The organism is Polynucleobacter sp. 31A-FELB (assembly GCF_018882405.1).
In the GTDB taxonomy this organism is placed as follows: Bacteria; Pseudomonadota; Gammaproteobacteria; order Burkholderiales; family Burkholderiaceae; genus Polynucleobacter.
Window position 1 is genome coordinate 1 of record NZ_JACVOO010000014.1, and the last position, 54,459, is coordinate 54,459.

The window sequence follows — 54,459 nt, forward strand, 5'->3', positions numbered from 1 at the left end:
GCCCATCATTTGATGGGCTTTTCTTTATTGCTACTGACTACCCCTACTGGAATGAGTGGGCTACTTTCCGCTGGAATGAGTGGCAGGTTTGGACTGGAATCGGTGACGGGTTTGACTGGAATACACACATGTTTTTATTATTAAATTGCCACGATGATCATATCTATTTTCAGCCACCAAGCTTAAACATTTCGCTTATCGGGCAGAGTGATGTTAATTCAAGAAAAAATCCCCAGGGCAAAAGGGACTTAAATTCGCAGTATTTGGATATTAGTTGTAGTTAATGGAACGCGGAACGCTTGGAACGCGACTTTACCTTCTCTGGGAAGTATTTTTTATTTTTGACTGATGACCTTAAGTTGACGTTCCAAGCGTTCCGCGTTCCAGAACTAGATTGGAATAGAGCCGGCCTTTTCAATGGCATCTAGGATCACGTCCTTGGCGGATTTGCACCCTCGCTTTTCCGCTTCATTCCTTAACTCGCCTGAGCTTGAGCTGATCCACTTGTCATGGTTTCTGATAATCCTGCAACGATGCTTGTTGCCGAAGACTCTCAATGAGGTCGGGTAAGAGACCATGCCAGCTTGATCGCATATGGGTCTGACTGATTTATCTGCTGAGGTTGTAGTTAGGATTTCGTAAATATCATCCAAAATAATTACATCAAAAGGCCAAAACTTAACAATTTCTTCTGCTAGTTTTTGGGACTCCGATTTTGATTCTTCAATCATTCGTTTCTTGGATTCACTTAATTCGGGCCTTGCGCCAGGATTAAATCCTTGAATATTTCGCGTCTTAAGAAGATTTGCGACCGAGGCTATGAATGCGGGATTTTCTAAATGAGAATAAAGATTGGAATAATATGACTGGCTTTGAGGTTGCGCCTCAATGATAGCTACCTCAAAACGTCTATCGGTCTCATCTAGTGGGATAGCGTTTAGGTGGTTACTAAAAACCAGCCAACGACAGGCGTTGTATTCCGTGTGCATCGGTGCGCACTTGGGATTCATAGTTCTAAATTCTTGATTCACAATGGTCTTAAGTTTTTGGGCATGCTTCCACTGCCCATTGCCACCTTCTTGAATCTCATCAACAATCGCTAAAACTTTTCTTGATAAGCCTCCATTGAACCCAGTTTCAAGCATTAACGGCAAATCAAATGAGGGCGCCACATATCCCGCGAATACCCTTGTTAAAACGCTGGCTATCCAGTTTCGTCCAAGCCCTGTATTTGTTGCAATGCTAATCCAGCCATAATGAGGTAGCTCACCGGGCTTTTGTTGAATATGAGCTAACCAGTCTATAAATTTATTGGTGGAGCCCCCGAAAATAAGCTGGCAGTGATCAATAAATATCGAGGCCAAACTCATTTCACTCTCTTTGATTTCGGGATGTTCTCTAAAACCATTCCAAAGGTTTAAGGCGGTCTTGCCTTCTGGGTCCAATACCATTAATTGATCCCCAGCCTTAAAGGTCTGAGTATCAACTTGCTTCCGATCTTCGCTGGTGAACCATTCTTTAGTTACTTGCTTAACGGTCTTGGTCGACTTTTCATTACCTTTGTCATCTCTGGTGGTATTTTCCAGAAAGTGGTGGCTTGCAATATAACAATTATGAAATTCGTCTACCCTTAAATCTCGACCAATATTTTCTAGATCCGCAACTCTTGAGCCTTTATTTATGTAAACAAACCTTAAAAGGGCGTTCGCAAGGCTTATTTTTTCTGTGATGGGGATTTCTTCACTTAAGTCATTTCCAATTACTCGATTTAAGTTAATCAACTGAAGCCGTTGACTTTTATTTTCCCTTTCATTGACTTGCTTTACCCATTCCTTTTTCTCCAGATAGTTAGAATGGCGAGCAATATGTTGGTGATTATTCATTATTGCCCTCTCCATTGGGAGGCATTGGTATGCTTTGGGGAGCGAGCCTTGCCATTCATATTGAGGGGGCTGGAATCCAAGTGCTTATGCTTATCTGCCTCTATAAACCCGGCCAAATCTCTGACATCGCAAACCCATGATTTTCCCGCTTTATAGAAAATATCATTTAGTGGCGTATCCTTTTTCTCAAGCATTTTTTGTAATGTGTGATGGCTATACCCGAGATAAGTGGATACCTCCTCTTTCGTGATAACCATACGGTTGCCAAAGTATTGGAGGGCCACATCTAGGACGCTTGTTGGGGAGGGTGCTTTTAGACTCATTTTTTAGGATCCGAAGTATTCATAGTTAGCTTGCCGAAGGTAATTAATTTAAAGGTTTTTATTTATTTTTCATGAAGGTTGGTGAGTTAATAATTGGAGCAGCAAGCCTTTAGCTAGATCAAGGGATTGAGGGCTTCTAACGTTAAGTTCTTTTGGGGCGCTCACAATCTCAATAACCCCCTTACTTACCGTTATGAGGCCTACATTTTTTGGAATTTGCCCATCGTGTGGGAGGAGTTCTTTATCTTTTATGGCTATCCAAAGGTAGTCGCAATAAGGCTTTTGCTTTTCCATTAGGAGGTGTTTTGAAAGCCCGAAAACCATAGCAGAAGTTGTAATTTCAATTCCATGAATTTCAACAGGGCTTATTTCGTCTCTCTTCACGACCGCCACAGCATCAAACACGACGTATTCCTCGGCAGGCCCATGATCTGGAGTAACGTCAAAAAAGAGGCGGAAAAGAGAGGGGGTATTCCAACCCGTCCATTTGCCTTTGCTAAATAAAAGAGCTTTTGCAATATCGGCGTGTGCAAGGCCGTCCATCTGCTGTGGGCTTGAAAGGTTTAATTTAGGGGTCGTAACACCTAAGCCTCGAGCTGTTTTACCTTGCAGAAGAGGGCGATAGACAGCCCAATGCTTCTTCAATTCATTTCTAGTGATTTGAGAGTCGAGCACTTTATTTGCTAATTCAATGATTGAATCAATTGGTGCTGCGCGCTCTAGCTTAGACAGAATCTCCAAATTTTCAGGGCTTACCTTTGGAGATAACTTATCTAGCGTTGGGGTTGATATGCCTTGATCATTGAGAAGCACCCTTAATTCTTGAAAGTACTTCCCAGCTGTAAAGTAGCGCCAAACAATGCCCTCTTTGAGTCCAATCGATGTGCCAAAGTCTTTAACCCAGCCTGTAAAAGATCGATGTGTCTGCTTCCAAGATTCGCATTCATCAGTCTCAATCATGAATGTTGATATTTTTGGCCATGTATCAAGATCTCTTGTTGTGGATGCCAAATCCATTGACTTTGAAATTTGCGGTTTTTGTTTCATGTTTAATACTATATCGGATAAAGTATAAATTGTCAAGCGGTACATCTGTGGACGATTAAAAAACACGATTCATGGATCAGTACGATCCACCTCTTTTTCGAACATAAATTCACTAATTGCCCATTAATTATTTTGCAATTGGCCATTCCAATAGCCACCTAACTAATTGTTTTGGCTTTGCTTTTTTTTGTAATTGCCCATTAATTGAAATCGAATTGGCCATTAATTTGATGTTTGAATCTGGCTAAAAATCGACTTTGGTAAAAACTGCAACGAACAATCAATGACTTAGAAGCGTAAAAGTGCCAGTTCGATTGCTATAAAACGGCTCTTTTTTTCTACCTAGTTAAATACTCGACGATAAATCGCGCAGAAGTATTAGTTAAACAGTGACGATAAAAAGAGGGGGTAAAAACTCAATCCAACAAGGTAGCACCTGGGTTAGGGGGCGACGCCATAAAAAAGGTCATTCGCAAGCTCATTCACTTCCCCTAAAGGGGTTGTGCTTTTATGTATGTCGTCCGCCCAAGTTCATCGTTTTGGTGTTCGCAATGTTGCTCCCGCTTTTATGGACCCGCCTCCAAAAACTTTGCCCTCAACTTCCCTGCACGGAATCTCCTATTTTCAAAGATGCTGTGGACACGCACTCTCCTAAGTTATCCCATCGCTCATTACTCACTCCCGTAATTTAGAAATCCCAATATCCGAGAAGGTGTGGACACGAGTTCTATCGAATCGTTCCGCTGGTAATGAGTGGTGGTGTGGACACGCTCTGTTTAAAACCGGATGGACCCAAACTCAAAAGCAAGGAGATTTTCAAGTTCTGAGAATTACTCTATTTCAAAGAAGGTGTGGACACGAGTTGTATCGAATTGTTCTGCTGGTGATGGGTAATGGTGTGGACGCGCATCTTGTGTTTTCAGTCGGATGATGGGTAATCCTAGATAGGGCCCACCATTTTTTATCTCAGCTAGCGCGGAGGAGAGTGATGAGGTGTCGGCTTGCTCAATTCATTCCCTGGCGGTCATAAATTTTGCTTCTGCAGGGTCTCTGCCGATTCGGTGATGCCGTTTATTCATTAGCTAGCTGTAAAGGTGCTCAGGGAGCCTTTAAAAGCTTTCTAGAGCCTTCGGCTGGATCTTGGGGCAACCCCTTGTCAGCTTTACATAACCAACACCTTATACGCAGCTCATGAACCAGAAAATACTCTGGTCTATGAGCTGTTCGCATTCACAAGTTCATGCCGCATAACGGGTTGTTATGTCTGGCGCTTTTGAATGCTGAGTCGGGAAAAATCGTTTTTTGCTTCCAAAAACTCTTTCCCTTTCATCCCCCAAAAGAAAACTGTCGGCAGTTCCCTGCTTGCTTCGCCATTTCCGTCAAATGGCTATCGCCTACAGTCCGCTTGATCCACAAAACGGATCAATCCCACTGAGGTCTTTGCTCTCGCTCGACCGAGGCGGCTGCGCAGTGATTGTCCCAATGAACGGATCGCGGTAATGAATTCCCGCTTCCTTTTTGCCATGGGGCCTTTGCATTTTATGAGGATGACTCTAGGGCAACAAACAAGATAAGCAGGGTATGCGAGATCTTTTTTGAAGATAACCCTATCTCATATGGGGGTTATAAAAATTATCTGGATTAAAGAAAAAATTAAAAATATGTTATAAATATTGGTATTAATTATCTTATATATATCAATAACTTACACCATTTTGGTGTATTTTTAGACTAAATACAAAGGACTAAATGTTAGGTGGCGTAATCATTAATTTTGGGGGAATTGAGAAGTCTTTGAATCAGTTTATGACGGAATTCGGCTGTGAAATTAATACTCGCAACCTAGCACGAATAAGATCCAGAATTCGACGCGGGGTTGATGAGTCGAAATGGTTTTCTGAGTCACACATAAATGCTCCATCGAGCTATCTTATGTATCAGAGTTCAGAAGACCGCCTCAGTCCGCCGATATCGCTCGCCGCAAGGGTTGAGCGAGATTACCCCAATCACAATTTTAAGTTCAATACTCTCTATGCCTTTGTAAAAAGAAGGATTTATAAAGATCCACTCCTAGACAGCCCGAGTGAGCTTGAGGTTTTGGTAGCCACATGGGTGCATAAGCAAAAAAAAGAAAAAGCCCGATCCCCAGCTGAGAAAAAAAGAAATTATAGAGAAAGGGTGTTTGAATTTAAGGGTGAGATGCTCACACTGAAAGAGATCTTCTCAATTCTAAAAATTACATACGACCTTACTGCGAGGCAAAAATATCTAAGGAGAATGGATGTCTCTGGATATTCTGTGGAGGAGGCTTTTGATCCGCGGTTTATGAGAAGGGCGAGGGGGAGTGATGATCGGGTAGTCGCAATCGATAAAATTTCCATCCCGGAGCCCGGGAACTTTGAATTGGTGTCAAATGAACCGACCCGCCCAAAAGTAAAGAGCTTCAAAAAACCAAGAGGCCACCCAGTATTTTTTGAGGGAGTAGGGTACAAGGATAAATATAGTTTGTGGAATTCTAATAAATCGAGGGCAGCAGTTGGTTATTCGACCTTCCTATCAAAGTTAACTGAGTTTCCAACCAAAAGCATCACTAATTATCAGATCCTGTATTGCCTTGGTGTTATCGACTCTTGGGAAGATGGCTATTACTTCAACCCGGAAGGTGGGCCAGAAATTCCCACTAAAGCAGAGTTTTTGAAGATTGTGGGGATAGGTAAAGTGACTTTAAAGAGGCGGCTAAAAAAAGGGATGACGTTATCTCAAATTTATAAAAATAAAGGTAATTCAGGGTGTGAGGCAAATGGCGTTCTTAATGCTCGGATGGCTAGCGAAAATCCTAATCGAAAAATCTCCATTTATTTGGCCAAGCTTGAGATGGACGGGAAAAGCAATGTCTATAAAATTGGGATAACTACAACAACCTTTTCTTCAAGATTTTCAGGATTGAGGGCTAAATTTACAGTTAAGGAGTTGCTTGTAGTGGAGGGGGTTATTTCAAAATTATTGCCGCTTGAGCAAGAATTCAAAAACTCAATTTTTGCGCATAAAAAATATTTGCCAACAATTCATTTTGAAGGAAAAACTGAGTGCTACGAGTTGAATGGAGATGACTTGGAATACGCCAAGAGGTTAATGATTGAGTCCTCTTTTAACTATTTTTAATTTGAGTAAGCAAATGGAGCTCATAACTTGCCGTACCAAGATGCGGTACGCCCCAACTAAAAGCAACTTCTTGTTGCTGGCTTTTGCCAATTTTGAAGCGGGAGTATTTCCTATGGAAGGGCACTTCAAGATGACCGAGCAGGAAGCCAAAGAGTTTTTTGCCTACCCAAACGGTGAATACTTTCAGGGTGTAGTTGCCAATGATTCCAGCCTTTTCATCTGGCCAAGTGGCTTTGCGATTTCTGCTAAAGAGTTATATGCCAAGTCGATCAAAGAAGGTCAGTCCCCAGAGTGGGATGTAGAACTCAATATTACGAGGTCTTTGGGCTAGGACTTATTTTTCATCCTTCAAAAGAATGATTAGATTGGGGCAGTCTTTGGTGTCGATGTTCATGTCCTTCCTGTAGAGACACCACTCCTCGTAAGCCTCTTTTGGATTAATCCTACAAAGCCCATATTGTCCGCCGGTCTTGGAATCAGTCATTAAAAACAAACTTCCGCCTTGGGCAGAGGCGCAGTGGGCTGAAGCTGGGTTAGCCATTGCGAGCATACCTACACTTTGAGCCATTACCGCCCCAGAGGCAAAAAGGAAGCTAAAGGCGAGTATCCGCTCAAGATGGGGTAGCAACTTCATGAATTCCTCAGCCTGGTAACGCTTAAGATCTTTGGCGCTTACCATCACCAGCCTTTCATAACCGGTGCTTGTGGTGCCTGACGCGGTGTATTAACTGTAGTATTTGGGACTGATGGGGCTGGAGTAGTCGTATTTGTTCCTGCATACGCACCATTAGGTGAGTAGTAGTTTGTTTGCCCATTATCAATTTGGGATGAACCCACACTTTGACCACTAGGCGTATAGGTGGTTGTTACACCCGAAGGGGTTGTTTGTGTATAGCCTTTGTATAGACCATTGGCATCGTAAATGGCTTGGGCCGATGCAAAGGCAGGAAAAACTAATAGTAAGGTAACAAGATATTTCATTGAAATCTCCACGTGAGGATTGGACGCCGCAGCCCATTTTCATCGATTAGCAGGTATGGTTATCAGTCTAATTGACTGGCGCCAAGTTAAACTAATTAGATAATATTTAATATATTTAGAGAATATATTAATAATCATAGAAACCCTGCCAGCATGGGTTAAAAAATAAAAATTAGGAAATATGAGCGAACAAAATTTATCAAGCTTAATTTGGTCTGTAGCAGACCTTTTGAGGGGTGATTACAAGCAGTCCGACTACGGCAAGGTAATCATGCCGTTTACTGTCCTGCGTCGCTTGGATTGCATCCTAGAGCCAACTAAGATTCAGGTGATTGCAGAGTACGAAAAACGCACAAAAGAGGGTGTAGACCCAACCCCTTTCCTAAATAGGATTTCAAAGCAATCCTTTTATAACAGCTCACCCTTAGATATGAACAAGGTATTGGCTGATCCAGCCCATATCAAGTCAAACCTACTCAACTACATAAATGGCTTCTCAAGTAACGTCAATGACATTTTTGAGCGCTATGAGTTCGACAAGCAAATTGAAAAGCTCGATGAGGCCGGTTTGTTGTTTATGGTTACTAAGAAGTTCGCCGAAGTTGACCTGCATCCTAATGCGGTCAGCAATGCGGGCATGGGAACCTTATTCGAAGAACTAATCCGCAAATTTGCTGAACTTTCTAATGAGACAGCGGGGGAACACTTCACGCCACGCGAAGTTATTCGTCTCATGGTTGATCTATTGCTTCATGCTGATAGCGAAGCCTTATCAAAACCTGGCGTCATTAGAACCATCTATGACCCGACGGCAGGAACCGGCGGCATGTTATCTATTGCCGAGGAATATCTAACTGGCCCTAATGGCTTAAACCCAGATGCAACCTTAATCGTTCATGGTCAAGAGCTAAATCCAGAATCGTTCGCCATCTGTAAAGGTGACATGTTGATTAAAGGTCAGGACATTTCGAATATTAAGTTTGGAAATACACTATCAAATGATGGTCATGCTGACGCTAAGTTTGACTATGGAATTTCCAACCCGCCATTTGGAGTTGAATGGAAAAAATCTGAAAAGGAAGTGAAGTACGAGCACGATCGCTTGGGTTTTGCGGGACGTTTTGGCCCGGGGTTGCCTCGGATATCAGACGGAAGTCTTTTATTTCTTTTGCATCTAGTTTCAAAAATGCGCGAACCAGAAAAGGGTGGCGGAAGGGTTGCAATCGTACTTAATGGTTCACCTTTATTTAGTGGTGGAGCGGGTTCAGGCGAATCTGAAATTAGGAAATGGGTCATTGAGCAAGACCTACTTGAGGCAATTATTGCCCTGCCAACAGATATGTTCTACAACACGGGGATTTCAACTTATATTTGGATACTTTCAAATCATAAATCTAAAGAACGGAACGGAAAAATCCAGTTAATTAATGGGATTGATTTCTATCAGAAAATGCGCAAGAACCTTGGATCAAAGCGTAAAGAATTATCTGATTCGGATATCAAAACTATTGGTAACCTTTATTTCAATTTTAAGGAAACAAAGGAATCAAAAATTTTTGAGGGTAATGATTTTGGATATACATCCATTACTGTGGAGAGACCACTAAGAGATGCTTCAGGAATGGTGGTTTTGTCAAGCAAAGGTAAAACAAAAGGAAAACCTCAATCTGACGCTGATTTGCGTGACACTGAAAATGTGCCCCTCAAAGAAAATATACAAGAGTATTTCAAACGCGAAGTTTTGCCGCATGCACCAGATGCATGGATTGATGAATCTAAATCAAAAGTTGGCTACGAAATTCCATTTACACGCCATTTTTATGAATACAAACCACCTCGTGAGCTTAATGAAATCGATGCCGAGCTCAAACTAGTTATTTCGGAAATACAATTTTTGTTGTCAGAGGTATCGTAGTGACTTTTGCCCGATATAGTAAATACAAGGCTGTTGATGTTCCCTGGATTCAGGAGATACCTTCGCATTGGGGATTTCAATCAATTAAGTCAATCCTTGTTGAAAGGATTGAGAAGAATAGTCCGATAAAAACGAAAGATATACTCTCGCTAACCATGGATAGAGGGGTTATTCCTTACGCTGAACGCGGTGGTGGTGGTAATAAAGCGAAAGAGGACATTAGCTCGTACAAGTTGGCTTATCCAGGCGATATTGTTTTAAACAGCATGAACGTTGTAGCTGGTTCAGTGGGACTATCGAAGTACTTTGGAGCAGTTAGCCCCGTCTATTACATGTTGTATGCGAGAAATGCCGATGTAAATATTGGTTACTACGACAAAATATTTTCATCAACGGTATTCCAAAGAAGTCTTTTGGGGCTCGGCAATGGAATTCTCATGAAGGAAACTGAGCTATCTGGGAAATTAAATACCATTCGACTGAAGATTCCCATTGATAAGTTAAACATTCAATATCTACCGCTCCCCCCAGTTGACGAGCAAATGAAAATATCTGGGTTTCTTGAAGAAATCAATTTTAAGGTCAACAAATTGATTCAGAAGCAAGAAAAATTAATTTCGCTATTAATGGAAAAGCGGCAAGCATTAATTAGTAACTATATTACTAGGGGTATTTATAAAAACACCCCCCTTAAGGAATCCAATGTCGAATGGTATGGGGAAATACCTGCTCATTGGGAGGTTACTAAATTTAAATTCTTACTAAACGAATCTCTTCAATACGGAGCCAATGAATCTGGAGATGCTGGGCAAGAGGGTTGGCCAAGATACATCAGGATTACTGATATTGATTCCGATGGAAACCTTAAAAATGAATCTATAAAAACATTGAACCCAGAATTAGCTGCTCCATACATACTTAAGCATGGAGATATTTTATTTGCAAGAAGTGGCGGCACGGTAGGGAAGAGTTTTATTTTTGATGGTGCTTATGGGGAATCCTGCTTTGCTGGATACCTAATTAAAGCTTCTGTTGATTCAACAAGAATTCTTCCGGAGTATTTAAAATATATAACCGAATCTCATATGTACTGGGAGTACATTTTAGGAACTCAATCTCAGTCGACAATTCAGAATGTTAGTGCAGAAAAGTATGCAAGATTGCCTATTCCACTCCCGACAATCGATGAGCAGCATGTAATTTGTAAAAAGCTTGATGCTGTTTGCAACAAAATGAACGAATTGGTGAGCAAGTCGAAAGAATCTGTATCGCTGCTGCAAGAGCATCGCGCAAGCCTCATATCTGCAGCGGTAACTGGAAAAATTGACGTAAGAGAGCTAGCTTAATAAGAAAGAAAATAAATGGCTATACACAATGAAATTGAATTTGAGAATGACCTTTGTGACTATCTAAAGTCACATGGTTGGTTGTATTCCAAGGACGACACCGGATACGACGTAGAGCGCGCAATCTTCCCTGAAGATTTGCTTGGCTGGATACAAGACACCCAGCCTGAAGCTTGGGCTCGCTTAAAGAGCTTTCATAACGGTAAAAGCGAGAGTGTGGCTCTTGACCGCTTAGTAAAGGTAATGGAGACCGAAAGCTCTTTACATGCGCTACGCAAGGGTTTTAAAGCTACTGGAGCGGGATCAGGCGGCTTTGAATTGATTCAATTTGCGCCAGCCCATAGCTTTAACCCAGAAACAAAGGCGAAATACGACAAGATTCGTCTGCGAGTCATGCGACAGGTTCATTACTCTGCTCATAACCGCAATTCAATTGATTTGATTCTCTTTGTAAATGGTATTCCAGTTGCAACCTTGGAGTTAAAGACCGATTTCACGCAGGGCATTGATGATGCGAAGAATCAATATCGCACCGACAGAAATCCTAAGGATCCACAAACTAAGCAGATTGAGCCGCTCTTGCAGTTCAAGCGTGGCGCATTAGTTCACTTTGCGGTATCTACATCTGAAGTGTGGATGACAACAAAGCTTGCTGGAATGGATACTTTCTTCCTGCCATTTAATAAAGGCTTTAATGGTGGAAAAGGTAACCCTCCGAATAAGGATGGTTACCAAACGGCATACCTATGGGAGCAAATTCTCCAAAAGGACCAATTCTTAAAGATTCTTGAAAGCTTTATTCAATTAGAGCGCAAAGAAGTAATCGAAAAGAATGGTGAGAAGAAGATCAAAGAAACGATGATCTTCCCAAGGTATCACCAGTTAGATGCGGTAACTAAATTGGTGGAAGCAGTAAGAGAAGAAGGCGCTGGGAAGAATTACTTATTTCAGCACTCAGCCGGTTCCGGTAAGTCCAATACGATTGGCTGGAGCGCTCATAAGTTGGCAACGATTCATGATGCGAAAGATCAAAAGATATTTGATACCGTCATCGTGATAACTGACCGCACGATTCTTGACGAGCAGCTACAAGATACTATTAATCAATTCTCCCAAACACCAGGCTTGGTAGTTTCAATTGATTCAGAGAATGGCTCTAAATCAGGACAACTCGTTGAAGCCTTGCGAAGTGGTGCGATGATAGTCGTGGTCACTTTGCAGACCTTCCCGTTCATTTTGAAAGAGATTCGAGAGACGGCAGACCTATCCAAGAGAAACTTTGCAGTAATTGCCGATGAGGCGCACTCTTCACAGACAGGTGCATCGGCTGGAAAGCTGCGCAAAGCATTAAGTTCTGAACAAGTAGAGGCTGAGGATGATGAATCCTATGAGGACTACCTAGGGCGAGAAACGCAAAGCCGTGCGCTACCGCCAAATGTGAGCTTCTTGGCGTTTACTGCCACTCCAAAAGCTAAGACATTGGAGTTATTTGGTAGAAAAGACGCCAACGGAATGCCAAGGCCGTTTCACCAGTACACCATGAAGCAAGCCATTGAAGAAGGCTTCATTCTTGACGTATTGCAGAATTACACACCATATAAAGTTGCCTACAAACTTGCTCATAATGGCAAGGATTGGGACGACAAAGAGGTCGATAAGTCTGATGCGGCAAAAACAATTGCTCGTTGGGTAAGACTGCATCCACACAATATCTCCCAAAAGGTAGCCATCATTGTTGAGCACTTTAGAGCTAATGTAGCTTGGCGCTTAAATGGGGAGGCTAAAGCGATGGTGGTGACGGATTCCAGGCAAGCCGCGGTTCGCTACAAGATTGAAATGGACAAGTACATTGCATCTCAAGGCTACTCAAAAGAGCTTGCTACCTTAGTGGCGTTCTCTGGCGATGTAGAGGACCCTGAGTATGGTGGTGAGAAGTTCACCGAAGGCAATATGAATAAACAACAAAAAGGTATGGGAATTCGTGAGGCTTTTGCCACGGACGAGTTCAAGGTTCTTATTGTTGCCAACAAGTTTCAAACTGGCTTTGACCAACCATTGCTGATGGCAATGTATGTGGATAAGCGTATTGATGGCATTACAGCCGTTCAGACCTTATCAAGACTCAATAGAACGACATTTGGCAAAGACATTACCTATGTGCTTGATTTTGTAAACGATACAGAAACCATTCGATTGGCGTTTGAGCCGTACTACGAGACAACTGAGTTACTCGCGACAACGGATCCCAATAAGGTTTATGACTTGGAAACCAAGCTAGGAAAACAGGGTATATATTCAGAGCAAGATGTGAAGAACTTTGTTGAAGCTTATCGCAAGCCAAAGGCAAAGCAGCAAGATATTCAAGCCGCTCTATCAGTGCCGGTCTCACGCTTTAATGGTCTCTTTAATGCAGCAGAAAACAAGGACGATAAAGAAGAGCTAGATAGATTGGCGCTTTTTGAAAAAGACTTAGGAACATTTTGTCGTTTCTATGATTTTCTGTCTCAAATCGTCAATTACGCAGATACCGACCTAGAAGCTAAGTACCTATTCTTTAGGCATTTAGCTCCGCTAATTAAGCCAGAGAATCGTCGTCTACCAATCGACCTTGCTGGCCTTGAGATGACCCATTACAAGTTAGAGGCTGGTAAGGCCCAATCAATTAAATTAAGCGGCGGAGAACAGCTTAAGGGCGGCGGTGACGCTGGTAGCGGTGTCTATAGAGACCCCGAAGTAGTCAAGCTAGAGGAATTGCTTGGAAAGCTCAATGATTTATTCCCAGAAATTACTGACACTGATAGGATTAATCTATTTAATAATGCAAAGAGCAAGATGCTTGATAACGAAGAGCTTCGCAAGCAAGCAATGGCTAATAGCGAAGACCAATTTAGTCAATCTCCTAAGTTTGAGGAGGAAATGCTTGATAACTTAATTTCAAGTATGGATAGCCATAGAGCGATGACGACAAAATTGTTAAACGATGACAGGCTAAGAGCAAGGTTCAAAGACTTGCTTGCTAAGAGTGTTTTTAATGAAATTAATGGATCAAGAATATAGCTATGTACTTTAAAAAGCTGACAATCAAAAATTTTGGGCCAATAAAATCATTTGATTTTAATTTTTCTTTTCTTGGTAATGGAAATCCTAAGCCCCTCGTGTTAGTCGGCTTAAATGGCTCCGGCAAATCAATAGTCCTTGCCCATCTAATAAACGCGCTAATAACTATTAAGCAGCAATCGTTTGAAGATGTCGAAATTAACAATGGCAAAGTCTATAAATACAGAAGTCCGCTATATATATCAATAGGAGAAGCTTTTTCTTTTTCAAAAGTTGAATTTCAAAACGATTTATATGTATCTGACTGGACATTGAATTGCAAAAAGAAGGATTTTGTATCAAACGCAGGAATTGTGCCTAATTTAGATTTTTGGGGAGATATTCCAGAACACGAAAATTCTTACTTTTCAACAAATGCAAGTCAAAAATCAGATAAGGTAAATGAAATATTCTCTGATTCTGTTGCGATTTATTTTCCAGTGAATAGGTATGAAGAGCCTGCTTGGTTAAATCAGGATGACTTAAAAATTCAAGCACATTTTTCTGAGCTAAGAAGAGTAAGCGGAATATCAAATCGTGAAATTATTCAAACTAATCCACTTAAAAAAAATCAGGATTGGGTTTTGGATGTGGTGCTAGATAAGTATGTAAATGAAGCAAAGTTTATGGATATGCCATTGCCGCAAGGGGTAAGCGGTCCAACGCCAACAGTGCAACTTACACACTACGTCGGGCAGAATACTTTGATGCTTGAAGGCATCAATGAGATTCTTGGAAAAATCCTTATGGAGAGCGGTGCGCACCTGAGAATTGGTGTGGCAAACAGAAAAAATCGACAAATATCTGTAATGGCTGGCAACGAAGTTTTGGTTCAGAATATTTTTCAACTTTCAACCGGCGAATCAATTTTATTAAATCTGTTTTTATCAATACTTCGAGATTTTGATTTGTCAACGCAGCAAGATACGCCGCTAGCTGAAATTTGCGGAATAGTCATTATTGATGAAGTTGATGCACATCTTCATATTGTTCAGCAAACTCAATTTTTGCCAAAATTAATTAAGCTTTTCCCAAAAATACAATTTATTCTTACAACGCATTCGCCGTTTTTCATACTCGGCTTGAATAAGCAGCTTGGCTTGGAGGGATTCGATATTATTGAATTGCCTGATGCAAGATTAATTAAACCTTCTGAGTTTTCTGAGTTTGAATCACTGTTTGATAGCGTTGAAGACGCTCAGAACTTGCAGCTCATAGTAAATAAGAGCACAAAGCCAATAGTATTTGTGGAGGGAACTATTGATATAGATTACATCAATAAAGCAGCAGCCCTTCTTGGAAAGCAAAACATTTTAGATGCTATTGAATTAAGAGACGCCGGAGGATTTGGTGGGCTGAATAAAATTCATGGTGTTGCAAAAACACCGATTGTTCATGCTTTTGCAGTTAGATTTATGCTTCTCTATGATTGCGATGTTTCAAAAAATGATCAAACACAAGATGGGTATTATTTGAAGGTAATTCCGCAATATGCAAACCCTATTGAGAAGGGCATCGAGAATTTATTCTCGAAAGATGTCATTGAGTTATTGAGGCAAGAAAATCCAAGATTTATAGATATAACCCCGGCACATAATAAAGTTATCAGAGGGGTGAACTCTGTCATACCTGAAAAATTGGAAATTAATTCCGATGAAAAACGTAACATTTGTAACTGGCTAGTATCAAAAGCTAATAAATCGCATTTTGAGGGGTTTTCTATTATTTTCGATTTTATTGAATCGTTTATAAACGGAAAATAAACTCCCTCCATCATGAGGCTTGCTAATTTTTATGGCTACCTCTTATTTGCCCCGCCATCGCCATTCCTTTAGTGGTTGCATTTTAGAGCGATAAGGGCTACAAAAATTACTTAACCAAGGGAAATCCAGTTCTTTGGTTTCTCCTCATGCAGATTTTTTGAAACCATATTCATATATCGCTGCATAGAGCGCAGATCTTTGTGACCGCTATTTACTTGAATCTTAGGTATGGTCCATCCATATTCAACCATGCGGGAACAAAACTCATGACGCAGATCGTGAAAATGCAAGTCTTCAATTCCAAGCCTGCGAACCGCCCTTGGGAAGACGCTAGAGACAGTATCTCCAGAGTAAGGGAAGACTAGCTCGGGATGCTTTCCTTTTTGCGCCATCAAAATTTCGAAAGTGTCATATCCGGTTTGCCAGATCAGGGCAATTTCATTATCTTTCCCCACTTTTTGTCTGGGATCTTTTCGATCTCTAATCCAAATAGTTTTATTGGCTTCATTGAGCTCTTTCCACTCGAGCCTCAGAATCTCGCCTAGGCGAAGCCCAGTTCCTACGGCAAAACGAATCAATATACCAAGAGGAATATTTCGCTCGGGTCTGATAACTTCAAAATAATTAATCAAGCGATCAAGCTCATCTTGGGATGGCCTTCTGGATCGCTCAACTCCATCATGAATCAAATAATTCATCTCAAGCGCTCTTCGAGATTCGGTGATAAGGGTTTCGTTAACGGCGTATTGCTCTGCCTTTGCCCATTTCAGAACGGTACCGATATAACTAAATTCAGCATTCATCGTGCTGCCACCAGCTCCCGGCAGTTCTTTTACCGTCCCATTCTTTAGGGTTTTAAATTTTGGCAGCTGCCTTTCTTTTCCGTGACGAATGAGATCTTGGGTGCTCAGACTATCAATACGTTTTTTAGCTAACTTGGTATCTTTAATTAGCTTGTAGGCGCCAAGCTTTGAGCGTCTAAAGTTGTGCCCAAGTTCTTTGAGGTAAAGGTCAATCAGGTCGGCAAGGGTGAGCTCACCTTTTTTATTTTGATTGAAGGTTCCTTGTAAAATCTCCGCAAGCGTTATCTTCTTATAGGATTCTGCTTGCTTTCGTGTTTTGAAGGATTTGGAGATTTTGAAAGTCTCCCCTGTGAAGGGGCAACGTTGCCTAATCCGAACTTTAAAGGTCGATCCTTTGACGCCATTTAGCTCCGTAATAAAATCATTTTGCTTTTCCATGACTCTCATTTTAAATGGATTTGGGGCAAAAAAGGGAGCATGAGTTGGGGAATTAGGGCAATTTAAGACCAAAAACTATGAATAACAACGAATTTAACCCCAATAAAATCAATGAGATAGAGAAAATAAGCCCTAAGAGGCTTGCCGTGGCACCCATGATGGAGTGGACGGATCGTCACTGCCGTTCTTTTCATCGGACTCTGACAAAAGAGGCGGTTCTCTATACCGAGATGGTGACTACCGGCGCTCTTATTCACGGGGATGTGCCACGTCATTTGGATTATTCACAAGACCAGCATCCCGTCGTTCTTCAATTAGGTGGATCGGAACCCTCCGATTTAGCTAAAGCTGCAGAGTTAGCCCAGCAGTGGGGTTATGACGAGATTGATCTCAACTGCGGTTGCCCATCAGAGCGTGTGCAGCGCGGTGCCTTTGGTGCTTGCCTCATGGCCGAGCCTAAGCTAGTTGCTGATTGCGTTAAAGCAATGAAGGCTGCAGTCGATACCCCAATTACAGTAAAACATCGACTTGGTTTAGATTCCATGGACGCTGCTAATTCAGAGGCAGATTATCAATTTGCTCTCAACTTTATTCTCTCAGTAGCGGATGCTGGCGCAAGTCAGGTGACTATTCATGCACGTAATGCTGTTCTTAAGGGTTTATCTCCCAAAGAGAATCGCAGTAAACCACCATTACGTTATGAGGTAGCAGCCAAGCTTCGTCTAGATGCGCAAAAGCAGTTTCCGAATCTCAAAGTACTGCTGAATGGCGGACTAGAAACCAACGACCAAATTGCTGGCCATTGGGATGACTTTGATGGCTTTATGGTCGGCAGGGCAGCCTATCATTTTCCAGCGTTGCTTTTGGGTTGGGATGACATGATCAAGACCGATGGCGATGCTGCTGGCTACCTCTTTAGCGAGACCGAATGGCATCGTATTCAGATTGCATTGGTGAAACAGGTGCAGGCTTGGTTTGATGAATGTCAGGCCAAAGGAAAGCCTTTTTATATCGGTGCATTTACCCGCCATATTTTGGGCTTGGCACACGGTAGGGCTGGCTCCCGTTACTGGCGCCAGCGCCTTTCTGATCACCATGCACTGGCTAAAGTTCAAAGCAAAGCGGCTATTTTGGATTTCTTTATCGATGCGAGCTTGTGCCTTGGGGATTGGGCTGCGTTTGATTTTGAAAGCGCCTAAACCCTGATTCCAAGCCATTTTTGACAGGGTTTTGCCTCAAAAGCTATAATCTATGTCTTCAGTGGCGGACGTAGCTCAGTTGGTAGAGTCCCAGATTGTGATTCTGGTTGTCGCGGGTTCGAGCCCCGTCGTTCGCCCCATATTCTATATGGCTCTTAAGGTTTTTAGAAGCCTTAAAGGGGTTCCAAAAAAGTAACCACATGGTTACTTTTCTCATTTAAGTTCAGATAAGCCTCATTTCAAGTGCTCAGGATCATATTTTCCTGTGCGACAACCAGATAGCGATACTTATGTTTCGCATCTAATCAGGTTGATGCAAGTCGGAGTATCAAAAGACTGGTCGGCTGCAATCGGCCTCAAGTTACCAAATTCAGCAACGCCCTACTTATGCAGAGTATTTGCTTTTGCTTTTTGTGGATAAGATTATTTTATTGCGAGTTATTTAACCCAGTTGCTTGCCCTCATATATGTATGTACAATGTAAATATGACTTCATTGAGATTTGAATGGGAGGCCCGAAAAGCTTCGGCTAATCTGAAAAAGCACGGCGTTTCATTTGAAGAAGCGAAATCTGTGTTTTCTGATGAGGGTGCCAAATTAATTTCCGATCCCGATCATTCGGAGGATGAAGACAGATTTATTTTGCTAGGTGTAAGCCACGCTCTTCGGATAATTTTGGTTTGCCATTGTTATCGAAGTGAAGGCAATACCATTCGTATTATTTCGGCTCGTAAGGCGACGCCTAAAGAGTCAAAAGCTTATTAAAGGTGATGAACATGCGTAAAGAATATGATTTCTCAAAAGCCCGTAAAAATCCATATGCTTCTATGCTCAAGAAGCCTATTACGATTCGTTTAGACGAAGATTCTGTTAGCTACTTTAAGTCCGTGTCAGAAGAAGTGGGCATTCCTTATCAAAGCCTCATCAATCTCTATTTGCGTGATTGTGCGGCATCTCATAAGAAGTTAAACCTTAGCTGGAAGTAGTTTGGAGATTGGGTTAAATATCCCGAGCCCTGGCCGATGGCAGTTGTTGATCGCTGTTGAAATCTTAAAATAGACTCCTTCAGCTTGCTCAAGAGAATTTATCTTTTCATGGTGACCAGGGTTTGTAACCCTTTGATTTTATTGAGTTGAAAAATTGAAAAAGTAACCATGAATCACCTTGTAAGCCATATTCTCTTGATATAAGCCTTCAGATTGTGATTCTGGTTATCGCGGGTTCGAGCCCCGTCGTTCGCCCCACCGAATACTGCAGTATCCTAAAGCTCCCTTTGCGGAGCTTTTTTATTTTTCTCGATTTCATCCATGAAAAAATTCGATCTTTTACCTATTCTTTTTGGCTTATTGCTTTCTGTTATCGCGATATATTTCATGTTGCGACCATCCACTGCAACTAGTGCTCCTGCATCAACCATTCCCGTTGTAAAAGTGGGCACTGTGTCTTGGGATCAAACTGAGATGACGATTGCCGATGTCAAAACCTTTTCTGATGCTACTGGCTTTGTAAGTGAGGCAGAGAAAAATGGCGGCGGACTTTCTTATGAAGCGGGCTTTGTGAAAAAGCCGGGCTGGACTTGGAAAACCCCTTATGGTGTTCCTGCGAAAGCGAGTGAGCCTGCAGTGCATCTAAACCAAGCTGAAGCTGTATCTGTTTGCCGTTTCTATGGCAAACGTTTACCTACTGAAGCTGAGTGGACATCTGCAGCTTTTTTGGAGCAAAGAGAAACCCCTCCAACTGGCTATACCAAGGGTCAACGTTATCCATTTCCAGGTGGAGCTACTCCAGAGGTCTCGCATTGCTTAAGCGGATGCGGTGACTATAAGGGTGTAGCGCCAGCAGGCGCATTAAACCGCGGCACTGGTCATGTGCCTACAGGTACCACTAAGCCAGGAGTCAATGGCTTGTTGGACATGGGTGGCAACGTTTGGGAGTGGACTGCTACTGAGCGCAATGGTGGCTTTATTACTCGTGGCGCTTCCTGGTGGTACGGCCCAGAAAGACAAAAAGAGTCTGATGTGGAATCCAAGCCCGCCGATATTGGCGTGGTTTATATAGGCTTTCGCTGCGTTAGCTGATCCCATGAAACAATAGGGGATGACCAATCCTGTAGTCGATCCATCCGCTATTGAAATTACTCCTGAATACCAGGATGTAATCGACGCTATTGAGCGTCACGACCCCTATATCTTTGTGAGTGGTAAAGCAGGCACTGGTAAGACCACCTTAATTGGTTATCTACGTGAGAACATTCCTGGCAACGTAGTGGTAGTGGCGCCTACTGGCGTAGCTGCGTTACAAGTCAAGGGTGTCACGATTCATTCCTTCTTTCGTTTGCCACCCCGTTTGATATTCCCGGAAGAAGATATCAAGCCTTTAAAAGACAAGCGCCTCTACAAAGATATTCGTCTACTCATCATTGATGAGATCTCTATGGTGCGAGCAGATGTGGTCGATGCGATGGATTTGTTCTTGCGTGCTAACGGCCCACATAAGAGCCAACCCTTTGGCGGCATTCAGGTGATGTTTGTGGGGGATTTATTCCAGTTACCTCCTGTGGTCTCCAATGCTGATATGCAGGTGCTCTCTGAGCGTGGTTACGAGGGTCCTTATTTCTTTTGCGCCATGGCCTTGCATCGTAAAGATGTGACTATGGTGGAGTTATCCAAGATCTTCCGTCAAAAAGATGCGCACTTTGCAGGCTTACTCAATCAAATCCGCATAAACCAAGACATTGATGAAGCGCTCGACACCTTAAATGCTGTTTGTTATGAAACTAATAAAGAGGCTGATGAGCAAACGATCACCTTAACAACAACTAACGCACGCGCAGACCAAATTAATGGCGCAGGTCTTCGAGCATTAACGACTGAAGCCAAGGTCTACACCGGTAACAGCACGGGTAAGTTCAATGTGGATGATCGCAACTTGCCATCACCAAATCATCTGACTCTAAAAGTTGGCGCAAAGGTCATGTTTACGGCAACGGATAGCAATTTTCCTAAGCGTTGGGTAAACGGCACTATTGGCGTCGTTCGCGAATTGCTGCCCAATACAGTAAAGGTCGTGGTACAGAACGGACCATACTCAAATACAGTTGAAGTCAAAGGTCACCAGTGGGAGTCTTATCGCTATGACCATGACATGATGTCTGGAAGGATTTCACCAAACATCATTGGTACCTTTGTGCAGATTCCGCTCATGTTAGCTTGGGCTGTCACTATTCATAAGAGTCAAGGCAAAACCCTCGATAAGATCAAAGTCGATTTATCTTCAGGAGCGTTTGCATCGGGGCAGGTCTACGTGGCCCTGAGTCGCTGCACCTCAATTGAGGGCATCACTCTTGAGCGACCTATACAGCCCAAAGATGTGAGCTGTGATCAAGAGGTGAAGCGTTTCTACATGAACTGTTTGCCTAGTTAAGCTGCCTTTGCCATTCTCTTGCCAGTCTTTTGTTTCTCGGCCCGCTGCTTTTCCAGTGCTTCGCTGGCAATTAGCTTAAATTCACCCTCTACGAATCGTTTTAAGGCCTCACGCATAAGAGGTTGGTAGCCCATATCGTATTTGGCGCCCAAGAGCTTAAAAGACTCAATCAAGTCCTGCTCTAGTCTGATGGAGATCATTTGTAGCCCCAGCGCCTCATCAATTTGAGTGCCGATTTTTTTATCAACAGCTCTCGCATGCTTGATGTCGCTACCTAGCTGACCACTTTCCCAGGCCTCCGCAGAATTTTCTATTTTTACCTTCTTACTTTTTGCGATCATCGCTTTCCTCGCTCTTGAGTTTTAATATTTCGCCACTTTCACAGAAATGGCACTTTTAGTAAGGTGTTGTTATTGATTGATTGATTGATACAAATCTTATCAAATAGAGAAATTACAAAAGTGCTTGGGTTGATTAACCCATGATTGAAAGAGTGGGATTTATTCAGAAGGGGTTGAGCGGTGGTGCCCCATTAAAATTTCTCGGGTTGCTCACTCCGTTCTATTAATATGAAAAAAGATCTTACCGGCCATGATGAACTCCTTGACTCAAGGCGCGGCATTTCAAAGACACTTCCTTCGGAGAGGGTGGTGCCTAGAGTGGGTTGGAGCGAAAGTTCAAAAGCGATCACCAGGGACGGCGACGACTATTTACGTTTGGGTGATTTCCTGAATCTAGAGGATCAAGAGCTGGAGTGGTGAGCTTTTTAGAACCCAGCTGCCAATCCATCGCGGCGATGGTCACTACCAGCTATGTAAGCATCTTTAGTTTCTTCACCCAATAGCGCAATAGCTTGAGCACTACCAAAGTCCAAGCTGTTGGCTGGCATCACCATAACTTCATGTCCCATCGCCTTTAATCCGTCCACTACAGCGGCTGGCATGGAAGCCTCCACAGTCAGTTTGCCCACATCATCAATTCTCCAGCGGGGTGCATCTGAGCAGGCTTGTGGGTTGAGGTACTCATCTACAAAACGCATCACAAACTGAATATGTCCTTGTGGCTGCATATTGCCACCCATCACACCAAATGCCATTGCGGGCTGATTACCCTTGGTTAAGAATGCCGGAATGATGGTGTGGAAAGGGCGCTTACCTGGTGCAACTTGATTCGGGTGACCATCCGCCAAGCTAAAGCTCATGCCGCGGTTATGGAATGCAATGCCACCCGGAGCAACAACACCTGAACCAAAGCCCTTGAAGTTCGACTGAATATAAGAAATCATCATGCCGGATTCATCTGCGGCGCAAAGGTAAACGGTACCTCCAGCATGGGGATCTCCAGCACCATAGCTACCCGCTTGATTGTGATTAATTAGTGCGGCACGACTAGCCAAATAATCTCTATCTAGCAATTTGCTTGTTGGGACCCTCATGGTGCTGGCATCAGATACATGAGCGTATGCATCTGCAAAGGCAATGCGCATCGCTTCTACTTGAAGATGAATACGTTGCGCTGAGTTGGCTGGGTATTGCTTGACATTGGCAGCCTGCAAAATACCGAGTGCCATTTGTGCCACGATGCCGGAACCATTCGGCGGAATCTCATGGAGGGTGTAGTCACCATAATCAAAGGCTAAAGGCTCAACCCATTCAGTTTGATTATTGGCAAAGTCGGCCATTGTGAAACAGCCACCAGTGCTTTGGGCAAAGTCGACCATGCTTTGAGCTAACTTGCCCGTGTAAAAAGATTCACCTTCAGTGTCGGCGATTTCGCGAAGGGTTTTAGCTTGCGCAGGGTAGCGCCAGAGTTGTCCAGCAGTAGGTGCTTTGCCATCAATTAAAAATGAATCAGTAAAGCCCGGTTGATTTTTGAGAATCGGAATCGCTTCACGCCACTGGCGGGCAATTACAGGTGAGACTGGAAAGCCATTTTCTGCATAATCAATTGCGCGCTTAAAGAGTTGTGCAAAAGGTAGCTTGCCAAACTTGCGAGATAACTCAATCCATCCAGAAATCATGCCAGGCACAGTGATGGTATTCCAACCAATGAGGTCCATTGCTGCTTTACCGGCAAAGTAGTCTGGTGTCCAAGCTGCTGGGGCACGACCAGAGGCATTCATGCCATGGAGTTTCTTGCCATCCCATATCAATGCAAAGCCATCACCACCAAGGCCATTCATCGTGGGCTCAACTACGGTAAGCGTGATTGCTGTAGCTAAGGCTGCATCAACCGCATTGCCGCCGTTTTGCAAAACTTCAATGCCAGCTTGGGTAGCTAAAGGCTGTGAACTAGCAACGGCATTCTTAGCGAGGACTGGGGCGCGGCCGCCGCCAAAGGGAGGGGATATCAACATAGTCTGAAATTCTCTTAATTAAACACGTGATACAAAATTGGAATAGCCACAGCACTAATAACGCCGTTCATGCCCATAGCGAGACTGGCATAAGTTCCCGCTTCAGGATGAATGCTAAATGCGCGTGAGGTGCCAATACCGTGGGCACCAATGCCAATCGCAAAACCACGCTGCCACCAAGCTTTCATTCCCAGTGCATTCAGAATAAAGGGCGCCAAAATAGCTCCCAAAATTCCGGTAGTAACAGCAAAGATAGCAGTCAAGGTTGGGGACACGCTAATACGCTCAGCAATACCCATGGCGATCGGTGCGGTGACTGATTTAGGATACATGGCTCCAGTAATGCTGGAGTCAGCCCCGAACAATTTAGCGATATTCACTGCGCTAATAATGGATACCAAGCCACCAGCAAGTAAAGACGCTAGCAAGGGAAGGGATCGACCCTTCAGGCTACTTAAGCCTCTATAGATAGGTATAGCCAAGGAGACCGTTGCTGAACCTAACAAGAAGTGAATAAATTGTGCACCCTCAAAGTAGGTAGAGTAGGGCATCTCAATAAGCTGAATCATGCTGGCCACCAAAATGATGGCAATCGCTACTGGGTTAGCCAAAGGATTTTGTTTGGTAGCTTTATAAATCGATAGGCCAATTTGATAGGCAGCCAATGTGATGAACAGTGCAAATAAAGGGCTACCCGAGAGATAAACCCAAATCTCCACAATCGAGTGCTTTTCACTCATGATTCAGTGCTTTCCGGTTTTGCACTCAGAAAGCGAACAACAATTGCCGTGGTAGCAATTGTCAAAATCACACTAGCAACTAAAGCACTCACAATAGCTAGGGCATTGGCTTTGAGTTGGGGTAAAAATAGCACCACGCCAACTGCTGCTGGTACGAATAAGAGTCCAAGGTACTGACTAAAGCCATCCGCCACCATGGCGAGCTCATGATTAATTCCCTTGCGCAGTACTAGCCAAATAATCAGCAGTACCAGACCAATAACAGGGCCAGGAAGGGTGGGTAGGGCGAATTTGGAGACAAGCTCACCCAAGCTTTGGAATAAAAGAATTTGAACAAGGCCGGAGATCATGGGCGGGGCCTCAGAAACTCAGATCAATCGGAGAAGACTACAGAGGTTGCACCGTTAATCAAAACACGATCATGCAGGTAATAGCGAAGGGCGCGTGATAGAACAGTACGCTCCAAATCACGGCCTTTACGAACTAAGTCTTCGGGTGTGTCGCCATGGGTAACGCGCGTGACATCTTGCTCAATGATCGGACCTTCATCCAAATCGCTGGTAACAAAGTGTGCTGTTGCGCCAATCAATTTAATACCGCGGGCATGAGCCTGGTGGTAAGGCTTAGCACCTTTAAAGCTTGGTAAGAATGAGTGGTGAACGTTAATGCAGCGTCCAGATAGCTTGGTGGATAAGTCATCAGACAGGATTTGCATATAACGCGCCAGGATCACCATATCTACTTTTGAATCGGCGACGATTTCTAGTAACTTGGCTTCTTGAGCAGGCTTCGTTTCTGGTGTTACTGGCAGGTGATAAAACGGAATATCTGCAAAATCAATGCTGGCATATACCTCACGCGGATGGTTAGAAACAATTCCACAAATGATCATTGGCAATTCACCGATGCGCCAGCGATAGAGCAAATCTACGAGACAGTGATCCAGCTTGGACGCCATGATTAGTACGCGCTTGAGATCTTTGACCGCACGCAAGTCCCAAGTGAGATCAAAGCGTTTGGCGATTTCTACAAAGCCAGCCCTCAGGGTTTTGCTATCAGCGCTACAACTAAAGCTCACACGCATAAAGAAGCGCTTGGAAGCTTTGTCATCAAATTGCTGAGCTTCTTCAATGTCGCCACCCAATTCAAAGATATAGGTCGAAACAGCAGCAACAATGCCTGGTCGATTGGGGCAGGTTAGTGTGAGGTAGTAATTTTCTGTAGTCATGGCTTCAATAGGAAAGGGGATTACTTAATAGGGGTAATTTTAGACTGCTTATTTAGAAGTGGGCAGGCTGTCTGCTGGCCCTGGATAAGGCTCGCTCATATCTTTGATTGTGGGAACGGGAATATCAGAGCAAATAGGCTTTGGCCCTAAGGCGTTCAGAAAATTGCAGTCTTGCTTGGTTGCTGTTGAGGCGGCGTGCTCTAGCGGGGACTTCCCGGTGGTGGCGGTGGAAATCGCGCTAGCCGTCGTTGAAGGGTTGGCTACCGCTACGGATACAGCTGCAGTACCAGCTGAGCTAGCTACGCTAGTAGCTGAGCTACCTAAGGCCATCAAGGGTGCTGCGCATCCAGTTAAATTCAGGAAGATACAAATACCCCCAAGGGAGGAGCTCCAATATAAGCAAAAAGCAGACCAGCCTGATGAGCTTAATCTGCTTAAAGGGGTGCTCAAATTGATATTTTTATTTACGTTTACAAACAACGTTAAATACTCCAGCCGCCCAAGATTCGCTTACAACAGGCTCAAATTCACTATTGGGAGTTTTGTTGTCTGAAACTACCTTGCCACTACCTTTGTTGCCAGCGAACTCTTTGTATTCAATTGGGCGGTAGCTAATGGCGGGACAGTTGTATTCATTGATGCCAATGATTGAGCTTACGGGCTGTTTTGTTTTTGGATTAACACCGGGCTTCTTAAAATCTAGCATCGACATGATTTGTGCTTTTTCACCTGAGTCGCTAATCGTATCTGGATCTACATAAACCACCATGACCTCATTAGATCCCAATTCTTTCCACTCTGCGAAGCTGCTGGAGAAGGGCAATAAGGAGAGTGCGGTAAAAATAGCGAGTGCGTGTATTTTTTTCATAATAGGTAGCGTTGTCATTAAATTGGTCAAGCCCAATCTGAGCCTACAGTTGTCATTCTAAACTCCCCAGCTTATTTTTCCTTAATATTCAGATCCAGTTGTCGGCCAATCTTTTGGGGTTTCATTTGCAAGGGGAGGTATTCATTGCGAGCCCAGAGTGCACTCATGTTTCGATATAGCTTGTTCTGTACCCAGCCAGATTGCCCGGTTTGATAAATAAAGAGGGATTGCTCTAAATCAGAGAGGTCATAAAGTGTCCGCAGGCTAGGAGCCTGTTTAGTTTCAAAAGGATTGTCGGCTCTGAGAAGTTCAAGGCGCCCCACGTTGATACTGAAGCTATCCCCAGGAAAAGGCTGCGTCAAATTGAAGAGGCTTCCAAGGAATGGCACCTTGCTTAAGGGGCGATGCTCAGAGACGGCAATATGCGCATTACCCCACACCCAATTTTTAGGATTGTTGCCAAACTGCACGCTCAGTTGCTCTAGTGCCTTATCAAACGCCGCATTTGAAGCTTCAGCACAACTCTCTGCTTGTTCGGTTTTGGGGTCGTTGCACCAAGGGCTATTGGGATTTTGCAATTGCAATATCAGCGGGTGTCTAAAGTTACGCGCACCATAATTTTCTGTAAACAAATAACCTAAACGCGCAAAGAGTTTGCGTGATAGTTGATCGGCCCAGGCATTGAATATCAGGGCGCCAGTGCTATTGATTTTCATATCACCGTCAAAGTTTCTGCTGAGCTCGATTGCTTGCTGCGCAAGAGGATGTTTTGATTGAGCGGACTTGAATAGTTCTAGTAATGGTGTGGCCCCTAAGGATAGGGTGTCAGCCTGCATGGATTTCATGGAGGCGAGGTCGTGTGCCGACTTGCCTTTAATTAGATCCACAATGCGGTCGTAGCGGGTTGGTAGATCCCAGTCGCCAGTGAGTGGATTTGGATCGTTGGCAGCCACGACTTTTTGGTTGGCAGTAGCAATCCAGTTGGTATCTGGGTTGGCGCTATTGGGCAATTGATCGAAAGGAACGTAGCCAGTCCAGTCGTATTGCTTCTCCCAGCCGAGTGCTGGCGCTACCCCATACAGCCCTTGATGCAAGTTGCGCTTAGGCGCAACACCAGCCGCCTGAAATGCAATATTGCCATCCACATCTGCCATCACAACGTTTTGCATTGGTGCATAGTTTTTGCGTAGCGCTTGCTTGAATGTATCTAAGTCTTTAGCGTGATTCATATCAAGCAGCCCGGCAACAGACTGGTTTTCAACATCCAACGCAGTCCAGCGTAATGCTAAGACAAAACGATCGGTATCAATCGCGCGTTTTGCGCGTGCGTAGGATTCAGAAATTACTGGACCATGTCGAGTCTCTTTAACTAAAAAGCGCAGGGGAGACTCACCTTTGATATCGATGATTTCTTGGCGAACTTTGAAGGCAAGCGGACCATCTGGCCCGCGATAGACGCCAGGATTTTTTGGATCCAGCTGCTCAATATATAAATCTTGTACGTCAGGACCGGTATTCGTAAAGCTCCAGGCAAATTTATCGGTCCTACCCAAAACCACTGCCGGAATGCCGGGAAGGGTTGCACCAATGACGTTGAGGCCCGGAGCCTCTAAGTGGGCCATGTACCAGATTGCTGGAGCCGATAAGCCTAGATGAGGGTCATTCGCCAATAAAGGCTTGCCAGAGGCTGTGAGCTTCCCGTTCAGCGCCCAATTATTGGAGCCAATCCCATCTTTGCCACCGGGTACTTCATTTAAGGCCAATTCAGTTGCAGGTAACTTCTTCGACTTTTGATCTCGGGCGAGTGGGTTTGTATTAAAGACCTTGATGTCTCGATACATTTTGGCAAAGTCAGCATTGCTCACCGGTTCACCTGGCGTATATGCCGGCATGACTTCCCATACTTCCTTGGTTGTTAAAAATTGCGAGAGCTCAAGGCGCTGCAATTCTTTATGCCAGTTGCCGCCAAGATCCAGGGCCATCATCAGCATCCATGCGACGCTATCGGTAGGCGACCAATGACCTGGTTTAGAGCCGGTTAAAAAGTATTCCACAGGTAGCGCCCAACCTAAGTGAGCATTGCCGGCATTCACTCCGTCCGCGTAGGATTGCAGCAATCGTTTGGTAGCAATAGGGTAGCGATCGAATTGTTTTTCAGCAGCATGCTTAATGCCTAGGGTGCGAATAAAGCGATCAATCGCTAGAGTTTCTTTACCAAGGATTTCAGAAAGTCGACCGCTAGATAGACGGCGATTAATTTCCATCTGCCAGGAACGCTCGCTGGCATGCAAATAGCCCAAAGCAAATAGCGCATCAGAAGAGCTCTTTGCCTGAATATGCGGAATGTCACTCTCATCAAAGGTGATGGCAACTGAATCCCCTAAGGATTTAATGGTGCGCTTACCCGAGGGATTGGTTTGGGCGGAGATTAAGTAGAAGACTCCAGCTGCGATGATCAATACCAAGGCCGCAGAACCAAGCAAAAAGACGGCTTTAAATAGGGATTTCAGTCCTGAGCTTGGCATCAATATTTTCATAGGAATAGTTTAGTGGGTTTGCCTGGGCCAGAGCCTAAGCTTGATGAAAACAGGCTTCCCGTCGCCAATAGGACTCGCATGCTAAAATTTTGCTTGTCTTGATTTATTTAGTACGGCTTTATTGCTCGTGCGAGCCCGAGTGGTGAAATCGGTAGACACAGCAGATTTAAAATCTGCCGACTCAAAAAAGTCGTGCCGGTTCGATTCCGGCCTCGGGCACCAATCGATTGATTTCAGGCATCCTTGAAATATCTCCACATTCTTTTCCTGCTTCTCTCTGCCGCCCCCAGTTTGGCTGCTGACTCACTATTTTTTACTTGCGAGCGTTCAGAAAAGAATTACACCGAAACCTACGAGTTAAAAGTCATTCCTGCCTCAAAAAATCAGAAGGCAAAAGTCTTTGTAGATGGTCGAGATTTGGATCAATCTGATGAGTTGGGTAGACAGACTGTTAAGAATGTCCTCATTACTGAATCGACTGTTCTGATTTCGATGGAGGCTAACTTTCCGCCAGAGAGTTTTGATGGTGTTCGGTATGGATCTGGTTCAGTTATGACTGCGATCACAATCAATCGCGCCACTGGTCAACTGAGAAAAGCAGAGACAATTAAAGGCGGAATTCTCTCTGCAACCCTTGGTGAGGGTACGAAGACTTACCAAGAGCAATGCGCTACTTCAAAACCCTAGTTAGGTTCAGTCACAAACCCTAGCTTTGTTAGGCCAGCACGACGGGATGCTGCTAATACTTGAGCAACATATTCGTACTTCACAGACTTGTCGGCGCGCAAATTGATTTCAGGTTGCGGCTCTTTCTGAGCAGCTTTTTCTGCGTAGCCATCAAACGTCTTTAAATCAATTGGCGTGCTATTCCAGAATATTTGCCCTTTAGCGTCAATTGAGAGTTGAACGGACTCTGGTTTGACTTCGTTGCGCACGCTATTGGCTTTTGGCAGCTCAACCTTTACCGCCTGCTGAATCACCGGCAAGGTGATGATAAAAATAATGAGCAGTACCAACATGACATCCACCATGGGAGTCATGTTGATCTCGGCCATGATGCCGTTATCGTCTTGATCGTTTTGTAGATTAAAAGACATCTTTATTCTCCGGACTTCACGCGGGCGCCAGTCACAAAGTAAGCAAGTAGGTCATTACCAAAGCGATTAAGATCGGCCACCAGTAATTTGTTAGCGCGATTAATCGCGTTAAATCCAAGTACTGCTGGAATCGCTACAGCCAAACCAAGCGCAGTCATGATGAGTGCTTCACCAATCGGACCGGCTACTTGGTCGATCTGAGCGCTACCGGAGCTGCTAATAGAAATTAATGCGTGATAGATGCCCCACACTGTGCCAAACAGGCCAATAAACGGGGCGGTTGCACCGGTAGAGCCCAGGAAGGTGAGTCCTTTTTGTAGTTGTGCGGCAACACCATCAATGCTGTTCTTGAGGCTTCTGGCCATCCACTCTGAATAGTTCAATGTTTGCAAGAGTTCGCGATGATTGGTCGATTGGCTCTGATGGTGGGCAGAGGCACCGCTCGCAGCCTTAGCAATTTGGTAATAAGGGTTACTTGCATGACTAGTGAATGCATTGAGACCTTGGTCGTAGGAGGTAGCGCGCCAAAATTGATCAAGCTCTGGAGCCAGTTTGCGTAAATTACGCAGATCCCAAAAGCGGGATAACAAAATCACCCAGGTCACAATCGAGCAAGTGAGAAGTGCTAGCGCCACAAAGCGAGTAATAGCATCGCCCTCGAGCCATAAATTTGCTAAGCCAAATGGTGTATTCATAATGTTTAATTCTTTAAATTAAATTTAATTAAAAGGTTGGTAGAAATTCTTTGGGGTGAACCATTTACTAAAAATGGTTTAAAGCGATAACGACGACCAATCTCAGTTGCTGCTCGATCTAACCTCGGAAATGAGCTTGAACGCAATAAAGCAACATCCTCAACACTGCCTGATTCATCAATAATCAATCGGACCACTACTTCACCTTGCTCCCCTGATCTCTTCGAGAAGGAGGGGTAGTAAGCATCTGCATCGGGTTGGTAGACAACAACCAGTTTACCAATGTCAGTCTGAATCGGTGTGCCGCTCGATCCAGAGGTAGTTGCTGGTGCAACTGTCGCATTTGGTGCTTGCGATTCACTTTTGGATTGCTGGGGTGTTGGCGGGGTAGCAGCCTGTTGCTGGGTTTGCGGTGGAGTAGGTGCCTGCGTGGATTTCTCATCCACCGTTTTTTTCTTCTGTTCTTGCTTAGGTTTTGGTGGAGGTGCAGCTGGAGCGGCTTGAGGCTGTTTCGCAGCCTCAGGACTCACGAGATTGGCCATCACGCGCGCGTCATCAAGATTGTTGTCATTGTCTGGCTTCATGCCACTCTGAAAGCCAATCAAAAAGAGTAAATGCAGAGCAACAACAATGCCAATGATGATGCGTTCGGTTTTATCGAACGGCAAGCGCGCATTCAATTGACTTAAGAAAACGCTCATTTGAAAGAGTTCACCAATTGAGACTCAATGTTGTGCCCATCTAGATCCGATTGCATGAGCTCTTGTGCCATTTGATGCAACATCTCCGCATCTTTACTACTGACAAATCGAATGGAGCCGCATGTATCAGCGTCTAAATGCTTACCTTGTGCCTCTAGTTTTCTTTTGAGTTGGCGCACCACCGCATCGCTGGTATCAATGAGGTTGATTGAATCCCCAAGTAATTTACGAATGGCTTTGCGCAAGAAGGGGTAGTGCGTGCAACCCAAGACTAGGGTGTCTGCGCCCGCATCCTGAATAGGCTCGAGATGCTCCGCAAGTAACTCCAGAGTGTCTTCGCCATTAGCCTGTCCCGCTTCAATCAGGGGAACTAGACCGGCGCCAGCTTGTTTAATAAATTGACAGTTGGGGAGGGTAGCTAATAGGGCAGTGAATTTATCGCTCTTGAGTGTGGCCTCGGTTGCGAGTACGCCGACGATGCCATTCGTAGATTGCATTGCTGCGGGTTTAATACCCGGCTCTACGCCAATGATTGGAATATTGTTGAGCTCATCCCGAATATGCGCAATGGCTTCGGCAGTAGCCGTGTTGCAGGCAACCATAATCGCATCGCATCCTTGCGCTGCTAGGTATTGACACAACTCCATACTGCGCGAAGCGATCCACTCACTGGACTTTTCTCCATAGGGAGCATTGATGGAGTCAGCTAAATAAATATAGTCATGCTCGGGTAGCTGGCGCAGAGCCTCATCCAAAATGGATAAGCCTCCAACGCCAGAATCAAATACTCCGATGAGTGCCAAGTAACAGTCGCTTAATGAACGGTAGCTGATTTAATAATTAATCAGTAGCTTAAGCAATCTTCACTGGAATGCCGCCAATCTTTGCTTGCCATTCCTTTGGACCGGTCTCATGCATTGAAATACCTGCAGAGCTGACCGCTACTGTTACTGGCATATCTTTGACATCGAATTCATAAATGGCTTCCATGCCTAGGTCAGCAAAGCCAACTACCTTCGCAGTCTGAATTGCTTTAGAGACTAAGTACGCAGCGCCACCAACAGCCATGAGGTAAGCGGACTTGTGTTTCTTGATTGCTTCAATTGCGGTAGGGCCACGCTCGGCCTTACCAATCATGGAGATCAAGCCAGTTTGAGCTAGCATCATCTCAGTGAACTTGTCCATACGAGTTGAAGTTGTTGGACCTGCTGGGCCAACTGCTTCACCGCCCACTGGATCAACTGGACCAACGTAATAGATCACGCGGTTCTTAAAGCTCACCGGCAATTCTTCACCCTTAGCGAGCATGTCCTGAATGCGCTTATGGGCAGCATCACGACCTGTCAAAATTTTGCCGTTGAGAAGTAGTGTTTCGCCTTCTTTCCAGCCTGCCACTTCTTCAGCGGTCAATGTATCTAAATTGACGCGCTTCGACTTCTTGGTATCCGGAGTCCAAGTCACATCTGGCCAATCAGACAATGAAGGCGCCTCTAATTTGGCAGGGCCGTCGCCATGTAAATGGAAATGAACGTGACGCGTAGCGGCGCAGTTTGGAATCATGGCAACTGGCAATGAAGCTGCGTGTGTTGGGTAGTCCATGATCTTGATATCAAGAACAGTAGCCAAGCCACCCAAACCTTGAGCGCCAATACCAAGCTTGTTCACCTTATCAAAAATCTCCAAACGCAATTCTTCAATGCGATTTTGGGGGCCGCGAGCAATCAACTCCTGAATATCTACAGGGCCCATTAAGGACTCTTTGGCCATCAACATGGCTTTTTCTGGGGTTCCGCCAATACCAATGCCCAAAATGCCAGGAGGACACCAGCCTGCACCCATGGTTGGAACAGTTTTGAGTACCCAATCCACGATGGAGTCGGATGGGTTGAGCATGACCATCTTGGCTTTGTTCTCGGAGCCGCCACCTTTGGCAGCACAAATGACCTCGACATCGTCGCCTGGGACGATTTCGTAATGAACGACGGCGGGGGTGTTGTCCCCTGAATTCTTGCGTTTACCCGCTGGATCAGTCAAAACTGAGGCGCGTAATGGGTTGTCTGGGTTCATGTAAGCCCGGCGCACACCCTCGTTCACCATCTCGGTGACGCTCATTGTGGCATCGCCCCATTGGACGTTCATACCAATTTTGAGGAAAACAACTGCAATACCAGTGTCCTGGCAGAGAGGGCGGTGGCCTTCTGCGCACATACGACTATTGGTCAAGATTTGAGCGATCGCATCCTTGGCTGCGGCACCTTGCTCAAGCTCATAAGCCTTACCCATGGCGGAGATGAAGTCCTTTGGGTGGTAATAAGAAATGAACTGAAATGCGTCTGCAACGCTTTGAATAAGGTCGTTTTGTTTGATATTTGTCATGGTTTTAGGCTTGATTGAGTAAGGTTTCTTCTATTTTAAGGGTTTGCCATAGAGCAAATCTAGCGTGTTTTCACTTATCTTATTAGCTCTTGGGGATGCGTTTCCCTAACTCTGCGCTGTTTTTGCGGAAAAAGACGACTGATTATTGAATAGAAGGGCTGTGAAGCATGGAACCATTGATGCAAGAAAACCGCGTATTTAACCCACCAGCAGACTTTGTTAAATCTGCCGCCATTCCTGGAATGGAAGCTTACAACAAGCTTTGTGCTGAAGCTAATAGTGATTATGACGGTTTCTGGGGTCGTCTTGCAAAAGAAAACATTTTCTGGAAAAAGCCGTTCACTAAAGTTCTTGATGAATCCAAAGCGCCTTTCTATAAATGGTTTGAAGATGGCACAACGAATGCGTCATACAACTGTTTAGATCGCCAGGTTGAAAATGGCCTTGGCAATAAGACCGCCATCATCTTTGAAGCTGATGACGGCACTGTTACTAAAGTTACCTATAAAGAAATGCTTGAGCGCGTTTGCAAAATGGCAAACGCACTGCGCAAGATGGGCGTCAAGTCTGGTGACAGCGTCATCATTTACATGGCAATGACTATCGAAGGTATTGTTGCCATGCAAGCGTGTGCTCGTATTGGTGCAATTCACTCTGTTGTGTTTGGCGGCTTCTCTGCCCAAGCATTGCGTGATCGGATTATGGACGTTGGTGCAGTAGCAGTGATTACTGCTGATGGCCAGTTCCGTGGCGGCAAAGCATTGCCATTGAAGGCAATTTGTGACGAAGCCCTTTCTACAGGCGAATGTCCTAAGGTTAAACATGTGATCGTGAGCAAGCGTACTGGCACTGATGTTCCTATGCAGGCAGGTCGCGATGTATGGATGCAAGAAATCGTTGCTAATGAAGCGACTACTTGTGAGCCAGAGTGGGTAAGCGCTGAGCACCCATTATTTATTCTTTACACATCAGGTTCTACTGGTAAGCCAAAAGGCGTTCAGCATTCCACTGGTGGTTACTTATTGTGGGCGATTCTCACAATGAAGTGGACCTTTGACATTAAGCCAAATGATGTCTTCTGGTGTACTGCTGACATCGGTTGGGTAACAGGTCACTCTTACATTACTTACGGCCCACTCGCAGTTGGCGCTACTGAGATCGTGTTTGAAGGTGTTCCAACTTATCCAAATGCTGGTCGTTTCTGGGACATGATCCAGAAACACAAGGCAACGATTTTCTATACAGCTCCAACAGCGATTCGTTCATTGATCAAAGCATCTAGCAATGATCAAGCGGTGCATCCAAAGAGCTATGACTTGTCTTCATTGCGCCTCTTAGGTTCTGTAGGTGAGCCTATTAATCCAGAAGCGTGGATGTGGTACTACGAGAATGTGGGTGGCTCACGTTGCCCAATCGCAGATACCTTCTGGCAAACCGAAACTGGTGGTCATATGATTTCACCATTGCCGGGTGCAACACCAATGATTCCAGGTTCATGCACATTGCCATTGCCAGGTATTCAGGCGGCGATTGTGGATGAGGCTGGTGTAGACGTTCCAAATGGTCAAGGTGGTATCTTGGTTGTGAAACGTCCATGGCCTTCAATGATTCGTACGATTTGGAATGATCCGGATCGTTTCGTGAAGTCTTATTTCCCAGAAGAGTTGGGTGGCAACTTGTATCTTGCAGGTGACGGCGCGATCCGCAATAAAGATACCGGTTACTTCACTATCACTGGTCGTATCGATGACGTATTGAACGTTTCCGGTCACCGTATGGGAACAATGGAGATTGAGTCTTGCTTAGTTGCAAATCCATTAGTTGCAGAGGCTGCAGTTGTAGGTCGTCCAGACGAGCTGACTGGTGAGGCAATTTGCGTGTTCGTAGTTCTCAAAGGTGGTCGCCCAACAGGTGACGAGGCTAAGAAGATTGCGACCGAGTTGCGTAACTGGGTTGGTAAAGAGATTGGTCCAATCGCTAAGCCGAAGGATGTTCGCTTTGGTGATAACTTACCTAAGACCCGTTCTGGCAAGATCATGCGTCGCTTGCTGCGCGTGATTGCGAAAGGTGAAGAGGTTACCCAAGACACTTCAACCCTCGAAAATCCTGCCATTTTGGAGCAGCTCAAAGAGTCCGTATAAGTTGTTCATCACGCTTTTAGAGGCAACCCTTCCGGCAAACGTATAATCAATGGCTGTACGGAAGGGTGGATGAGCGGTTTAAGTCACACGCCTGGAAAGCGTGCGTAGGTTAATAGCCTACCGCGGGTTCGAATCCCGCCTCTTCCGCCAGTAGCACCCTGAGAGCCCCTATCCACGGGGCTCTTTCTTTTTGAGGGCTTTCTACCTACCGCTCTACCCACCAGCAAAACATGGTCTAAATTTTTTGACCATGAAGATTTATTTGCCCAACAATACACTTTTATTTGAAATGCATAAGATTGCAGATGTAAAATAATATTTCCCGATCGGGAATATATGCTTATAATTTAAGCAAAATAGCAATAAATTTCCCGATCAGGAAATTATGTTGAAAAAACAGGCAAATTACAGTAAAATTTCCCGATCAGGAAATATTTATGAGCACACAGATACAAAACTCTCTAGATCTAGGCCGCTTGGTGCGGGAGACGCGCAAGCGCCTAAAGCTAACGCAGCCGCAATTGGCGCTAGCCGCCAATGTGGGGGTAAGGTTCATTGTTGAGCTAGAGGCTGGCAAATCCACCCTCAGGTTGGAAAATATTCTCAGAGTGCTTCAAGCCTTGGGTGGCGTATTGAGCGTGGAGGGCATGGACTCCTTCATTAGTAATAAACAAGAGGGAGTGTACTAATGGTTCGAGAGCTCAACGTCTGGTTTTTTGGCAAGTGCGCAGGGGTTCTAGCTCAAGATGAGGGCTATCTATCTTTTCGATATTTGCCTGAGTGGTTGGAATCAAAAAACGCTAAGCCACTCTCTCAATCTTTGCCGTTACGCACTGGGTCATTTGACGACAAGATTGCGAAACCTTTTTTTGCTGGCTTATTGCCTGAGGGTGATAAACGTGCCGCAGTAGCTAACATCTTAAAGGTGTCGAGCAAAAATGATTTCGCATTATTAGATGGCATTGGGGGTGAATGTGCGGGTGCCTTGATTTTGTTGGAGCCTGGTCAAACACCTCCGGTAGAAGCGCATGCAATTGACTCTATAGATTGGCTAGAAGAAGATCAATTGATTGCGGTGCTGGAGAAGTTGCCTAAGCGACCATTGCTCGCTGGAGAAGCTGGCCTGAGATTATCGCTTGCCGGAGCCCAGGAGAAGTTGCCAGTAGTTGCCAGAGAGGTATTGGATAAAGATGGCCTGATCCGTTTCGAAACTGGCTTGCCAAAGAACAATATCCCAAGCTCATACATTCTCAAGCCGGAGATATCGGGCGTTGATGGCAGTGTCTATAACGAAGCTTTTTGTCTTGCACTAGCCAGGGAGCTAAAGCTAGATGCCGCCACAGCCAAGATTGGCCGAACAAAAGATAAAACATATTTACTAGTAGAGCGCTATGACCGCTTTCTAGATGATGGGCAGTTAAGGCGATTACATCAAGAGGACTTCTGTCAGGCCCTAGGTGTTGCGCCTGAGTTCAAATACCAGAATGAGGGTGGACCAACTATTGCTGACGGATTTGCATTGGTGCGCAAAGTAACCACCCCAAGTGCGCCTAATCTTTTGAGGCTACTGGATTACATTATCTTTAATTGCTTGGTGGGTAATAACGATGCACACGCAAAGAACTTTTCATTGCTCTACAGCCAAAGTGGAGTTCAATTAGCGCCACTTTATGATGTTTTATCAACAGCAGTCTATCCAGACCTTAGCGATAGCATGGCAATGAAGATTGGTAGCAAATACCGCTTTGATGAATTGCATGCGCGCCATTGGGTGCAGATGGCTGAAGCAGCCCAGTTAGGTGCGCCCCAACTAAAAAGAAGGGTGCTGGAGATCGCTGGTCAGTTACCTAATTTGGCAAAAGGATTGCAAGCCCAGTTTGAGGCTAAGGGCTGGGGCCATCCAATTCTTGGCCAAATGGGTTTATTGATTGAAGATCGTTGTTCAGCGGTGGCCAAACGTTTCTCAATGGCGGACTAATCAAATAATGATGGTTTATCAATTTACATCTACTAAATAGGTGAAAGTGGACCCCGCTTCCGCCAGTAGTTTGAAACCACCTTCGGGTGGTTTTTTCATTGTTTTTGTCTGATTTCCTCCCTAAATTGACCTCAATCACCAAATTATTTAGGTCCTCAACCCCCTGTTTTTAATCAAATAAAGGGGTTTTTTGACTTTTTGTTGCGTTGCCGCAAATAATTCTTGCAGTGCAACAAAAAACTTTTTACAATGGTGCATCGCAACAAATTAAACCCATTTATTTATTAAGGAAAACATCATGTTCCAGAATCAATTAAACGACCAAATTTCACAAGCTCAAGCTAAAGCTGTTGAAAACGCTAAGTACTTGGCTCAAGTAGCTGTTGAAAGTGCAAAAGAATTAGCTGAAATCAACCAAGCCGCTGCTAAAGATGCTTTAGTTGTTGCTCAAGATGCAAGCGCACAATTATTGGCAGTTAAAGATGCACAACAGTTGGCAAAATTGGCTCAGCCAGAAACAGCTCAAGAAGCTGCTAAGTACGCTGCTGCTTACCAAGCTAAAGTAAACAAAGTTGTACGTAACGGTAACAAAGAAGTTGCTCAAGTTGTTGAAGCTTCTATTGATGACGCACGTGCTGACATGGTTAAGTTTGTTAAAGAAGCTACTAAGACAGCTCCTGCTGGTTCTGAGGCATTTGTATCTGCATTCAAAACTGCATTCGAAACTTCACTCCAACAGTTTGACCAAGTTCGCGCTTCAGCAACTGACGCTTTCGCAAACTTTGAGAAAAGTATCGACGCTGCATTGGCTAACGTTCAAGGCCAATACGCTGTAGCTAAGCCAGCTGCAAAAAGCCGTAAAGCTGCTTAATTCGTTTTAATAGCTTTGCACGAGAAACCGCCTACGGGCGGTTTTTCTTTTTCTGCTTGCCGTAAGATCTAGGTTTAGAGCTCAACAGGAGAAATCATGATCTTTGCAATCCTTTTAATGGATCGTCCCGGTACTGCAGAACTACGCATTCAAGTACGTCCAGAGCATCGCGCCTATCTAGGTAAGCTTGCAGACAAGATGGCTTTTGCTGGACCGCTGACATCGGAAGATGGCAAGACCACGGTAGGTAGCTTGCTGGTGATGGATTTCCCAAGCAAAGCAGATGTTGAGACTTGGTTGGCAGATGAGCCATTCACTAAAGCCGGTGTCTATGAAAAGCCAGTGATTCATGCATTCAATAATGGGTGGACACAAAAGGTAGGATTTCCGCCTGCATAGAAGTCTTAATTAGTACGCAGCAACCTAGACCGCAGTAGGGCTGTTACTTTTGGTATATCATTAGTTGATATGTTAAGGTAATGAAATTACTAGGCACGCATGTTTTATTGGATCTGCATGGGCAGATCTTGGATCAGGAAGATGTCGATAGAGTGTTGAGTTTGGCGAGGGATGAATGAAAGTTATTAAGATAGGAATTGCATCTCAGCAAGAAATGCGTCAGCGTGTGCTGATGATAGCCAAGGGTCAACTTCGAGTTCAACCCAGTGATCCCAAGATATGGTTTACTTCCATGCGTTCTTTGGCTCAAGTTTTAAGTGACGAAAATCGTGCACTACTCAACGTCATTCGCGAATCAAAGCCGATTTCCATCTCTGAGTTAGCCGAATTAACTGGGCGAAAGCAGGGCAATCTTTCTCGAACCCTCAAGACAATGTCCAATTATGGGATAGTAAAGATGCAGAAGCACGCTAGAGCATTGCGCCCAATTGTCTGCGCAGATAGATATGAAATATTTGTCTAGGAACTCCAAGTTGATGCAATCCATCTTGTTTAAGACTGCATGCCTCCGTATTTGGCTGGTTCGTATCCTTGTGGCATTTGCTGCTGTGATCTCATTATTTTGGGGCGCTTGCCATCTTTGGGTTCCTGGCGCCATCAAGAATGCAGTAGAGGCATATGGAAAAAAGATTGGTTATGAGATCTCCTATCAAGATCTTAGTATTTCTCCTTTGCGATTGCGGGTTGAGATTGATGGTTTGCGATTGATCGATAGACGGCAAGTGAAGTTACTCGAGCTAAAGAAATCAGTGGTGATGCTGAAGTGGTCCCGTCTCTTGATTGGGGAGCTGGGATTCGATGAGATTCTTTTTGATGAGCCGAGCATTAAGCTGGAAAGACATGCTGCCGCAGGTAAGGCGGGAGAGTGGAATTGGCAGGAATTGATTGCTGCTATTGCGCGCAATGCACCTCCGGCTGATCCGGCTGTGCCAAAAAAGAATCTCAAGATTTCAGTTGATGAATTCAAGGTCTCGAATGCCGCTTTAGAGATATCGGACCCTAGTAAAAAATTGAATGAACAGCTGAAGCCACTTTCCATCGAGTTGCTCGATATTGCAAACTACGATAACCGAGGTGATGTGAATGGCGTTCGCGGTCAGTACGGATTGAATTTGGGCGCGCTGAACTTTACTTTGCCTGGCCTAAATAAAAAAATTGCCTTTAAACATATGGCCATTAAGGGTGCCTTGGATAATCCTGCGCCAGATACCATGGGCGCTCATCTTGATCTAGAGATTGATGATGGACGCATCAGCTCCCATTGGGACTTGAAGTCCGATAAATCTATCGCAGGTAAAGTCCAAGTAGAAAATCTTTCGATTGCACCTTTCGTCGGGTTGCTCCCTGTTAATAAAGAGTTGCAAGCTAAAGGTGGGGTCATTCAATCTGCTGTAGATATCAGCTTGAAGGGTGATGATCTCGCTGTATCTGGAGATCTGCATTTGCTGGATCTGGACTTGCTTGAGCAAGGGCAAAAGCAATCCCTCATGAAGTGGAAGTCGGGGGATCTGAGTCAATTTATCTATCGGAGCTCAAAGCAGTCTGGTTCCAGCTTTATTGCTAATGAAGTATCTATTCATCAACCGCTACTCCAGTTTGAGATTGATGACAAAGGCTTCTCTAATTTCCGACGTTTATTTTCAAAGCCAAGCGTAGAGGCTTCTGATGTGGAGAAGTTATCGACAGCAGTAAAAGATAAATCCACTTTTGCTCTGGATATCAAGGCCTTGAAACTGCGCGAAGGCGAAATGCAATTTGCTGATCTGGCTATGAAGCCGAATTTCAAGGTCAAATTAAGAAACTTCAATGCCACCTTTGCGAATGTCAGCAATCTTCCAGGTCATTTATCAGTGATGACTTTAGATGGGGTTCTGGCGGAATCCGGGTCAATTCGAGGTAAGGGTCAGATTGCATTTGATGACCCACGGCGTAATAACGACGTGACACTGAGCTTTAAAAATATTCCGCTGAATGCATTTAATCCTGCGGTCATGACATTTGCTGGCTATCAAATTGCTAGCGGCCGAATCAATTTAAATCTGCATTACAGCGCCAAGGACGGCGAGCTAAAAGGTGGCAATCAAATCGTCATTAAGAAGATTGAGCTTGGCGATGAAGTGCCGGATTTTCAAGGTAAAAAATTACCGCTGGGTTTAGCGATTGCTTTGCTCGAAGATTCTGACGACACGATTGATGTCACGATCAATATTGCTGGCAATGTAGATTCTCCAGAATTCAGTGCAAGTGGTTTGGTATGGCAGGCAATCAGTAACGTCCTGACTAATGTCGCCACTGCGCCATTTAGGGCATTGGGCGCGCTTCTGGGAATGGGTGCCAATGATGGGGTGAATGCAGTATTGGGTGAGGCGGTCTATCTGCCTCCTGACCAGGATCGCTTAGAGAAGTTTGGCGACTTCCTAGCCAAAAAACCGAATGCGACTTTAGAGCTCGCGGGAACTTATGACCCTGATGCGGATAAAACGGCTTTAGCGCGTGCAACTGCAGATCTCGCAATTCTGATGGCGGCTGGAATCAACACACCCCCTAGCGAGCCTATTCCTGCGCCAGATTTATCTGATACGAAGGTTCAGTCTGGCTTGAAGTCGGCCTACGCTCAATATGTCGGCAGAATCAAATTGGGTCAGCGCTTAATTACTTTGCCTGAAGGTGCAGCACGCAATGAACAGCTTCATGCAGAGCTCATTGCCAGCATTCCGGTGACGGAAGAAGATCTGAGGACCTTGGCCAAAAATCGGGCCAAGTTAGCGCAGAACTTCATGGTGAAAAGCAACCCTGGGCTAAATGATCGAATTAGTTTGGGTGAAGTCAAAGCGGTTGGCGCAGGGAAGGAGGGGGTTCCCCTCGAAGTTGAAGTCAGAATCAAGTAGACTTGAGGTATGAATTCAACTACTTTTCGCTCTCTTGCCATTCTTGTATCAATTACTGCCATTGGCTTGACTGGATGTGGCTCTATTGAGTCAGCAGCCCAAGATGATTGCACTTCCATTGGTTGGCAAATTGGCAGCAAAGGCTACAACGACTGCTTCAAGGCACGCGTTTATGAGCGCAAGTTGGATTACTCTCTCCCACCAGGCGATAAGCCATCCCCATCCGTAATCTAATCTAGGGTTTACCCTTGATAAATTCACTTGAGCTCCGTCAAGGACTTGAGTGCAGAAATAACCCAAAATCGTCTGTGATTTTGGGAATTTCCTATATATAGCGAGGCAAATCATTTCTCGCTGTTTCGGACATTCTTAAGCAAAGCATTGAATACATAAAAACAGCATCATTATTGCGACTAGAAATTAGAGACAAATACTATGAATCACCCAAAACCCTCCGGAGAGATCAAGGCTGTTGCTGTGGCAACTGCGGATGATTTAAGGGAAACCATTCGTCGCAAAAGTAAGCTTAAAGGACGCCAAGCAGATGATGCGTCCTTGGCAGAGGTTCGCCAGTTAATTGGTGCCGCTCCTCATCGTCGTGATTTACTGATTGAAAATTTACATAAGCTCAATGATGAATACCGTGCTTTGCATGATCGTCATTTAGTTGCCCTCGCAAAAGAAATGAATTTGCCGATGGCTGAAGTCTATGAAGTTGCCACCTTCTATCATCACTTTGAAGTGGTGCGTGGCAATGATCCTGTTGCTGATATTACTGTGCGCGTATGCGACGGTATTGCTTGTGAGTTGGCGGGCGCGCAAAACCTCTTGGCTAAGTTGCCAGCCATTTTGGGCAACCCCAATGTCAAAGTAGTTGCCGCACCCTGCGTGGGTCGTTGTGAGCAAGCTCCAGTAGCAGTGGTGCATCAGTACCCAGTGCTGTTTGCGACTACCGACAAGGTGAGTGCTGCTGTCAAAAATAATCTGACTACTCAGCCCATGGCTAAGGACAGCGCCAATTTTGATCCTGCAGCCTTGGCTGAAAAGGGCATATCACCTCAAGGTGAAAATCAAGCACTGTCTCCAGACTATGTGGGTTACGAGTCCTATCGGAAACAAGGTGGATATGCCTTAGCCAAAGAAATTGCTGAAGGTAAGAAAGATGCTGAAAGCATCATCAAGGCAATGGAAAACTCGGGTCTTCGTGGTCTTGGTGGTGCCGGTTTCCCAGCAGGGCGTAAGTGGCGCATTGTGAAAGATCAAGTTGCTCCGAAGTTGATGGCCGTGAACATTGACGAAGGTGAGCCGGGTACTTTTAAAGATCGTACGTATTTAGAGCGTGATCCTCATCGCTTCTTAGAAGGTTTATTGATTGCGGCTAGTGTCGTAGGTATTGATGCTTGCTACATTTACTTGCGCGATGAGTACCATGGTTGCCGTGAATTGCTCGAAGCTGAATTAGCTAAGCTCACAGCAAATCCCCCATTTCAATTGCCATCGATCGAGTTGCGTCGTGGTGCTGGTGCTTACATTTGTGGCGAAGAGTCTGCCATGATTGAAAGTATTGAAGGCAAGCGCGGCGAACCGCGTATGCGTCCTCCATACATCGCACAAGTAGGATTGTTTGGTCGTCCAACGCTAGAGCATAACTTTGAAACTCTTTATTGGGTGCGCGATATTGTTCAGCGTGGTCCAGAGTGGTTCAGCTCTTTTGGACGCCATGATCGCAAAGGCTTGCGTAGCTACAGCGTCAGCGGCCGAGTCAAAAACCCGGGTGTGAAGCTGGCTCCTGCTGGCATCACTATTCAGGAATTAATTGATGAGTACTGCGGTGGCATGCAAGATGGCCACAAGTTCTATGGCTACCTACCTGGTGGCGCATCCGGCGGTATCTTGCCAGCAACAATGAATGACATTCCACTCGACTTCGATACCTTGCAGCCTTACGGTTGCTTTATTGGTTCTGCTGCAGTCATGGTCTTTGGTGACAAAGACAAGGCGCGCGATATGGCTCTTAATGTGATGCACTTCTTTGAGCATGAGAGTTGTGGCCAATGCACGCCATGTCGTGTGGGCACTAGCAAAGCTGCCAAGCTAATGCAGTCCAAGTCTTGGGATAAAGACACGCTAGAGGACCTGGCAACCGTGATGGTTGATGCTTCTATTTGTGGTCTAGGTCAAGCCGCACCAAACCCCATTCGCTGTATTGCTAAATATTTCCCAGAAGAGGTTGCTTAATCAGCAACAAAAAAACTAAGGGAAAAACGAGACAAATATGAACGCACCAGTAAATCCTAAAGAACTTGAATTGCAAACCGTTGAGTTCAAGCTAGACGGGCAAACCATCGTATCTTACGAAGGTGAGACGATTCTCAAAGCTGCTAAACGCCATGGTATTGATATTCCGCATCTGTGTTTCAAAGATGGTTATCGTCCTGACGGTAACTGCCGTGCTTGCGTTGTAGAGATTAATGGCGAACGTACATTGGCACCAAGCTGCTGTCGTAGCGCGACTCCAGGAATGGATGTCAAGGCCAATAGCGAACGTGCATTGAAGAGTCAAAAGCTCGTGTTGGAGATGTTGTTATCAGACATGCCAGACGAGGGCTTTAAGTGGGTAGGAGACAGCAAGGAAGAAGAGCAAAAAAATCAACATGGCGAATTAAGCACCTGGGCAGCACGCATGGATGTGACAGTTCGACCAGAGCTCAAAGCATTGCGCCGTGACAAAGTCAGTAATGACATTTCTCATCCAGCAATGGCGGTGAACTTAGATGCATGTATTCAATGTAATCGTTGCGTGCGCGCTTGTCGTGAAGAGCAGGTCAACGATGTGATCGGCTACGCAATGCGTGGCGCTCATAGTGAAATCGTTTTTGACCTCAATGACCCAATGGGTGATAGTACCTGTGTTGCTTGTGGCGAATGTGTGCAGGCTTGCCCAACAGGTGCATTGATGCCTAAAGGCTTAATTGGCTCACAAACTGTAGATCGTAAAGTAGATTCAGTATGTCCTTTCTGCGGCGTCGGTTGCCAAATTACTTACAACGTAAAAGATGAAAAGATTGTTAGCGTTGAAGGCCGTGATGGCCCAGCCAACCACAATCGTCTTTGCGTTAAAGGCCGCTTTGGTATGGACTATATCCATAATCCACAGCGCTTAACTAAGCCACTGATTCGTAAGGCTGGCGTTGCTAAAGATGAGGCCTTACTCGAAGGCAAGCAAGATTGGTCTGACATCTTCCGTGAAGCAACTTGGGAAGAAGCGCTTGAAGTAGCTGGCGGCGGCTTGAAGAAGCTCAAAGATCAATACGGCAATAAGGTCTTAGCTGGTTTTGGCTCCGCCAAGGGCAGCAATGAAGAGGCTTACTTATTCCAAAAACTCGTACGTACAGGTTTTGGTAGCAATAACGTTGACCATTGCACCCGTCTTTGCCATGCATCTTCTGTTGCTGCGCTATTAGAGGGCGTTGGTTCGGGGGCGGTAAGCAATCAAGTAAATGATGTTGAGCATTCCAGCTTGATCATGTTGATTGGATCCAATCCAACCGCCAATCATCCGGTGGCAGCTACTTGGTTTAAGAATGCCGCTAAACGCGGTGCAAAAATTGTTCTCTGCGACCCACGCAAAACCGAGATCAGTAAACATGCTTGGCGCACGATGCAGTTCAAGCCAGACACTGATGTGGCGATGCTCAATGCCATGATCTATACGATCATTGAAGAGGGTTTAGTTGATAAAGACTTCATCAAGAACCGCTCTAATAATTTCGAAGCGCTTAAAGAAAATATCAAAGGCTATAGCCCTGAAGCAATGGCGCCACTCTGCGGTATTCCAGCAGAGACTTTGCGTGAAGTAGCGCGTGAGTTTGCTACTACAAAGTCAGCAATGATTTTGTGGGGTATGGGTGTGAGCCAACACGTTCACGGTACCGATAATGCCCGTTGCTTAATTGCCTTGGTCAGTATCACCGGTCAAATTGGTAAGCCTGGCTCTGGCTTGCATCCACTGCGCGGACAAAATAACGTTCAAGGTGCTAGTGATGCAGGATTGATTCCGATGATGTTCCCGAACTATCAACGTGTTGATAATCCAGAAGCGCATGCCTGGTTTGAGAAGTTCTGGGATACCCCATTAGATAAGAAGCCTGGTTACACCGTAGTAGAGATCATGCACAAGATCACTGCGCCGGATAGTGATCCAGACAAGATTCGCGGTATGTATGTTGAGGGCGAGAACCCTGCGATGAGCGACCCTGATTTGAATCATGCACGTCACGCTTTGGCGTCCTTGGATCTCTTGGTTGTCCAGGACATCTTCATGACTGAGACTGCGCTCTTGGCTGACGTAGTATTGCCAGCAAGCGCATGGCCAGAGAAAGTCGGTACTGCAAGCAATACGGATCGTATGGTACAGATGGGTAAGAAGGCGATTAATCCTCCGGGAGATGCCAAGCCTGATCTGTGGATCATTCAGCAAATTGCGAAACGCATGGGCCTCAATTGGAACTACCAAGGACTGGATGATGGTGTTGCAGAAGTCTATGACGAAATGCGTCAAGCAATGCATGCAGCCATTAACGGCATCACTTGGGCGCGTCTAGAAAAAGAATCTAGCGTGACATACCCATGCTTGTCTGCAGAAGACCCAGGTCGTCCAATCGTATTTGATGACAAATTTGCTACGACAGATGGCAGGGTGAAGTTGGTGCCTGCCGATATCATTCCTGCGAATGAGCGTCCAGATGCAGAGTATCCATTTGTATTGATTACGGGTCGTCAGTTAGAGCATTGGCATACCGGCAGTATGACTCGCCGTGCAACTGTCTTGGATGCAATTGAGCCGATGGCGACTGTCTCCATGAATGGCGAAGACATGACCCAGTTAGGTGTTTCTGCTGGTGATGTTATTACGGTTCAATCACGTCGTGGTGAGGTAGGCATCCACGTACGTAGAGATGACGGCACTCCGCGTGGCGTAATCTTTATTCCGTTTGCCTACTATGAAGCTGCAGCTAACTTAATCACCAACTCTGCCCTAGATCCGTTTGGCAAGATTCCAGAGTTTAAGTACTGCGCCGTCAAGCTTGCTAAAGGCGGTCAAGCTGCCCCAGTAATGGGTTACGGCACCAATGATCCTAAGAGGCAGAAAGTTACATCGGTTTCGTAAAGGATGGCGCTTCAACCAAACCCCACCTTTAAGGTGGGGTTTTTATCTTGAGGTTTGACCATCTGCACAAGTGTAGATACAATGTAGATACATTTGAAACAAAGAGGGCATCTATGCAAACTATTATTAAAAAGTGGGGCAACAGTCCTGCGTTGCGTCTAAATACTGCTGTCATGAAGTCTGCCCACTTGAATATTGATCAGATTGTTTCGGTTAAGGTACAGAGAGGTCGAATCGTTATTGAGCCGATTGTTCAGAAGGAATACCAGCTCGATGAATTGCTTGCTGGGATAACTGCGAAAAATATTCATCATGAAAATGATTTTGGTGTGCCCGTAGGTAAAGAATTACTCTGATGGCTAAGACTTATATTCCAAATGCAGGGGATATTGTTTGGTTAGAGTTTGATCCTCAAGCTGGGCATGAGCAAGCGGGGCGACGTCCCGCCGTGGTTTTAACGCCAGAGGCGTATAACAAAAAAACAAATTTGATGATTTGTTGCCCCTTGACTACAAAAATTAAGGGCTATCCATTTGAAGTTCTGGTGGAAATTGATGGCATTCAATCCGCGATTCTTTCTGATCAAGTTAAATCTCTAGATTGGAAAACTCGAAAAGCCAAATATAAGGGTGCAGTCAGTACATTTGCTCTTGCTGAGGTGCGAAGTAAAGCTAAAGCACTTCTTTCAATAACGTAAATATGTTGCGATTAATTCATTTAAATTTAAGTGGACATATGCTGACATTGCTTCGCAAGGAGGGCAATCAGCATGCTATTGATCAGCAAGTCAATTTTTGGGTAAGACTGGGTAAGGCATGTATAGATAACCCAGAATTACCAACCAGCTTTGTGGCTGAGTGTTTGGCATCGCTTAGCGAGGTTAAAGATAAGGGATTTATACCTTTTGTCCCTCGAACGACTGATTAATTGGATCAAAAATACCAAGAATCCTATTGCCCTTTAGAATTAACCCTCCATGGCTAGTTCAAAACCCTCAACACCTCAAGCTGATACCAAAGCAGAGCTTCCCGTTCTCATCATTGGCGCAGGCTTAGCTGGTCTAACCGTAGCGCTCCATATGGCCGAATCCCAGCCGGTGATTCTCATGGCCAAGCGTGGCCTTGGTGAAGCGGCGACAGCGTGGGCACAAGGTGGCATTGTGGGGGTGGTGGATAAAGAGCATGACAGTATTGATTCTCATGTGGCTGACACCTTAGATGCAGGTGCAGGCCTCGTGGTGGAGTCAACCGCCCGTTATATTGCCGAAGAAAGTGCTGAAGCTATTCGTTGGTTGGTTGAGCAAGGTGTACCGTTTACCGCTGATGAGTCAGGGCCAATGGGTTTGCATTTAACACGTGAGGGTGGCCATAGTCACCGTCGCATTGCGCATGCTGCTGATGCCACTGGTAAAGCCATCCATGAGGTTCTTTTGGATAAAGCTAGGGCACATAAAAATATTCAAATCTTGGAGCACTGGATTGCTTTAGATCTGATTACCAATCGCCACTTAGATGCGAAGACGCAGCGCACCAAATCCAATCGTTGCTATGGTGTGTATGCCCTAGATATTAAGAATAATCGCGTAGAAACAATTGAAGCTAAGTCAGTGGTGTTGGCCACTGGTGGTGTCGGTAAGGTCTATCGCTACACCAGCAACCCTGATACTGCTACTGGCGATGGCATTGCTATGGCTTGGCGTGCAGGTTGCCGTGTCGGTAATATGGAATTTATTCAGTTTCATCCGACATGCTTGTATCACCCCAGTGATCGCACCTTTCTGATTACCGAAGCAATGCGGGGCGAGGGCGGCTTACTCAAGCTACCAAACGGCACTCGTTTTATGCCTGAGCATGATGAGCGCAATGAGTTAGCTCCGCGTGACATTGTTGCCCGAGCCATCGACTTTGAGATGAAGAAGCACGGTTTAGATTACGTGCATTTGGATGCCACCCATCTGGGTGAAGCATTCATTAAAGAACATTTCCCGATGATTTACGCGCGTTGCATGACTCTGGGTCTGGATATCACAAAAGAACCCATACCGGTCGTGCCTGCAGCGCATTACACCTGTGGCGGTGTGGTGACAGATCTCAAAGGAAAAACGGATTTACCAGGCTTATATGCCGTAGGTGAGGCGACTTATACAGGGCTTCATGGTGCGAATCGATTGGCAAGCAACTCCTTATTAGAGTGTGTGGTGATTGGTAAGGCAGCAGCAGTAGATATCTCCTCGCTAAAAACCCCAGTAATGCCAAAACTTCCGCTCTGGGATGAGAGTCAAGTAGAAGATGCTGACGAGCAGGTGGTGATTGCCCATAACTGGGATGAGTTACGTTCATTAATGTGGAATTACGTTGGTATTGTGAGAACCAATCGACGCTTAGAGCGTGCATTACACCGCATCAAACTCCTAAGATATGAGGTGCAAGAGTATTACGCCAACTTTAAAGTAACTCGCGACCTCATTGAGCTGCGCAACCTGTTGGAATGTGCAGAGTTGATTGTCAGGTCAGCCCTGATGCGCAGAGAGAGCAGGGGCTTGCATTACAGCCGTGATTACCCAGGAACTTGGGCGGTTTCTTATCCGACTATTCTGACGCCTCAGGCTGAAGGCACTTCAGAAAATCCTGAGACCTGAAAAATTACAGATCGCCTTTCAAGACAGCATCTTTAATATATTTGTTTAGGCGAGTTTGCCAGCCTTTGCCGCTTGCGCGCAGTTTCTCGAGCACATCAAAGTCCATTCTTAGACTCAGCATTTCTTTAGTATTTTTAATGGGAGGTCTACCAACACCTCTTTTGATAAGCGTGTCTCCAACATAGACATGAGCATCCCTAAACCATTCTTCATCCGCTTCTGGTGCGTCGTCTGGGTCAACCCAATCTTCCTGCGAATTTTGATTTTTCCTATTCAATTCCAGCCCCGACATTCGTGATTAGCAATTATTTCTAATTATTGTATATACAAATATTAGAGGTTGAACAACCCCAATCCATTGTCAACTACAATGTTATAGCACTTAGTGCAATAGATTAGAATTTTGACGATGAAAATAGTCATGAAAACAAAAACATTTGATCGGTGGGCTAAAAAGATAGTTGCAACTAGCGCACTATGCAATGCAGCAAGAGAGATTGATCTGGGTATTTATGAGGCCGACTTGGGTGATGGCATTTGCAAGAAAAGGGTTCCTATCGCTGGGCAAGGGAAAAGCGGAGGCATTCGTACGATAGTGGCAAAGAAAAATAAAGATGCAATTGTATTTATTGTTGGTAGAGAGAAAAGCAGTCCTGGGTCAGATTTTACGGAGAGGGAGCAGGAGGCAGCAGGGATTATTGCCAGATCTTTTGAGGCAGCAGACATAAAAACACTACGAGAGTTAGCCTGTTTGGGGACATTAAAGGAGTTAAATTGCAATGAGCAAGAAAATGATTACTGAAGAAAAACGAGTTTTGGATGAATTGCTTGAAATGGCTTTGGCCTTGGATGATCATGGTCTGTTGACGAAGCATGACCTCGTGAAGATGAAAGCGCTTTGCATAGAGAAGCCACCAGTTTTTACGCCAAAAAAGGTAGCCGATCTTAGGATTCATCGAGCAAAAATGAGCCAATCAATTTTTGCCGCATTGCTCAACGTCAGTGTTTCGACTGTTCAGAAATGGGAGTCTGCCGGCTCTGGAAAGCATCCAAGTGGTGCTGCGGCAAAATTATTGCAAATTATTGATATGAAGGGAATTCAGTCCGTGCTTTTATGAGTCTTGATCATCAACTCATTTATTAGGGCGAGTTTTTCGGAAATAATTTGATTGGATTCGGCTTGAAGAGTCGATGCCTCTTCAGGTAAAAACCCAAGGTCTAGAAATATATTGCCATTGATTGCTGTGACATGTTTGGGTTGAGTGCTCATCGTTATAGAATCCTCATCGAGAAATCCACAGCCTTAACATCTTTAGTCAGCTTTCCAAGAGAAATGCGATCAACGCCAGTTGCGGCAATCGCTCGCATCTGATCTAAGTCAATACCACCAGAAGCTTCTAATAAAGCGCGACCATTGGTAAAGGCAACGGCTTCTTTCATTTGGTCGGTAGTGAAGTTATCAATTAAGACGCTCTTTGCGCCGGCATCCAAAGCTTCTTTCAATTCAGCAAGACTTTCTACTTCCACTTGAATATCCACCCCAGAATTCAATGCCTGCGCAGCTTTGACTGCAGCAGCAACACCACCTGCGGCAGCGATGTGATTCTCTTTAATTAAGATGCCATGCCATAGTGCAAGACGTTGGTTTTGACCGCCACCCACACGGACTGCGTATTTCTGAGCCTGACGTAAGCCAGGAATCGTTTTGCGAGTGTCGAGCACTGCGCAACCCTTTGGATTAGGACTTACACCTGCAATCGCATCAACGTGTTGACGTGCAATGCTCGCTGTCCAAGAGAGTGTTTGCAAGAAGTTAATGCAAGGGCGCTCAGCAGAGAGAAGGGCGCGAGAGTTGGCCTCAATATCGCAAACTTTGGTATCGGGCTTCATTAAGTCGCCCTCTAGGTAGTGCCAAGTCACTTTTGCTGCGGGATCTAATTTCTTAAGAGTGCCCTCAAACCAATCTACCCCACACAGCACAGCCTGCTCACGAACAATTAATTGGGCATGAACGGGTTTGCTAGGAACTAATTGCGCAGTCCAATCGCACTTACCAACATCTTCCATTAGCGCATCAGCAATATTGCGTTGACGGGCTTGTTCTAAAGTCTCGTTGTACTCAAACATGAATGAATCGATCTAAATTAAGAAAAAACAAAATACAAAATAAGCAATTAAGCCGCACCAATATTTTTTACAAAGCCATGCTGGGCTTTGGCAAGCAGGTCAGGGTGATTCTGGGTGAAGTCCAGCATGCGTTCAACGCAGCCTAGTGCCTTAACCCGTACATCTTCCTCGATAAAGATTTCACCAGAGGCATTCTCAAGACAATCCAAGATCCCTTGCACGCCATTCATGGCCATCCAAGGGCAGTGCGCACAGCTCTTGCAGGTAGCGCTGTTGCCGGCGGTAGGGGCTTCAATAAGTTTCTTATTGGGTGCCAATTGGCGCATACGATGCAAGATGCCATTATCAGTCGCCACAATATATTCAGTGGCAGAGCCTTCAACTACAGCTTTAATCATTGCTGATGTGGAGCCAACTACATCTGCTAAATCCACCACTGCTTGCGGCGATTCTGGGTGAACCAAAACCATGGCATTGGGATGTGCGGCAATCAACATTTCTAATTCAACCGCCTTAAATTCATCATGAACAATGCAGGCACCATTCCAGAGCAACATATCAGCGCCAGTCTGCTCTTGAATGTAGCGACCTAAATGACGATCGGGCGCCCACAGAATTTTCTTGCCCTCAACTTTGAGTTGATGCACGATCGCTAAAGCACAAGAGCTCGTTACCATCCAATCAGCTTGGGCTTTAACAGCAGCGCTGGTATTGGCATAGACAACTACAGTGCGATTGGGATGCAAAGCTCTAAATGCTGCAAAGTCCTTAGCGTCGCAACCTAAATCCAGTGAGCAGGTTGCTTCCAGATCCGGCATAAACACGCGTTTATCAGGACTCAGAATCTTGGCAGACTCCCCCATAAAGCGCACGCCAGCTACGATTAAATTCTTGGCAGAGTGATTCTTACCAAAGCGTGCCATCTCTAAAGAGTCGGCTACAAAGCCACCGGTTGATAAAGCCAAATCTTGAATATCCCCGTCTACATAGTAGTGAGCCACTAATGCAGCATCTTTCTCAATCAGCAATTGCTTGATGCGGGCAATGACAGCAGCTTTTTCAGCTCCATGCAGTTGTGGGGGTGTTTTGGCCCAGGCTTGGGCAGTGCAGGTTGCGCCAGCAGCATTCTGCTGGGGATAGTCAAAGGCAATGGGTGTTGAGGTCATGCGCAATTTTAGCCCTCTTAATCATGGATTTAATGAGCTTGTTTCCGGTAATAATTGTAGCTACAATGTAGCTACATAAATAATAAGAGATCAAGAGGGCATATATGGCTGCAAATTCAGTGGTGCGAGCTCGGATAGATGAGGACATTAAGAATGAGGCGAGCCTAGTGTTAGAGGCAATGGGTTTAACTGTGTCAGATGCATTGAGGATGATGTTGACACGGGTGGCGGTTGAAAAGTCACTCCCGTTTGAGCCCTTGGTCCCAAATGTAACGACTATAGCGGCAATGAGAGAGGCGAGGGAGCGACGGCTAATGTCATTTGGATCGGTAAAGGGCTTATTAAAGGATCTGAATGAGGAGGATTGAGTGCATCACTCAATTTAAAAAAGACTACAAACGAGAAATAAAAGGGAGATACAAATCTCAGTTGGCATCAGAATTGATTGAGGTGGTTAATCTCTTGGTTGGTGATCTTGAATTGCCGGCGCGTTATTTTGATCATGCCTTAATAGGGCAGTGGAAAGATTTTCGAGATTGTCACATCAGGCCCGATCTACTTCTCATGTATGCGAAGCCCAACCCAGAAATACTCATACTCACAAGACTGGGCTCACATAGCGAGTTAAGTTTGTAGGCATACTGACATCACCATTAGAATAAGTTATGTCATTTTTTACAATTCAATCCGTCTTCCTGTTCTATAGCGCCGTCAGTATTTTTTGTGGCCTATTACTGCTAGGTTTATTTTGGGGGCGGAAGGATATTCCAGCCAAGATTTGGATTGCGAGTTGCTTCCTATCATCATTAGCAACCATGGTGACTGTTTACAGTGAATCGCTACCAATATCCTAGACACTTCCCAACCTCGCTTGGTACTGCTGTTCAAATCTTACCGGAGAAAGCCCATTGTTGTAGCTATGGCGTCTAACCGGGTTGTAAAACATTTCGATGTAATCAAAGATATCTTCTCTTGCTTTTGCTCTGCTGGCATAGGTTTTACGTTTGATCCGCTCCCGCTTGAGTAGTTGGAAAAAGCTCTCGA

Annotated in this window: 55 protein-coding genes and 3 tRNA genes; 35 read left to right on the forward strand and 23 right to left on the reverse strand. The window is 45.0% G+C overall.

What is annotated here, in order from left to right; genetic code table 11:
- A partial coding sequence (locus ICN30_RS08720) for a hypothetical protein (RefSeq protein WP_216274904.1) occupies window positions 1-284 on the forward strand: 284 nt, incomplete at its 5' end.
- A 105-nt stretch (window positions 285-389) separates the two neighbouring features.
- Here the strand turns inward: ICN30_RS08720 and ICN30_RS08725 are convergent.
- The 3 genes from ICN30_RS08725 to ICN30_RS08735 all read right to left on the reverse strand — a co-directional run bounded on the left by ICN30_RS08725 (window position 390) and on the right by ICN30_RS08735 (window position 3,253).
- Window positions 390-1,883 carry a primase-helicase family protein gene (locus tag ICN30_RS08725; RefSeq protein WP_216274906.1) on the reverse strand — a complete coding sequence of 498 codons (1,494 nt, stop codon included), beginning with the start codon at window positions 1,881-1,883 and terminating at the stop codon, window positions 390-392.
- Complete coding sequence (locus ICN30_RS08730) at window positions 1,883-2,206, reverse strand: helix-turn-helix domain-containing protein (RefSeq protein ID WP_216274908.1); 324 nt, start codon at window positions 2,204-2,206, stop codon at window positions 1,883-1,885. The genes ICN30_RS08725 and ICN30_RS08730 overlap by 1 nt, the downstream gene beginning before the upstream one ends.
- A 69-nt stretch (window positions 2,207-2,275) precedes the next feature.
- Complete coding sequence (locus ICN30_RS08735) at window positions 2,276-3,253, reverse strand: hypothetical protein (RefSeq protein WP_216274910.1); 978 nt, start codon at window positions 3,251-3,253, stop codon at window positions 2,276-2,278.
- A gap of 1,932 nt (window positions 3,254-5,185) precedes the next feature.
- Between ICN30_RS08735 and ICN30_RS08740 the strand changes: the two genes are divergently transcribed.
- Both ICN30_RS08740 and ICN30_RS08745 read left to right on the forward strand, forming a co-directional pair.
- Window positions 5,186-6,415 (forward strand): hypothetical protein, encoded by a 1,230-nt coding sequence (locus ICN30_RS08740; RefSeq protein ID WP_216274912.1) that lies wholly within the window; start codon window positions 5,186-5,188, stop codon window positions 6,413-6,415.
- 13 nt (window positions 6,416-6,428) lie between these two features.
- Entirely contained in the window at window positions 6,429-6,746 is a 318-nt protein-coding gene (locus ICN30_RS08745; protein WP_216274913.1) for a hypothetical protein, read from the forward strand.
- A gap of 3 nt (window positions 6,747-6,749) precedes the next feature.
- Here ICN30_RS08745 and ICN30_RS08750 read toward each other — a convergent pair whose 3' ends face one another.
- The gene (locus tag ICN30_RS08750) at window positions 6,750-7,094 is read right to left on the reverse strand and encodes a DUF333 domain-containing protein (protein WP_216274915.1); all 345 of its coding nucleotides are present in this window, start codon (window positions 7,092-7,094) and stop codon (window positions 6,750-6,752) included.
- Window positions 7,094-7,396: a hypothetical protein gene (locus ICN30_RS08755; RefSeq protein ID WP_216274917.1), complete on the reverse strand. Its 303-nt coding sequence runs from the start codon at window positions 7,394-7,396 to the stop codon at window positions 7,094-7,096. The genes ICN30_RS08750 and ICN30_RS08755 overlap by 1 nt, the downstream gene beginning before the upstream one ends.
- Window positions 7,397-7,577: 181 nt before the next feature.
- On the opposite strand from ICN30_RS08755, the gene ICN30_RS08760 reads away from it, so the two are divergent.
- The 4 genes from ICN30_RS08760 to ICN30_RS08775 are packed head-to-tail and all read left to right on the forward strand — an operon-like array spanning window position 7,578 to window position 15,516.
- A complete protein-coding gene (locus ICN30_RS08760; protein ID WP_216274919.1) occupies window positions 7,578-9,311 on the forward strand; it encodes a class I SAM-dependent DNA methyltransferase in 1,734 nt (577 codons plus the stop codon).
- Complete coding sequence (locus ICN30_RS11770) at window positions 9,311-10,657, forward strand: restriction endonuclease subunit S (protein WP_216274921.1); 1,347 nt, start codon at window positions 9,311-9,313, stop codon at window positions 10,655-10,657. Before ICN30_RS08760 ends, ICN30_RS11770 begins: the two co-directional genes overlap by 1 nt.
- Before the next feature lie 15 nt (window positions 10,658-10,672).
- Window positions 10,673-13,714 carry a type I restriction endonuclease subunit R gene (locus ICN30_RS08770; RefSeq protein WP_216274923.1) on the forward strand — a complete coding sequence of 1,014 codons (3,042 nt, stop codon included), beginning with the start codon at window positions 10,673-10,675 and terminating at the stop codon, window positions 13,712-13,714.
- Between the two features lie 2 nt (window positions 13,715-13,716).
- Window positions 13,717-15,516 carry an AAA family ATPase gene (locus tag ICN30_RS08775; protein WP_216274925.1) on the forward strand — a complete coding sequence of 600 codons (1,800 nt, stop codon included), beginning with the start codon at window positions 13,717-13,719 and terminating at the stop codon, window positions 15,514-15,516.
- Between the two features lie 110 nt (window positions 15,517-15,626).
- Here the strand turns inward: ICN30_RS08775 and ICN30_RS08780 are convergent, their stop codons facing one another.
- Window positions 15,627-16,757 carry a site-specific integrase gene (locus tag ICN30_RS08780; protein ID WP_216274927.1) on the reverse strand — a complete coding sequence of 377 codons (1,131 nt, stop codon included), beginning with the start codon at window positions 16,755-16,757 and terminating at the stop codon, window positions 15,627-15,629.
- Between the two features lie 77 nt (window positions 16,758-16,834).
- Here ICN30_RS08780 and dusA point away from each other — a divergent pair, with 77 nt between their 5' ends.
- The 6 genes from dusA (at window position 16,835) to ICN30_RS08810 (ending at window position 21,379) form a co-directional block, all read left to right on the forward strand.
- A complete protein-coding gene (gene dusA / locus ICN30_RS08785) occupies window positions 16,835-17,956 on the forward strand; it encodes a tRNA dihydrouridine(20/20a) synthase DusA (protein WP_216274929.1) in 1,122 nt (373 codons plus the stop codon).
- Between the two features lie 64 nt (window positions 17,957-18,020).
- Window positions 18,021-18,096 (forward strand) — tRNA-His (locus ICN30_RS08790).
- 346 nt (window positions 18,097-18,442) lie between these two features.
- Window positions 18,443-18,721 carry a BrnT family toxin gene (locus ICN30_RS08795; RefSeq protein WP_216274931.1) on the forward strand — a complete coding sequence of 93 codons (279 nt, stop codon included), beginning with the start codon at window positions 18,443-18,445 and terminating at the stop codon, window positions 18,719-18,721.
- A gap of 11 nt (window positions 18,722-18,732) precedes the next feature.
- A complete protein-coding gene (locus ICN30_RS08800) occupies window positions 18,733-18,942 on the forward strand; it encodes a BrnA antitoxin family protein (RefSeq protein ID WP_068949841.1) in 210 nt (69 codons plus the stop codon).
- A gap of 321 nt (window positions 18,943-19,263) precedes the next feature.
- Entirely contained in the window at window positions 19,264-20,034 is a 771-nt protein-coding gene (locus ICN30_RS08805) for an SUMF1/EgtB/PvdO family nonheme iron enzyme (RefSeq protein ID WP_216274933.1), read from the forward strand.
- A 19-nt stretch (window positions 20,035-20,053) separates the two neighbouring features.
- Window positions 20,054-21,379: an ATP-dependent RecD-like DNA helicase gene (locus ICN30_RS08810; RefSeq protein ID WP_216274935.1), complete on the forward strand. Its 1,326-nt coding sequence runs from the start codon at window positions 20,054-20,056 to the stop codon at window positions 21,377-21,379.
- Here the strand turns inward: ICN30_RS08810 and ICN30_RS08815 are convergent.
- Entirely contained in the window at window positions 21,376-21,720 is a 345-nt protein-coding gene (locus ICN30_RS08815; protein ID WP_216274937.1) for a BrnA antitoxin family protein, read from the reverse strand. The genes ICN30_RS08810 and ICN30_RS08815 overlap by 4 nt on opposite strands.
- Before the next feature lie 228 nt (window positions 21,721-21,948).
- Between ICN30_RS08815 and ICN30_RS08820 the strand changes: the two genes are divergently transcribed.
- Complete coding sequence (locus ICN30_RS08820; RefSeq protein ID WP_216274938.1) at window positions 21,949-22,140, forward strand: hypothetical protein; 192 nt, start codon at window positions 21,949-21,951, stop codon at window positions 22,138-22,140.
- Between the two features lie 5 nt (window positions 22,141-22,145).
- Here the strand turns inward: ICN30_RS08820 and ICN30_RS08825 are convergent, their stop codons facing one another.
- From ICN30_RS08825 to ICN30_RS08855, 7 genes are all read right to left on the reverse strand, one after another.
- Window positions 22,146-23,735: a gamma-glutamyltransferase family protein gene (locus tag ICN30_RS08825; protein WP_216274939.1), complete on the reverse strand. Its 1,590-nt coding sequence runs from the start codon at window positions 23,733-23,735 to the stop codon at window positions 22,146-22,148.
- Window positions 23,736-23,749: 14 nt separating this feature from the next.
- Window positions 23,750-24,475 carry an LrgB family protein gene (locus tag ICN30_RS08830; RefSeq protein WP_216274940.1) on the reverse strand — a complete coding sequence of 242 codons (726 nt, stop codon included), beginning with the start codon at window positions 24,473-24,475 and terminating at the stop codon, window positions 23,750-23,752.
- Window positions 24,472-24,825, reverse strand: coding sequence for a CidA/LrgA family protein (locus ICN30_RS08835; protein ID WP_216274941.1), 354 nt, complete (start codon window positions 24,823-24,825; stop codon window positions 24,472-24,474). The genes ICN30_RS08830 and ICN30_RS08835 overlap by 4 nt, the downstream gene beginning before the upstream one ends.
- Before the next feature lie 23 nt (window positions 24,826-24,848).
- Window positions 24,849-25,703, reverse strand: a complete 855-nt coding sequence (purU, locus tag ICN30_RS08840; RefSeq protein WP_216229266.1) for a formyltetrahydrofolate deformylase — start codon at window positions 25,701-25,703, stop codon at window positions 24,849-24,851.
- A gap of 48 nt (window positions 25,704-25,751) precedes the next feature.
- A complete protein-coding gene (locus tag ICN30_RS08845; protein WP_216274943.1) occupies window positions 25,752-26,153 on the reverse strand; it encodes a hypothetical protein in 402 nt (133 codons plus the stop codon).
- 10 nt (window positions 26,154-26,163) lie between these two features.
- Complete coding sequence (locus tag ICN30_RS08850) at window positions 26,164-26,571, reverse strand: surface-adhesin E family protein (protein WP_216274944.1); 408 nt, start codon at window positions 26,569-26,571, stop codon at window positions 26,164-26,166.
- A gap of 71 nt (window positions 26,572-26,642) precedes the next feature.
- Window positions 26,643-29,108 (reverse strand): penicillin acylase family protein, encoded by a 2,466-nt coding sequence (locus tag ICN30_RS08855; RefSeq protein WP_216274945.1) that lies wholly within the window; start codon window positions 29,106-29,108, stop codon window positions 26,643-26,645.
- Between the two features lie 133 nt (window positions 29,109-29,241).
- Here ICN30_RS08855 and ICN30_RS08860 point away from each other — a divergent pair.
- Together ICN30_RS08860 and ICN30_RS08865 are read left to right on the forward strand one after the other, a co-directional pair.
- Window positions 29,242-29,330: transfer RNA gene (locus ICN30_RS08860), tRNA-Leu, on the forward strand.
- Window positions 29,331-29,351: 21 nt separating this feature from the next.
- Window positions 29,352-29,795, forward strand: coding sequence for a hypothetical protein (locus ICN30_RS08865; RefSeq protein ID WP_255533189.1), 444 nt, complete (start codon window positions 29,352-29,354; stop codon window positions 29,793-29,795).
- On the opposite strand, the gene ICN30_RS08870 is transcribed toward ICN30_RS08865, so the two are convergent.
- The 5 genes from ICN30_RS08870 to ICN30_RS08890 are packed head-to-tail and all read right to left on the reverse strand — an operon-like array spanning window position 29,792 to window position 33,977.
- On the reverse strand, window positions 29,792-30,205 hold the full coding sequence (locus ICN30_RS08870) for a biopolymer transporter ExbD (RefSeq protein ID WP_216274946.1): 414 nt from the start codon (window positions 30,203-30,205) through the stop codon (window positions 29,792-29,794). The two genes, ICN30_RS08865 and ICN30_RS08870, sit on opposite strands and share 4 nt — an antisense overlap.
- A gap of 2 nt (window positions 30,206-30,207) precedes the next feature.
- On the reverse strand, window positions 30,208-30,900 hold the full coding sequence (locus ICN30_RS08875; protein WP_216274947.1) for a MotA/TolQ/ExbB proton channel family protein: 693 nt from the start codon (window positions 30,898-30,900) through the stop codon (window positions 30,208-30,210).
- 5 nt (window positions 30,901-30,905) lie between these two features.
- Entirely contained in the window at window positions 30,906-31,601 is a 696-nt protein-coding gene (locus tag ICN30_RS08880; protein ID WP_216274948.1) for an energy transducer TonB, read from the reverse strand.
- Window positions 31,598-32,404 (reverse strand): glutamate racemase, encoded by an 807-nt coding sequence (gene murI / locus ICN30_RS08885; protein ID WP_216274949.1) that lies wholly within the window; start codon window positions 32,402-32,404, stop codon window positions 31,598-31,600. Before murI ends, ICN30_RS08880 begins: the two co-directional genes overlap by 4 nt.
- Window positions 32,405-32,453: 49 nt before the next feature.
- Entirely contained in the window at window positions 32,454-33,977 is a 1,524-nt protein-coding gene (locus ICN30_RS08890; protein ID WP_216229274.1) for a fumarate hydratase, read from the reverse strand.
- Between the two features lie 167 nt (window positions 33,978-34,144).
- On the opposite strand from ICN30_RS08890, the gene acs reads away from it, so the two are divergent.
- The 15 genes from acs (at window position 34,145) to nadB (ending at window position 50,122) form a co-directional block, all read left to right on the forward strand.
- Window positions 34,145-36,118, forward strand: a complete 1,974-nt coding sequence (acs, locus tag ICN30_RS08895; protein ID WP_216274950.1) for an acetate--CoA ligase — start codon at window positions 34,145-34,147, stop codon at window positions 36,116-36,118.
- Between the two features lie 59 nt (window positions 36,119-36,177).
- A tRNA-Ser gene (locus ICN30_RS08900) sits at window positions 36,178-36,268 on the forward strand.
- A gap of 287 nt (window positions 36,269-36,555) precedes the next feature.
- Complete coding sequence (locus ICN30_RS08905) at window positions 36,556-36,807, forward strand: type II toxin-antitoxin system Y4mF family antitoxin (protein ID WP_216274951.1); 252 nt, start codon at window positions 36,556-36,558, stop codon at window positions 36,805-36,807.
- Entirely contained in the window at window positions 36,807-38,096 is a 1,290-nt protein-coding gene (locus tag ICN30_RS08910; RefSeq protein WP_216274952.1) for a type II toxin-antitoxin system HipA family toxin, read from the forward strand. Before ICN30_RS08905 ends, ICN30_RS08910 begins: the two co-directional genes overlap by 1 nt.
- Window positions 38,097-38,394: 298 nt before the next feature.
- Window positions 38,395-38,967 (forward strand): phasin family protein, encoded by a 573-nt coding sequence (locus tag ICN30_RS08915; RefSeq protein ID WP_216274953.1) that lies wholly within the window; start codon window positions 38,395-38,397, stop codon window positions 38,965-38,967.
- Between the two features lie 96 nt (window positions 38,968-39,063).
- On the forward strand, window positions 39,064-39,366 hold the full coding sequence (locus ICN30_RS08920) for a YciI family protein (protein ID WP_216274956.1): 303 nt from the start codon (window positions 39,064-39,066) through the stop codon (window positions 39,364-39,366).
- A 175-nt stretch (window positions 39,367-39,541) separates the two neighbouring features.
- Window positions 39,542-39,889, forward strand: a complete 348-nt coding sequence (locus ICN30_RS08925; protein WP_216274958.1) for a winged helix DNA-binding protein — start codon at window positions 39,542-39,544, stop codon at window positions 39,887-39,889.
- A gap of 13 nt (window positions 39,890-39,902) precedes the next feature.
- Complete coding sequence (locus tag ICN30_RS08930; RefSeq protein ID WP_216274960.1) at window positions 39,903-42,314, forward strand: DUF748 domain-containing protein; 2,412 nt, start codon at window positions 39,903-39,905, stop codon at window positions 42,312-42,314.
- 9 nt (window positions 42,315-42,323) lie between these two features.
- Entirely contained in the window at window positions 42,324-42,548 is a 225-nt protein-coding gene (locus tag ICN30_RS08935; protein ID WP_216274962.1) for a hypothetical protein, read from the forward strand.
- Window positions 42,549-42,749: 201 nt separating this feature from the next.
- Window positions 42,750-44,552, forward strand: coding sequence for an NAD(P)H-dependent oxidoreductase subunit E (locus ICN30_RS08940; protein ID WP_216274964.1), 1,803 nt, complete (start codon window positions 42,750-42,752; stop codon window positions 44,550-44,552).
- A 37-nt stretch (window positions 44,553-44,589) separates the two neighbouring features.
- Window positions 44,590-47,484, forward strand: coding sequence for a formate dehydrogenase subunit alpha (fdhF, locus tag ICN30_RS08945; protein ID WP_216274965.1), 2,895 nt, complete (start codon window positions 44,590-44,592; stop codon window positions 47,482-47,484).
- Between the two features lie 113 nt (window positions 47,485-47,597).
- A complete protein-coding gene (locus tag ICN30_RS08950) occupies window positions 47,598-47,840 on the forward strand; it encodes a PbsX family transcriptional regulator (RefSeq protein WP_216229309.1) in 243 nt (80 codons plus the stop codon).
- Window positions 47,840-48,181: an endoribonuclease MazF gene (gene mazF, locus ICN30_RS08955; protein ID WP_215377490.1), complete on the forward strand. Its 342-nt coding sequence runs from the start codon at window positions 47,840-47,842 to the stop codon at window positions 48,179-48,181. The genes ICN30_RS08950 and mazF overlap by 1 nt, the downstream gene beginning before the upstream one ends.
- A 38-nt stretch (window positions 48,182-48,219) precedes the next feature.
- Window positions 48,220-48,411, forward strand: coding sequence for a hypothetical protein (locus ICN30_RS11775; protein WP_370626625.1), 192 nt, complete (start codon window positions 48,220-48,222; stop codon window positions 48,409-48,411).
- Between the two features lie 49 nt (window positions 48,412-48,460).
- Complete coding sequence (gene nadB, locus ICN30_RS08965) at window positions 48,461-50,122, forward strand: L-aspartate oxidase (protein WP_216229312.1); 1,662 nt, start codon at window positions 48,461-48,463, stop codon at window positions 50,120-50,122.
- 4 nt (window positions 50,123-50,126) lie between these two features.
- Here the strand turns inward: nadB and ICN30_RS08970 are convergent, their stop codons facing one another.
- Window positions 50,127-50,399, reverse strand: coding sequence for a BrnA antitoxin family protein (locus tag ICN30_RS08970; protein WP_255533190.1), 273 nt, complete (start codon window positions 50,397-50,399; stop codon window positions 50,127-50,129).
- Window positions 50,400-50,543: 144 nt separating this feature from the next.
- On the opposite strand from ICN30_RS08970, the gene ICN30_RS08975 reads away from it, so the two are divergent.
- Window positions 50,544-50,924, forward strand: coding sequence for a type II toxin-antitoxin system RelE/ParE family toxin (locus ICN30_RS08975; protein WP_255533191.1), 381 nt, complete (start codon window positions 50,544-50,546; stop codon window positions 50,922-50,924).
- Complete coding sequence (locus ICN30_RS08980; RefSeq protein WP_216274971.1) at window positions 50,902-51,240, forward strand: DNA-binding transcriptional regulator; 339 nt, start codon at window positions 50,902-50,904, stop codon at window positions 51,238-51,240. Before ICN30_RS08975 ends, ICN30_RS08980 begins: the two co-directional genes overlap by 23 nt.
- Window positions 51,241-51,394: 154 nt before the next feature.
- Here ICN30_RS08980 and nadC read toward each other — a convergent pair whose 3' ends face one another.
- Window positions 51,395-52,249, reverse strand: a complete 855-nt coding sequence (gene nadC, locus ICN30_RS08985) for a carboxylating nicotinate-nucleotide diphosphorylase (protein WP_216274972.1) — start codon at window positions 52,247-52,249, stop codon at window positions 51,395-51,397.
- Window positions 52,250-52,296: 47 nt separating this feature from the next.
- Window positions 52,297-53,415, reverse strand: a complete 1,119-nt coding sequence (gene nadA / locus ICN30_RS08990; RefSeq protein WP_216274973.1) for a quinolinate synthase NadA — start codon at window positions 53,413-53,415, stop codon at window positions 52,297-52,299.
- A gap of 104 nt (window positions 53,416-53,519) precedes the next feature.
- Between nadA and ICN30_RS08995 the strand changes: the two genes are divergently transcribed.
- Together ICN30_RS08995 and ICN30_RS09000 are read left to right on the forward strand one after the other, a co-directional pair.
- Window positions 53,520-53,783: a type II toxin-antitoxin system RelB/DinJ family antitoxin gene (locus tag ICN30_RS08995; RefSeq protein WP_216274974.1), complete on the forward strand. Its 264-nt coding sequence runs from the start codon at window positions 53,520-53,522 to the stop codon at window positions 53,781-53,783.
- Window positions 53,770-54,051, forward strand: coding sequence for a type II toxin-antitoxin system YafQ family toxin (locus ICN30_RS09000; RefSeq protein WP_216274975.1), 282 nt, complete (start codon window positions 53,770-53,772; stop codon window positions 54,049-54,051). Before ICN30_RS08995 ends, ICN30_RS09000 begins: the two co-directional genes overlap by 14 nt.
- 214 nt (window positions 54,052-54,265) lie before the next feature.
- Here ICN30_RS09000 and ICN30_RS09005 read toward each other — a convergent pair.
- A partial coding sequence (locus ICN30_RS09005) for an IS3 family transposase (RefSeq protein WP_216274976.1) occupies window positions 54,266-54,459 on the reverse strand: 194 nt, incomplete at its 5' end.

Coding starts and splice junctions, on each gene's coding strand:
- ICN30_RS08950 (WP_216229309.1), top strand. CDS start 47,598: ATGCAAACTATTATTAAAAAGTGGGGCAACAGTCCTGCGTTGCGTCTA.
- ICN30_RS08910 (WP_216274952.1), top strand. CDS start 36,807: ATGGTTCGAGAGCTCAACGTCTGGTTTTTTGGCAAGTGCGCAGGGGTT.
- mazF (WP_215377490.1), top strand. CDS start 47,840: ATGGCTAAGACTTATATTCCAAATGCAGGGGATATTGTTTGGTTAGAG.
- ICN30_RS08825 (WP_216274939.1), bottom strand. CDS start 23,735: ATGTTGATATCCCCTCCCTTTGGCGGCGGCCGCGCCCCAGTCCTCGCT.
- ICN30_RS08770 (WP_216274923.1), top strand. CDS start 10,673: ATGGCTATACACAATGAAATTGAATTTGAGAATGACCTTTGTGACTAT.
- ICN30_RS08905 (WP_216274951.1), top strand. CDS start 36,556: ATGAGCACACAGATACAAAACTCTCTAGATCTAGGCCGCTTGGTGCGG.
- ICN30_RS08760 (WP_216274919.1), top strand. CDS start 7,578: ATGAGCGAACAAAATTTATCAAGCTTAATTTGGTCTGTAGCAGACCTT.
- ICN30_RS08755 (WP_216274917.1), bottom strand. CDS start 7,396: ATGAAATATCTTGTTACCTTACTATTAGTTTTTCCTGCCTTTGCATCG.
- ICN30_RS08875 (WP_216274947.1), bottom strand. CDS start 30,900: ATGAATACACCATTTGGCTTAGCAAATTTATGGCTCGAGGGCGATGCT.
- fdhF (WP_216274965.1), top strand. CDS start 44,590: ATGAACGCACCAGTAAATCCTAAAGAACTTGAATTGCAAACCGTTGAG.
- ICN30_RS08925 (WP_216274958.1), top strand. CDS start 39,542: ATGAAAGTTATTAAGATAGGAATTGCATCTCAGCAAGAAATGCGTCAG.
- ICN30_RS08810 (WP_216274935.1), top strand. CDS start 20,054: ATGACCAATCCTGTAGTCGATCCATCCGCTATTGAAATTACTCCTGAA.
- ICN30_RS08835 (WP_216274941.1), bottom strand. CDS start 24,825: ATGATCTCCGGCCTTGTTCAAATTCTTTTATTCCAAAGCTTGGGTGAG.
- nadC (WP_216274972.1), bottom strand. CDS start 52,249: ATGTTTGAGTACAACGAGACTTTAGAACAAGCCCGTCAACGCAATATT.
- acs (WP_216274950.1), top strand. CDS start 34,145: ATGGAACCATTGATGCAAGAAAACCGCGTATTTAACCCACCAGCAGAC.
- dusA (WP_216274929.1), top strand. CDS start 16,835: ATGAATAACAACGAATTTAACCCCAATAAAATCAATGAGATAGAGAAA.
- ICN30_RS08740 (WP_216274912.1), top strand. CDS start 5,186: ATGTATCAGAGTTCAGAAGACCGCCTCAGTCCGCCGATATCGCTCGCC.
- ICN30_RS08995 (WP_216274974.1), top strand. CDS start 53,520: ATGGCTGCAAATTCAGTGGTGCGAGCTCGGATAGATGAGGACATTAAG.
- ICN30_RS08975 (WP_255533191.1), top strand. CDS start 50,544: ATGAAAACAAAAACATTTGATCGGTGGGCTAAAAAGATAGTTGCAACT.
- ICN30_RS08795 (WP_216274931.1), top strand. CDS start 18,443: ATGACTTCATTGAGATTTGAATGGGAGGCCCGAAAAGCTTCGGCTAAT.
- nadB (WP_216229312.1), top strand. CDS start 48,461: ATGGCTAGTTCAAAACCCTCAACACCTCAAGCTGATACCAAAGCAGAG.
- ICN30_RS08820 (WP_216274938.1), top strand. CDS start 21,949: ATGAAAAAAGATCTTACCGGCCATGATGAACTCCTTGACTCAAGGCGC.
- ICN30_RS08800 (WP_068949841.1), top strand. CDS start 18,733: ATGCGTAAAGAATATGATTTCTCAAAAGCCCGTAAAAATCCATATGCT.
- ICN30_RS08830 (WP_216274940.1), bottom strand. CDS start 24,475: ATGAGTGAAAAGCACTCGATTGTGGAGATTTGGGTTTATCTCTCGGGT.
- ICN30_RS09000 (WP_216274975.1), top strand. CDS start 53,770: ATGAGGAGGATTGAGTGCATCACTCAATTTAAAAAAGACTACAAACGA.
- nadA (WP_216274973.1), bottom strand. CDS start 53,415: ATGACCTCAACACCCATTGCCTTTGACTATCCCCAGCAGAATGCTGCT.
- ICN30_RS08920 (WP_216274956.1), top strand. CDS start 39,064: ATGATCTTTGCAATCCTTTTAATGGATCGTCCCGGTACTGCAGAACTA.
- ICN30_RS08890 (WP_216229274.1), bottom strand. CDS start 33,977: ATGACAAATATCAAACAAAACGACCTTATTCAAAGCGTTGCAGACGCA.
- ICN30_RS08735 (WP_216274910.1), bottom strand. CDS start 3,253: ATGAAACAAAAACCGCAAATTTCAAAGTCAATGGATTTGGCATCCACA.
- ICN30_RS08850 (WP_216274944.1), bottom strand. CDS start 26,571: ATGAAAAAAATACACGCACTCGCTATTTTTACCGCACTCTCCTTATTG.
- ICN30_RS08815 (WP_216274937.1), bottom strand. CDS start 21,720: ATGATCGCAAAAAGTAAGAAGGTAAAAATAGAAAATTCTGCGGAGGCC.
- ICN30_RS08725 (WP_216274906.1), bottom strand. CDS start 1,883: ATGAATAATCACCAACATATTGCTCGCCATTCTAACTATCTGGAGAAA.
- ICN30_RS08775 (WP_216274925.1), top strand. CDS start 13,717: ATGTACTTTAAAAAGCTGACAATCAAAAATTTTGGGCCAATAAAATCA.
- ICN30_RS11775 (WP_370626625.1), top strand. CDS start 48,220: ATGCTGACATTGCTTCGCAAGGAGGGCAATCAGCATGCTATTGATCAG.
- ICN30_RS08750 (WP_216274915.1), bottom strand. CDS start 7,094: ATGGTAAGCGCCAAAGATCTTAAGCGTTACCAGGCTGAGGAATTCATG.
- ICN30_RS08935 (WP_216274962.1), top strand. CDS start 42,324: ATGAATTCAACTACTTTTCGCTCTCTTGCCATTCTTGTATCAATTACT.
- ICN30_RS08880 (WP_216274948.1), bottom strand. CDS start 31,601: ATGAGCGTTTTCTTAAGTCAATTGAATGCGCGCTTGCCGTTCGATAAA.
- ICN30_RS08855 (WP_216274945.1), bottom strand. CDS start 29,108: ATGAAAATATTGATGCCAAGCTCAGGACTGAAATCCCTATTTAAAGCC.
- ICN30_RS08870 (WP_216274946.1), bottom strand. CDS start 30,205: ATGTCTTTTAATCTACAAAACGATCAAGACGATAACGGCATCATGGCC.
- ICN30_RS08940 (WP_216274964.1), top strand. CDS start 42,750: ATGAATCACCCAAAACCCTCCGGAGAGATCAAGGCTGTTGCTGTGGCA.
- ICN30_RS08915 (WP_216274953.1), top strand. CDS start 38,395: ATGTTCCAGAATCAATTAAACGACCAAATTTCACAAGCTCAAGCTAAA.
- ICN30_RS08980 (WP_216274971.1), top strand. CDS start 50,902: ATGAGCAAGAAAATGATTACTGAAGAAAAACGAGTTTTGGATGAATTG.
- ICN30_RS08730 (WP_216274908.1), bottom strand. CDS start 2,206: ATGAGTCTAAAAGCACCCTCCCCAACAAGCGTCCTAGATGTGGCCCTC.
- ICN30_RS08780 (WP_216274927.1), bottom strand. CDS start 16,757: ATGGAAAAGCAAAATGATTTTATTACGGAGCTAAATGGCGTCAAAGGA.
- purU (WP_216229266.1), bottom strand. CDS start 25,703: ATGACTACAGAAAATTACTACCTCACACTAACCTGCCCCAATCGACCA.
- ICN30_RS08745 (WP_216274913.1), top strand. CDS start 6,429: ATGGAGCTCATAACTTGCCGTACCAAGATGCGGTACGCCCCAACTAAA.
- ICN30_RS08805 (WP_216274933.1), top strand. CDS start 19,264: ATGAAAAAATTCGATCTTTTACCTATTCTTTTTGGCTTATTGCTTTCT.
- ICN30_RS08930 (WP_216274960.1), top strand. CDS start 39,903: ATGCAATCCATCTTGTTTAAGACTGCATGCCTCCGTATTTGGCTGGTT.